This is a genomic window from Sciscionella sediminilitoris (assembly GCF_000737195.2).
Taxonomy (GTDB): Bacteria; Actinomycetota; Actinomycetes; order Mycobacteriales; family Pseudonocardiaceae; genus Sciscionella; species Sciscionella sediminilitoris.
Genome location: NZ_JALM01000070.1, coordinates 1 through 53080, shown reverse-complemented (window position 1 = coordinate 53080; position 53080 = coordinate 1). Strand labels below are relative to the sequence as shown.

Below are 53080 nucleotides of genomic sequence, written 5' to 3'. Positions count from 1 at the left end.
TTTCAGGGGAAGTCCACATCAGCCGACCGGAATCGGTCGCTTCTGCCGATATTCGGGTGGGGTGAATTCGGCTCTGCCGTTGGTGATGCGGACTTGCCATTCGGTGTGGTGGATCATGCGATGGTGGTGGGCGCAGAGCAGCACCATGTTGTCCTCTACCGTGAGTCCGCCGTTGGTGTGGTGCTGAATGTGATGGGCCTGGGTGAGTGCGGGTGGTTTGTCGCAGTCGGGGTGCGCACAACCCTTGTCGCGGGCGATGAGTCGTCGTCGGAGTTTCGGCGACGCGGTGCGGTCCCGGCAGCCCATATCCAGCACTTCGCCATCTGATCCGAGTACTGTTGGGATGATTCCGGCGTCGCAGGCGATGCGGCGTAGTTGGGTGGCGGGGATGGTGCTGCCGTCCATGGTTGTCGCGGTTCCGATGCCGTCGCGCAGGGCTTGCTCGCTCATGGTGACCATGATCGTGAACGGTTCGCCGCCTGATTCGGGAAGGTTTTCGGGGTTCGCGGCGAGTTGGATGACGTCGGTGAGGGCGTCGGCGTGGCGTTCTGCTGGAGTGCGGGTGTCGGGTGTGCCGCCGTTGGCTTCGCTGCTGCGGGGTTTGCCGAGCGCGTCGAGCACACTGCGGAGTTTCAATCCGGTTTCGTAGTCCAGGCGACCGTGGATTTCCCACTGGTTGGCATATTGCCGGAGCCAGATTTCCCGGTCCGGACGGACAGGATCACGATCGCTGGGTTCTTGTCCATCTGGGTCGAGCCGTGCTCGTAGTTCCCGGATCGGCCGGACGAGCCCACGCGGACCGACCTCACCGGCAATCTCGGCGAGCGCGTTTTCCGCGATCGGCCACGCGTCCCCGATCAACACCTCATCCGGAAGCTCGGCGGCAAACTGACGAATCCGATCCACGTGTTCGACACCGACCTCACCCCGTGAATACGCTTCCGCGGTGTTCGGCAAATCCGGGGACAGTGGTTCCCCGCTGATCCCCAGCGCACCAAACAACACTCGTGCTCGTTCGGCCATCCTGCGGGCTTCGGCACGACTGATCCGCAACACATCCTGGGCCAAAGTCGCCGCCGAACCACAGTACCCGAACTCGACCGGAGCACCCTCCTTGTCCAACTCGGCAAGCTGAAGCAACATTTCCGCTTCGGCACGCCGCATCACAGCAGCCTGCTCAATGAACCGGTCCAACCGCTCCCGGCTCGACAACAATGTTCCTATTTCCCCAGTGCTCATAATATCTATACTAGCAGAAATGGATACCCGATTTACGATGGGTCCACAAGAAATCGACTGAATGGGTCAGCTGCGTTTCGGGACGCTGTCGCTTCGAATCCAGGATTCTAGCAGGGGGCGGAGCCCGGCAGTTCCCGGACCGCCGCGTGGTATTCCTCCGCGAGGCCGCGCACGATCTCGGCGGCCGGGCGGATCTCGTCGATGAGGCCCGCGCTCTGCCCGGCCTCGATCTTGCCCTCGTGCACGTTCCCGTCGAAAGCGGCCATCTTCAGGGTGGCCTCGGCGAACCGGGCCTTGCGGAGTTCGAGGCTCGTTCCGTCCCGTTCGAGTTCGGTCATCGCGCGGGTGAAGGAGTTCGGCAGGGCCCGGATCACGCCGAGCTCGCGGCCGATCGGCTGGGCGTCCCCGATCGCGGCGGCCAGCACGGCTCGCTGGTAGTCGGGATGGACGTTCGCCTCCGCGCTGAGCAGGAAGCGGGTGCCGAACTGGGCCGCGCCCGCGCCGAGCGCCAGCGCGGCGGCGAGTCCGGATCCGTCGGCGAAGCCACCGGAGGCGATCAGCGGGATTCCGGGCACCGCCTTGGCGATGGCGCGCACGATCACCAGGGTGGAGACCATGTCCGGCGGCGGATGGCCCCCGGCCTCGGCGCCGACCACGACGAGTCCGTCCGCCCCGGCATCGGCGGCCTTGCGCGCGTGTTCCGGGCTGGCGACCACGTGCAGGCAGACCGTGCCCGCCGCGTGGAACCGCTCGAGGTAGCGGCGCGGCCCGCCCTGGGAGGCGATGAGCACCGGGATTCGTTCCCCGGCAAGCACATCCATCGCCTCCTCGGATCCCTTGCGGTAGAGCGGCAGGTTGACCGCGAACGGCCGTTCGGTTCCCGCGCGCAGTTCCCGCACGGCGGCACGCAGCTCCGGGATGCGCATCGGGCCCGCGGCGAGCACACCGAGGCCACCGGCCCGGGAAACCGCGAGCGGCAGCGGTGCGGCCGAGGAAGCCCAGGACATCCCCGCCTGCACGATCGGCAGTTCGATGCCGAGCAGCCGGGTGACACTGGTCGGGATACCGGTCATCACTGCGCCAGCATCCGGACGGCGTGCTCGGCGAGCTTGCTTTTCTGCACCTTCGCGCTGGCGGTCATGCCGATCCCTTCGAAGCCATCGACGATCCGCAGATGCCGGGGCACCTTGAACCCGGCCAGTTCGCCACGGCACCAGTCGAGCAGTTCCGCCTCGGCGGTCTCGTGATTGAGCACCACGAAGGCGAACGGGACCTCGACGAGCCGGTCATCGGGCACCCCGACCACCGCGGCCTGGCGGATCGCCGGATGCCGGTGCAGCACCGCCTCGATCTCGGCGGGGGCCACGTTCTCCCCGCCGACCCGGATGAGTTCCTTGGCCCGCCCGGTGAACACCAGCCGCCCGTCCGCGCGCAGCTCGCCCAGATCGCCGGTGGCCAGCCAGCCATCGGCGTCCACGGCTGCAGCGGTCTGCTCCGGCATCGCGTAGTAGCCGCGCATCACGTTCCACCCGCGCACCAGGATCTCGCCCGGCCGCCCCGCATCGTCGTCCCGCAACCGGACCGAGACCCCGGGCTCCGGTGCCATGGCGCCGGACACCCGCAGTTCCTCGTCCTCCCACCAGGCCGACTGGGCGACATTGGGCGAGGCCTCGGAAAGCCCGTAGCCGACCACCGCCTCGGTGGCACCCAGTTCCCCGATCACCCGGCGCACCACGGTCGGCGAGGCGGCCAGCCAGGCGCCGCGCAACCGCAACCGGTACCGCTCCCGGTCCGGATGGTTGAGCAGCATCAGCGCGATGGTGTCGTTGCCCGCGAAGTGTGTGCAGCGTTCCTCGGCGAGCAGCCGCAGCGCCGTCTCCGGTTCGAACCGTTCCGCGGTGACCAGGGTGGCGCACTGTTGCAGGCAGGCCAGGATCGACAGGGTGGTCCCGGCGACGTGGAAGAACGGCCGCCCGCTGTAGAACCGGTCGCCCGCACGCAGTCCCATCCGGGTTGCCGAGAAGAACGCGTCGGCGCACATGTTCCGGTGAGTGAGCAGCACGCCCTTGGGAAAGGAGGTGGTACCCGAGGTGTACTGGATCAGCGCGACATCCCCGGGTTCGGCGCACGGTGCGATGTCCTCGCGCCCGCCCGCCAGGAAATCCGTCCAGCCGCGCGCTCCCGCGGGAACATCGTCGCCGAGCACGACGACCTGGCGCAGTTCCGGCATCTTCGGGTCCGGCAGCGCGGTGTCCACCGCGGGGCAGATTTCCCGCAGCATCGCGGTGAATTCCGAGCTGAGCACCCGTTCGGCCACGATCAGCAATCGGATGTCCGACTGGCGAAGGGCGTACTCGAACTCGGCCGCCTTGAACCGGGTGTTCACCGGGACCGTCACCGCGCCGAGCGAGGTGATCGCGAGGAACAGGGCCACCCAGCGCGGGCCGTTGCCGAGGCAGAGCCCGACGTGATCACCGCGCCGGATTCCCGCGCCGTGCAAGGCCGAACGCAGCCGGTCGACCTCCGCGGCCAGTTCCGTGTAGCCGATCCGCTCGTGCGGCCCGACCACCGCCTCGAGTTCCCCGGCGACGAACGCGGCCCGCCGCAGCGCCGCGTCCGTCGTGAGTGGACAGATACCGCTCAGGTCCATGACTCACTTCCTTGTCCGGCCGCGAACTCCTCGACTCCGCGCCGCCAGCCACCGTCGGCGAGGTTCCGCTCGATCGCGGTCATCTCGATGCGGATTCCGGTGCTCAGCTCGGTTTCCGCGCCGAGGTCGACCGACTGCTTGGTCAGCCGCAGTGCCAGCGGTGGGGCTTCGCGGATCGTCCGCACCGTCTCGTCCACCAGTCCCTCGAACTCCGCCTCCGGGGCGAGCCGGGTCACCAGGCCGAGTTGTTCGGCCTCCGCGGCGCCGAGCACCCGGCCGGTGAACAACAGTTCCTTGGCCCGCCGTTTCCCGATGACCCGCGGCAATCGCTGGGTGGCGCCGACCGTTCCCCAGTGCGGTTCGGGGAACCGGAAACTCGCCGCCGTCGAGGCGAGTACGAAGTCGCAGCTCATCGCGATCTCCCCGCCGGAGCCGACGACCGGTCCGTCCACCGCGGCGAGCACGGGTTTGGCGCAGCGTTCGATCGCCTCGTAGGCGGCGAACGAGGCGATCCGGCGCCTGCGCACCCAGGACTCGTCCTTTCCCCTGCGCTCCTTGAGATCCGCCCCCGCGCAGAACACCGGTCCCTCGGCCCGGACGAGGACGAGGTGCACATCCTCGTCGGCGTCCAGCTCGGCGAAGGTGTCCCGCAGCGCGAGGCACATCGGCAGGTTCACCGCATTGCGCGCCCGAGGGCGGTTCAGCCGCACCTCGGCCACGCCCGCGTTCCTGTGCACCAGCACCGGTTCCACGCTCAGATCACCTCTTCCCGGCGCAGGGCCGCGATCTCGGTCTCGGCCAGTCCGAGGTATTCGGCGAGCACGGACTCGGTATCGGCGCCCAGTCCGGGTGGTGTCCCGGGCTCCGGATCCGTGAAACCGGTCAGCCGCAACGGGGTGCGCAGCGCGGGGAACCGGCCCTCCGCGGGGTGTTCGAAGTGCCCGACCATGCCGCGGGCCACCGTGTTCGGGTCTTCGAGGGCTTCTCGCACGGAGTTGACCTCGCCGACCGGGACCTCCCTTGCCCGCAGCGCGGCGGCGAGTTCCGGGCGCGGCCGCTGCGCGAACGCGGCCCGCAGCGCGCCGAGCACCCGTTCCCGCTCGGCGAGCCTGCCGCGGTTGTCCGCGAGCTCCGGATCGGCGCCGAGTTCGGTGAGCCCGAGCACCTCGCACAGCGGAACCCAGTGCTGATCGCTCGCGCTCAGGTGCAGCCAGTGGCCGTCGCGGCACTGGAACGCGGCCGAGGGCACCCGTCCGGGATGCTGGGTGCCCTGGCGGACGGGGTCCTCCTGATAGGCGAACAGCCGGGCGGCGGCCAGTGCGAGCAGGCTCACCTGGACGTCCATCATGGCCACATCCAGCTGTGTGCCCTTTCCGGAGTTCGCCCTGCCGAGCAGCCCGGTGAGCACCGCGATCGTGGTCCACAGCCCGGATGCCAGATCCGAGACCGGGACCCCGGCCTTGGCCGGTGGCGCGTCGGGATGCCCGGTCAGGTGCATGATCCCGGACAGTGCCTGGAAAATCGTGTCGTAGCCCTTGCGGTCACGGTAGGGGCCGTCCTGCCCGAATCCGGTGTTGGACACGTAGACGAGGCCGGGATTGACCGCGGATAGTGTTTCGTAGCCGAGGCCGAGCTTGTCCAGGGTGCCCGGCAGGAAGTTCTCCACCAGCACATCGGCCTTGGCGGCGAGACCGGCGGCCAGTTCCCGGCCGCGCGCGGTCTTGAGGTCCAGGGTGATCGAGCGCTTTCCCCGGTTGAACGCGAAGAAGTACGCGCTCTCTCCGGCGGGCAGCCTGGGTTCCCAGCCACGGGACTCGTCGCCGCGGCCCGGGCGCTCCACCTTGACCACGGTCGCGCCGAGCTCGGCGAGGGTCTGGGTGGCCAGCGGGGCGGCGAGTACCCGGGAGAAATCCAGGATCGTGATGCCGGACAAGGGTTTCATCGGCTCTCCCGGAAACCGCGCATGATCACGTTGACATCCTGTCCGGCCCGCATCGCCTCGGCATAGGGCAGATCGGCGACCCGGTGGAAGAGCCGTTTCGTGGTGGCCATCGCCAGCGGGCTCGCCTGCGCCCAGCCGCGCGCGATCGCGAGCCCCTCGGTGAGCAGCCCCTCCGCCTCGGTGACCCGGTTGGCCAGGCCGAACTCGAGCATTTCCGCGCCGTTGAGCACCCGGCCGAGGCTGATCAGTTCGAAGGCCAGCTTCGGCCCGAGCTGGCGCTGCAATCCGGTGAGCACGACCGCGGGAACGATGGAGTGCCGCAGTTCGGGGTAACCGAATTTCACATCCTCGGCCACCACGGTCATATCGGCGCCGATCGCCAGCCCGGCCCCGCCGCCCATCGCCGCGCCCTGCACGAGGGAGACCACCGGGGTGGACAGCTCGCGCAGCAGCGACTGGGTGCGGCTGGTCAGTTCCGCGCGTTCCAGCACGGCGGCCGGATTCTCCGGGGTGAGCTCCCCGAACTCGGAAAGGTCGGCCCCGGCGCAGAAACCGCGCCCGGACCCGGCGAGCACCACGGCGCGCACGTCCGCGCAGCGGTCGGCCTCGAGCAGCGCGTCGTGCAGTGCCCGGGTCAGTTCGGTGTTGAGCGCGTTCAGTTTCTCCGGCCGGTTCAGCCGGAGCACCCGCACTCCGTCCTCGTCCTCGGTCTGCAGTACCTCAGGCATGCATGCCTTCTTTCCTGGTCTTGGCGATCATGCTGTAGAGCTCGCGGCCGAGCGCCTGCTCGCAGCGCACCGAAGCGGCGGCGAGCAGGTCCGGATCAAGCCCGGTCTCGATCCCCATCGACTCGAACAGTGCGACCAGGTCCTCGGTGCAGGCGTTCCCGGTGAGGCCCTGCCCGTAGGCGATCTTCGCCGGGTGCCCGCCGACCCCGCCGATGGCCGAATCGAAGTGCCTGCAGCCCGCGTCCAGTGCGGCGACACAGTTGGCCAGCGCGGTGCCCCGGGTGTTGTGCAGATGTGCCACCACCGGGACGGTGATCCCGGCGCGCTCGATGCGCCGGTACAGCTCCGCGATACTGCGCGGGTTCGCGGCCCCGATGGTGTCCCCGAGGGTGATCAGTCCGGCGCCGAGTTCGGCGAACGCGCGGATGTCCTCGACAACCGCTCCGGGATCGACAGCGCCCTCGAACGGGCAGCCGAAAGCCACCGACACCACGCCGACCAGGGTGAACCTGCCCTCGGCCAGCCGGGTCATCTCGGCGACCCGCTGCCACTGCGTGGCCCGGTCGGTGCGCAGATTGCGTTCGGTGTGCCCTTCGGTCGCCGAGACGAGGAAACTCAGTTCCTCGGCGCCGCGGCCCGCGTCCAGATCGGCGAGCGCGCGCCGTACCGCGTGCGGATTGGGGCAGGTCGCCTTGTACGCGACGCCTTCGCGCTTCGGCAGCCCGGCGAGCACCTCCGCGGCGTCGGCGAAGGCGGGAACGTGGCCGGGATGGCTGTAGCTGGTCGCCTCGATCCGGCGGAACCCGGCCGCGGTGAACGCGTCGAGCAGTTCGAGTTTGGTCGCCGTCGGCACGGTGCGCGGCTCGTGCTGCAGCCCGTCGCGGGCGAAGCACTCGCAGATCGTCACGCGATCCGCCATCGGGGTACCTCCTGGGAACGGTTGCCCCAGAAGTATCCCGTATGTGTTGATAATGTCAACAGCTAGCCGGACTGCTGACTCTCCAGCGCCTTGGCGAGCTTGCCGAGTTTGTCCAGCGCCGAGTCCAGTGCCGCGCGTTCCTGTTCGGTCAGGCAGGCGAGGAAGGCGTCGTTGCGTTCGTTCGCCGCGTCGATCAGCCCCTGGTAGACGGTCTTTCCCTTGCGGCTCAGCGAGAGCCGTGTACTGCGGCCCGCCCCGGACTCGCGGTCCAGCAGACCCCGGTCGTCCAGCTTGGCCACCACCCTGCTCATCTGCGCCTTGTCCAGGCCCGCACGCCCGGCGAGCCGGTTCAGGGTCAGCGGCGAGTCCTCGCCGAGCAGGGCGAGGGTGCGCCACTCGCCGAGGCTGACGTCGAACTCCCTGCGGTACCTGGTGGCCGCGCTGCGCGAGATCGCGTTCGCCACCCGGTGCATCCGGTAGGAGAGCAGCTCGGAGATGGAGAGCGGGGTGTTCATCCGGTGATTCTAGGTCACCGGCCCAAGATCTCGCCGCAAGACCGGGTGTTGACATTAACAACAGTGCGGCAGAGACTCGGTGCCGCACCCGGGTGTGCCATCCCGCCGATTCTGGAGTGAGACAGTGACGTCGATTTCGCACGAGGGACAGGGTGACCGTGTCGCCGCGGGCGTGCCCCGCGCCGCGCTCTACCGGAAGGTCGCGTGGCGGGTCATGCCCCTGCTGCTCGCCTGCTACGTGGTGAGCTTCATCGACCGCACCAATGTGGGCATCGCCCAGGTCCGGTTGAAGGCCGACCTCGGGTTCAGCGAGGGGGTCTACGGGCTCGCCGTCGGACTGTTCTTCGTCGGCTTCATCATCTTCGAGGTGCCGAGCAATATGCTGCTCGCCCGGATCGGGGCGCGTAAGACCCTGGTGCGCATCATGATCTCCTGGGGCGTGGTGACCGCGCTGACCGCGCTCGCCACGACACCGGAACTGTTCTACGGCGCGCGGTTCCTGCTCGGGATCGCCGAGGCCGGGTTCTTCCCCGGCGCGCTCTACTACCTCGCGCAGTGGTTCCCCTCGGCCCGGCGCACCCGGATGACCGCGCTGTTCTTCCTCGGTGTCCCGCTGTCCGGCATTCTCGGCCCGCCGGTCTCCGGCTGGGTGATGCACACCTTCGGCGGTGCGCTCGGCCTGCACGACTGGCAGTGGCTGTTCGTCGTCGAGGCGATCCCTCCGGTGCTGCTCGGGGTGCTCGTCCTGGTGTTCTTCCGGGACAAACCGGCCGAGGCGCGCTGGCTGAACGAGGCGCAGCGGCGGGCCATCGCCCACGATCTCGCCGCGGATCAGGAACGCAAAGGCGCGGGCGGCAAGCATTCCGGGCTGCTGCGCGCGCTGCGCGATCCGCGGGTCTACGTGCTCGGGCTCGTCTCCTGTGGCTGCTACACCCTCGCCAACGCGGTCTCGTTCTGGACACCGCTGATCATCAACAGTTCCGGGGTCGGCAATGTGCTCGACATCGGGTTGCTCGCCGCGATCCCGCCGATCCTGGGCATGGTCGTGATGTTGTTGTTCGGCAGGCATTCCGACCGCACCCTGGAACGGCGCTGGCATGCGGCGGGCGCGGAGTTCTTCGCCGCCGCCTGCCTCGTCGGCCTCTCCTTCGCGGACGGCAACCCGTATCTGGTGATCGTGCTGCTGACGCTGATGACCGCGGCGCACTACTGCGGGCTCACCGTGTTCTACTCGATTCCCTCGATCTATCTGTCCGGCCCGGGCGCGGCCAGCGGGATCGCCATGGTCACCACCATGGGTTCGTTCGCCGCGGCGACCAGTCCCGCGCTGCTCGGCTGGATCCGCACCACGACCGGAACCCTCGATCTCGGCCTGCAGATCAGTGCGGTCGTGGTCGTGCTCGGCGGGGTGCTCCTGCTGCTCGGCATTCCCGCCCGCGCGCTGCGTGAGGCCGCCGATCGGTGAGGTCATCCGGGCACCACGCGCCCGCCGAGCACGGTCAGCACCGAGCGTAGTTCCAGCAGTTCCGCGCCCGTGGCGGTGAGCGGATCGCCGTCGAGTACGGCCAGGTCCGCGAGCCGTCCGGGGGCCAGGGTTCCCTTGTGCCGCTCGGTTTTCTCCATCCAGGCCGGTCCGCTCGTCCACAGCCCCAGGCCCTCCTCGCGGGTGAGCCGCTCGGTGGGCGCGGCGAACGGATTCGGCCCGGGCACCCCGGTGAACGTGGCCAGCCCGCGCCGCCAGTCCGGATCGGTGACCGGGGCATCCGAACTGTCCGCGGTGGGCACCCCGTTGTCCAGCAGGGTGCGCGCGGGGAAGGCGTCCGCCCACTGCTGTTCGCCGAGGGTGCGCACCATCGAAGGGCCGCTGTAGGTGCGCATCAGCGAGCTGGTGATCACCCCGATTCCGTTGCGCGCCAAGCGTTCGTACACCCGCGGGGACAGGAAGGTGCCGTGGATGAGCACATGCCGGGCATCCGGCCAGGGATCCGCGGCCGCGGCTTCGATGGCGTCCACCACCGCGTCCGCGGCACGGTCCCCGGTCACGTGCACCTGCGCCCGGATCCGCCTGCGGTGCGCGAGCCGGATCAGCGCGTGCAGTTCACGGACCCGCCGCGGGGTATCGGCGCCCGCGGTGACCAGATCCCCGTAGCCGCCACCGGAATAGGGCCGGTGCATCCATGCCGTGCCGTGGGTGGGCACCCCGTCGGCGAAGAGCTTGATCCCGCCGACGCGGAGCAGTTCCCCGTGTTCCCGTGGCAGCGGCCAGTCGAGCGCGCGCCGCAGTCCCTCCGCGCTGTCCGTGGCCGGTTCCGCCCAGTGCAGCAGCGCGCAGATCCGCAGGGTGAGCCGGCCGGACGCGTGCAGTTCCCGGTAGTCCTGCCACAGTTCCGGGGTGACCATCGGATCGGTGAGGCTGGTGACGCCGAGCCGGTTCAGCCGCGCCATCGTGGCGGCGATCGCGTCCAGCCGCTGCGCCCTTCCCGGTTGCGGGAGCAGGCGTTTCACCAAGTCCTGCGCGGATTCCAGTAGCAGCCCGGTGGGTTCCCCGTGCTCGTCGCGCACGATCTCACCCGCGGGCGGATCCGGGGTGGCCGCGGTGATCCCGGCCCGGCGCAGCGCGGCGCTGTTGCACCACACCGAATGGGCCGAGGCGTGGTGCAACAGCGTGGGCCGGTCCCCGGTGACCGTGTCCAGCCAGCGGCGCGATACCGGTGCGGTTCCCTCGGCGAACTCGGCGATGCTCGTCTCCCGCCAGCCGCGGCCGAGCACCCATTCGCCGGGCGGTGCGGTCGCCAGCGCCGCGGCAACCGCGTCCAGATCCCCGGCCGCGGCCAGGTTCACGCAGAACTCCGGACCGGAAAGGGCATGCCAGATCAGGTGCAGGTGCGCGTCGTTGATCCCGGGAACCACCGTGGCGCCGTCCAGCTCGAACACCCGGGCATCCGGCCCGGCCGCGGCGGTCACCTCCCGGTCCGTGCCGACGGCGTGCACCCGGTCCCCGCGGATCAGCAGCGCCTCGGCGGTTCCGGTCTCCGGGTCGAGGGTGCGCACCGATCCGCCGCGCAGCAACAGTTCTCCGGTCATGCCGGGCTCCTCTCGGTATCCGGGACGACGGCCTCGTGTTCGGGCCGCCAGGCCACCACCACCTCGCTGCCCGGCCGGTACTCGTGCGCGGTCCCGGCGCCGAGTACCGCGCAGCCGCGGGCGCCATCGGCATAGCGCAGCCAGATCCGGCTGTGATCGCCGACATAGACCACATCGGTCACCGTGGCGGTCCTGCGCTGCTGCCCGGCGGCCACGGATTCGTCACCGGTGTGCAGGGTGACCCGTTCCGGGCGCACGATCGTCACTTCGCCGGGACGCAACCGCAGGGCGTTGGACTCACCCAGGAACTGGGCCACGAACAGGGTTCGCGGGCGTTCGTAGAGTTCCGCGGGGGTGCCGAGCTGTTCGATGCGCCCCTCGTTGAACACCGCGATCCGGTCCGAGAGGGTCAGTGCCTCCTGCTGGTCGTGGGTGACGAACAGGAAGGTCATGCCCAGTTCCCGGTGCATGTGCGCGATCTCGCGCTGCAACTGGTCACGCAGCCGTTTGTCCAGTGCCGCGAGGGGTTCGTCGAGCAGTAGCGCACGCGGTTCGTAGGCGACCGCGCGGGCGAGCGCGACCCGCTGCTGCTGGCCACCGGAGAGCTGGCGGGGGAACCGCTCGCGCATCCCGGAAAGCCCCACCATCTCCAGCACCTCGCCGACCCGCCGGTCGATCTCGGCCTTCGGTCGCTTGCGCTGGGCCAGCCCGAAGGCCACATTGCGCTCGACGGAAAGATGCGGGAACAGCGCGTACTGCTGGAAAACCACGCCGAGCTCGCGCCGATGCGGTCTGAGCCGGGAGATCTCGCGCCCGTCCACGGTGATCGAGCCCGCGGAAAGCGGCGTGAAGCCCGCGATCATGGACAGCATCGTGGTCTTGCCCGATCCGGATGGACCGAGGAAGGTCATGAACTCCCCGTCCGCGATGTGCAGCGAGACATCGTGCACGGCGGGGCGTTCGCTTCCCGGATAGGACTTGGTCACCCGCGTGGTGGCGATTCCGGTCATCGGTTCAGTCATGGTGGCTCCGTCGGCGGAGGAACTGCGGCACGAGCAGCAGGACCGTGGTCAGTACGACGATGAGGCTGGATGCGGCCGCGATCGTGGGGTCGATCTCCAGCACGATGGACTCGTACATCTTCACCGGCAGCGTCTTGATGTCCGGTGTCTGCAGGAAAAGCGCGATCACCACCTCGTCGAAGGAGGTGGCGAAGGCGAACACGAAACCGGAGACGCAGCCGGGCGCGATGAGCGGGAGCACGATCCGGCGCAGCGTGCTGAACTGGCCCGCGCCGAGGCAGGCGGCGGCCTTCTCCATGGTCGGGTCGTAGTGCGCGAGGCTGGTCTGCACCGAGGTGATCACGAACGGCACCCCGAGCACCGTATGCGCCAGTACGAAACCGAGCATGGTGCCGCCCAGCTGCCAGCGCAGGAACACCCCGTAGATCGCGACCGCCACCACGATCCCCGGCAGGATCATCGGGGCCATCAGCAGCTGCCGCAGCACCCCGCGGGCACGGAACCGGGCGCGGTCGATACCGAACGCGGCCGTGGTGCCGAGCACCGTGGCCAGTGCCGCGGCGAGCAGCCCGACCTGGAGCGAGTTCGCGAGCGAGGCGAGCCACTGCTTGCTGGTGAAGAATTCCGCGTACCAGTGCAGTGACCAGTGCTCCGGCGGGAACCGGAAGGTGGATCCGGCGCCGAAACTCATCGGGATCACGATCAGGGTCGGTGCGACGAGCAGCAGCCCCACGAGGGTCACCCACAGCCGCAGTCCCCAGCCGAGCCTGCGCTCACCCACGGTCCCCACCTCCGGTCATGCTGGCCCCGACCGGACCGGCCACCCTGCCCAGCAGCGCGAGCACCACCAGGGTGATCACCAGCAGTACGGCACCGAGCGCACCCGCTCCGGGAAAGTCCAGCAGATCGTTGACCCGGGTGCCGATCACCTGGGCGACCAGTGCCTGCTGCGGGGTGCCGAGCAGTGCGGGGGTGATGTAGAAGCCGAGCGACATGATGAACACCACCGAGACCCCGGAGAGCACCCCGGGCATGGACAGCGGGAGATAGATCCGCAGGAACGCGGTCGGGCGCGGCGCGCCGAGACTGCCCGCGGCGTGCAACAGGCCCCGGTCGATGCCGAGCATCGTGTTCTGCAGCGGCAGCACCATGAACGGCAGCATCACCTGCACCATCGCCACGGTCACCCCGGTGACCGAGCCGAGCAGCGTGACCCCGTGGATACCGATGGCCGCGAAGGCCCGCTCGATCACCCCGCCGCGCTGTTCGAGGACATACCAGGCGAAGTTGCGGGCCATCAGGCTGGTCCAGAACGGCATCAGCACCAGCAGGGTGAGCAGTCCGCGAGCCCGCCGCCCGACGAGGGTCATGGCATAGGCGTAGGGATAGGCGATCAGCAACGTGACCGCGGTGATGATCAGCGCGGTCACCAGGGTGCGCAGCACCACGCGCAGCGCAACCGCATCACCGAGCACAGCGAGATAGTTGCCGGGGCCGAACTCCGGCTCGGCGATGCTCCGCCACAGGATCGTGGCCAGTGGGTAGAAGAAGACGACGAGCAGCACCGCGGCGGCGGGCAGCAGCAGCCAGTGGGCGCGGGGCTTCCCAGAAGGAGACGCGCCAGAAGGACGGATCGCGGTCATCCGGTCGTCCAATCCGACCAGGCCTTGGCCACCCAGGTGCGATTGGCCGCCCACCACCGCACATTGCTGAGCACCCGCCGGTCCGCCATGTCGGAGCCCCAGAAGTCGAGTTGCCGTGCCTTGGCGGGAAACCGTGGTTTCGCCGCCTTGTTCGCGGGACCGGCACCGGAGAGCTCGGCGAAGGCGGCCGAACGCGCGGGCGTGCAGACGTACCGGATCAGCTGCCTGGCCTGTTCGCCGCGCCGGGTTCCCTTCGGTACCACGAGCACATCCCAGGTGACCGGGATCGGCACTCCGGGAACCACCTTCCAGTCCGCCCCGTCCGCGAGCAGCGAGTAGGCGCGCGCACTCACGATCAGGGCCATATCGGCCTGTCCGCCTGCCATCCGCTGCTGCTGATCGCCGTAGGTGCTGCTGATGGTCAGCTCCGGCCGGATCCGGTCGTACATCCGCAGTGCGCGGGGCACATCGAGCGGATACAGCCGGTCGCGGGGCACCCCGTCCGCGAGCAGCGCGGTTTCCAGGGTGCCGACGCTGGGATCGCCCCCGTACACGATCCGCCGCCCGGGAAACCGGTCCGGATCGAAGAAATCGGCGAGGCTGCGCGGCGGATGGTCGCGGTAGACCTTGGCGTCGTACATCAGTGTCATACCGAAGAACGCGTCCGGGACACCGCATTCGGTCAGTGTTCCGGGCGGGAAATCCCGCGCCTGCGCGCCCATGTCGACGGGTTCGAGCAGGCTGCCGCAGGCCTGGGCGGCCGCCGAGGCATCGGTGTCCACGACATCCCAGCTGACCTTGCCCGCCTCGACCATGGCCTTGAGCTTCGCGTTGCTGGACGGCCCGTCGATGGTGACCGTCGTCCCGGTCTCGGCCTGGTACGGCTCGAGCCAGGCGGTGCGCTGCCCGGTCTGGTAGGCGCCGTGCCCGTAGGAGACGAACACCAGGGAGTTGGCCCCGCCCTCGGAAACGGCGCATCCGGTGAGGAGGGCGAGGATCGTGACCGCAGACAGCAGCGTCGATGTCCGGCGTGGCACGGTTTTCTCCCTTCAGCCTGCTGCCGCGGTGACGTGGCGGCAGAGCACATCGGCGAGGGTGTCGAGCTGTTCCCCGGTGATCACCAGCGGCGGGGACAGCACGATGCTGGTGCCCGAGGCCCGGACCACGACCCCGTCCGCGCGGCAGCCGGACTGCACGGGCGCCGCGGGGGTTCCGTCGAACTCGATACCCAGCATCAGCCCGACCCCGCGGACCTCGCGCACATGCGGCAGTTCGGCGAGCGGGTCCAGCCGGGTGCGCAGCCGGGCACCGAGCACCCGCGCCCGTTCGCACAGGTTCTCCCGCTCGATGATGCCGATATTGGCCAGTGCGACCGCCGCGCCGACCGGGTGCCCGTTGTAGGTGAAACCGTGCAGGAAGGTGGCGCCCCCGGCGAGTTCGAGCACCCGCCTGCCGATCAGCACCGCGCCCATCGGGATGTAGCCGCTCGTGATGCCCTTCGCGGTAACGATCATGTCCGGCTCGATGCCGAAGTACTCGCTGCCGAACCAGTGCCCGGTGCGGCCGAACGCGGTCACGATCTCGTCCGCGATGAACAGGATCCCGTTCCGGCGCAACACTTCCTGCACCCTCGGCCAGTACCCTTCCGGCGGTGGCACCATTCCGCCGACGCCGAGTACCGGTTCCCCGATGAACGCGGCGATCCGGTGGGCGCCGATCTCCGCGATGCGCCGCTCCAGTTCGGCCACGAGGTGCTCGGTCGCGTCCGGTCCGTGCTCGATGCCGTGCGGTTTGTCCAGCCACTCCACATCGGGAAGCAGCGGGCCGAATCCGGCGCGCAGCCCGTCGATCCCGGTCGCGGCAAGGGATCCGCCGCCCATGCCGTGGTATCCGCCGCTGCGCGCGAGAATGACCGTGCGTTCCGGGGAACCGGCGTGGTGGTGCGCGAGCCGGGCGAGCTTGATCGCGGTCTCATTGCCCTCGGATCCGCCGTTGGTGAGGAACACCCGCTCGATCCCGTTCGGTGCCAGGGAAAGCAGCCGTTCGGCCAGCCGGATGGCCGGGGCGTTGGAGTAGTCGCCGAAGGAGGAGAAGAACTCCAGCCGGGCGATCTGTTCGGCGGCGACCGAGGCGAGCTCCGCGCGTCCGTGCCCGACCGGGCACTGCCACAGCCCGCAGGTGCCGTCGATGTACTCCCGGCCCTCGGTGTCCCACAGCAGGGCGCCGCTGCCGCGATCGAGCACGAGTGGTTCGGCGGGCGCGCCGACCACGCTGTGCGGGTGGATCAGGGTTCGCTTGTCGAGTTCGGCGAGACTGGTCATCGGTGATTCCTTTCGCTCGGCCTGGCAGCGCGATCTGCTAGAAACGCAGTGCCACGGCCTTGGTCTCGGTGTATGCCTCGATTCCCTCGCTGCCGCCCTCGCGTTCCTGGCCGGAGTTCTTCTGGCCGCCGAAGGGCAGTTCCGGGCGGACCGGGGCCGGATCGTTCACCCCGAACACTCCGAACTCGAGCCGGCCCAGCACGCGCCAGATCCGGCGCAGCTCGGTGCCGAACACATAAGCGGCCAGCCCGTACTCGGTGGCGTTGGCCAGCTCGATCACCTCGTCCTCGGTGCTGAACGTGGACACCGCGAGCACCGGGCCGAAGGTCTCCTCCCGGGAGATCAGCATCTCCGGGGTGACGTCCGCGAGCACCGTGGGCGTGAAGAAATGCCCGCGCAGCCCCGTTTCCGCGGGTTCCCCTCCGGTCAGCACCGTCGCGCCCGAGGCGACGGCATCGGTGACCTGGCGGCGCACCTTCGCGAAACCCGCCTCGTCGATCAGCGGGCCGATGTCGGTGTTTCCGGTGTCCCCGCGCCCGACCCGCAGCGCAGCGGTCTTCTTCCCGATCAGCGCGAGCAGTTCGTCCCGGACGCTCTCGTGTACGTAGAGCCGGTTCACCGCGATACAGCTCTGTCCGGCGTTGAAGAACTTCGCGGCGACCACCCCCGCCGCGGCCGCCTCCAGGTCCGCGTCCGGGAACACGATCGCCGGGGAGTGCCCGCCGAGCTCCAGCGACATCCGGCGCAGCGTGTTCTCCGTACGGCGCAACAGGCCGAGGCCGACCTCGGTGGAACCGGTGAAGCTCAGCTTGCGCAGCCTGCGGTCGGCGAGCAGGGCATCGGTGAGTTCCGCGGGCCGTGCCGTGGTCAGCGATTGCAGCACCCCCGCGGGCAGCCCGGTTTCCTGCAGGATTCCGAGCAGCGCGGTGGCGATCAGCGGGGTCTGCTCGGCGGGTTTCGCGATCACCGGGCAGCCCGCGGCCAGGGCGAGCCCGACCTTGCGGATGAGCATGCTCGCCGGGAAATTCCACGGGGTGATGGCCAGTACCGGTCCGACCGGGCTGCGCAGCACGAGCCCCGGACCCGCCGCGGTGGACGGGGTGACCCGGCCATAGGCGCGGCGGCCTTCCTCGGCGGCCCAGTCCAGCATCCGCGCGGCACTGCCCAGTTCACCGGCGGCCTCGGCGAGCGGTTTGCCGTTCTCCGTGCTGAGCAGTGCGGCGAGTTCCGCGCGCCGGGCCCGGATCTCGGTGGCCGCCGCGCGCAGGTGATCGCCGCGGGTCTCCGGATCGGTGTCCGCCCAGCCACGGAACGCGGCGGCCGCGGCGTCGAGCGCGGCGCGGGCCTGCGCGGCATCGGCATCCGCCGCGGTACCGATCACCTCGAGGCTGGCCGGGTCGAGGACGTCGAAGCGGGCAGGCGCGGACTGCCAGTGGCCGTCGATCAGCAGGGTGGCGGAATCTGTCATCGGAAAGCCTTTCGCATCAAGGTATTCGGCTGCGGACACCGAATGGGCGAGCCGGAGATTCTGGGAAGAGTCTGCGGCTATCTGTTGATTTAGTCAACACTCAATTCGAACTCGATACTCGGAAAAGTGTTGGCGCACAAGGGAAATCGCGCACGCTGGCGCCCGCGCCCCGGGGAAAGGGGTGCGGGGATCGGAACCGGTCAGTTGTTCTTCTCGGTGTTTTCGGTGTGCAGCAGGGCGCGAAGCGCGTCCAGCGCCGCCGCCGGATCCGCGTGCGGATCGGCGACCTGATGCAGGAACATTCCGTCGAGCGCGTAATAGACCAGTGCGGGAAGGCCGTCGATCTCCGGGGTGCCCGCTGCGGCGAGATCCTTGGCCACGGCCCCGAAATAGCTGTCGTACAACCGCTGTACGGCCGGGCGCAGTTCCGGGCGGCGTGCGGATTCCACGACCAGCCGGTACTGGAAGATCTGGATGTCCGCGCTCTCGGCGAACCGGTTGCGCACATCGGCCCCGTGCGCGAACACCCCGGTGCGCGCGCCGAGCAGGCCGTTCTCCGAGCTCTCCTCGAGTACCCAGTCCAGCGAGGAGCGCAGCAGATCGTCGATGGAGGAGAAATGGTGCTGCACCGCGCCGGTGGTGAACCCGGCCGCGCGCGCGACCGCCCGATAGGTGAGTCCGCGAATCCCCTCGCGCGCGACCACCTCGACCGTGGCGCGCTGGAGCGCGCGCTTGGCATCGCCTGGTGGCCGAACGCGGTCGGCTTCGCGGTTCACCCGGGCGACATTACAAACGTAATGCCACGCCTGTCAACGAGGAATGCGCGATGTTGCGGTGGTTTCCACACAGCGCAGCGTGGCGAGCACCGAGGCGATGGTGAGCGCGACGGTCACCGCGGTGCCGAGGACGAGCGTGATCGTGCTGTACTCCGCGGGCAGTGCGGAGACCGCGAGCAGGATCAGCGGCGGGGTGGCGAGCACGAACATCCCGTGGCCCGCGGTGAGCGCGGTGTCCCGGCCGGTGCCCTTCCCGGCGCGGACCCCGAGCGCGGCGAGGCAGCACAGTGCCGCGGCGAGCAGACAGGCGCCGATGGTGTCGCTGATCCGGTGCCAGCCGGCCATCGTGGTGGCCGAGGCGATGAAGGTGACGGCGACCGTGGCGGGCACGGCGATCCAGATCCTGGCCCGGGGCGCGGCGGCGAGCAGCAGCCCGAGGGTGACACCGATCGCCGCGCTGGTGTGCCCGCCGGGAAAGCTGTTGTGCGTCGAGGAACCGCTGACGCCGATCTCCGGCCGGGTGAGCACCTCCTTGAGTCCCTCGGCGAGCAGCACGGTCCCCGCGGCGACACCGAGGCCGAGGAATCCGGCGCGCGGGCGCCGGGAGACCAGCCCGAGCAGGAGCACCGCGGCGAGTGCGAGGCCGATGACGAGGGGGTGGCTCATGGAGCCGAGTAACCGGTCGGCGATGCCGTCCCTGGTGCCCTGGGTTCCGTTCGCCGTTCCGGAGAGCAGCTGCCCGTCCAGCCGTTGCCCGGCCTCGGTGTACACGAAGGCCAGATAGGTGACGGCGAAGGCGAGCAGATAGGCGAGCGCCCCGATGAGCAGTTCGCGGCGGCCACCGGTGCTCGCCCGGTCGCCGTGCCACGGTATGGGTCTCCTCCGGTGCTCGATCACGTCCATACCGGCGAGATTAGGCACGGGATGTGTCGATCGAGTTCGTGGATTGTCATGGTTCTGTCGCAATCCGGCGCGCCAGGTCGCTATGCAGTGTGATACCGCACATCCGGAGGGCTGTCCGATCGCGCGTCCCGCGACGATCGGGGCTGTCCGGGAGGACCACGAACGGGCGCGTTCGGTGGTCGCGGCGGGCGGGACCGCCAACCGGGCACGCATCGTGATCAGTGTTCAGCGCGGCGTCGCGGACGGAGAATTCCCCGCGCACGCCGTTGTCGAGGACGCGGCCACCCTGACCCAGGGGTATCCGCCCGGGGGGTTCCACACAGATCCGCGACGGTGTTCCCATCGCTTCGCCGTACCGCGCTTTTGTCCACAATGGATTCTTGAAACAGATCAATATCTGCGCATAGTTTCCTTTGTCTATGTGAATCTTCTCGGGTATAAACCGGTCTCATTGGTATTCCCAGTCAGGCCGCCGACGCAGGATTGCGAGACAGCTCGATGACCCAGCCCGAATTCCATGTACTCAGCCGCAGCGATCTCGCCGAGGTCGAGATCAGCCCGGAAACGGTCATTTCGGCGGTGCGCAGGGGGTATCTCGCCTTCGCGGATGGGGATTCCCGGTGTCCGACGAAATTGATGATGCCGCTTCCCGATCAGCAGAGGGATTCGGTCTCGTATTCGATGCTCGGCTACGACGGCGGTATCGAAACGCTCGGATTCAAGACCTCGTACCGGCAGGGCACCGAAAGTCCGGACAAATACTATACGACGATCAGCCTTTATGACGATCGCACCGGAATGCCGTTCGCGCTGATGGACTGCGAACGGGTCGGCGCCTCGCGCACCCCGGCCACCACCGCGCTCATCGCCGAGGCCTGCGCGAAACCGGACGCGAGCTCGGTGCTGATGATCGGCACCGGAATTCAGGGCCGGAACACCCTGCCGTATCTGGTGGCCACGCTGCCGGGGCTGAGCCGCCTGATGCTCTACGGCACCCATCCGGACGGCATGCGGGAAAGCCACGCCCGGCTCGCGAAGTACTTCCCGGACCGGGAGATCGAGGTGGTCGAGGATGTGCCCGCAGCGGCGGCGGAAGCCGATATCGTGGTGGCCGCCTCGGGCCGGGCCGCGCATCCGAAGGTGCGCACCGGCTGGCTCAAACCGGGTGGCCTGCTGATCTCGGTGTCCAGCAAGGGCGTCGACTCCACCGCGCTCGCCGAGGCGGACTACGCGATCGCGACCAGTGAGGGACAGCTCGGGGTCACCGGTTCCCGGTTCGACGACGGACAGGGTTCGGCGCGGATCGACGCCGAGTTCCCCGCGGTGCTCGCCGGTCGGGCACCGGCGCGGAATTCCCCGCAGGACCGCGTTTTCGCCTTCTCCAGCGGAATGATCATCACCGACATCCCGGTCGCGCACGCCCTGGCGAGCCAGGCGATCGAGGCGGGCCGCGGTCAGCGGGTGCGCCTGTGGACCTGATCGACACGCAGCTGCGGCTGCCCGCCGTGGAACCGGAATGGGTCGAGCGGGTGCGCGGGCCCGGCGGCCCGCTCGCGGACATGGCGCACGCCGTCGGCGGGCCGTTCCACGTGCTGCATCCCGCGCGGTTCGCGGAGAACGCAGCCGGATTCCGCCGGGTGCTCGCCGAACACCAGGTGCCCGGGCGGGTGTATTTCGGCAAGAAGGCGAACAAATCCGGTTGCTGGCTCGAGGAATGCGCCCGCACCGATACCGGGGTGGATGTGGCCAGCGTCCCGGAGTTCGCCGAAGCCCTCGCGCACGGCATTCGCGGGCACGAGATCGTGGTGACCGGGGCGGCCAAGAGCGATCGGCTGATCTGGCTCGCGGCCAGGCACGGTGCCCTGCTCGCGGTGGATGCGCTCGACGAACTGGACCGGGTGTGCGCGCTCGCCGAAACCGCGGGCGCGCTGCGGATCCTGCTGCGGGTGCTGCCGGAAACCAATCCGCACAGCCGGTTCGGGTTCACCGGGGACGAGCTCGACGAGGCGATCCGGCGCTGTGCCGCGGCGGGTGATGCCCTCCGGATGGAGGGGTTTTCCTTTCACCTCAACGGTTACGAAGTGGCTCCGCGTGCCGCGCTCGCCGCCGAGCTGATCGAACGCTGCCGTACGGCGCGCGCCGCGGGACTGCCCGCGGACTCGATTTCGATCGGCGGCGGGTTCGCGGTCGATTACCTCGATGCGCGGGACTGGGAGCGATTCCACCGGGAATACGCGGACTCCTGGTTCCACGCGGAGAAGAAGTTCACCCATTTCTATCCGTACCATTCGGAGCCGACCGGTGCGCGGATGCTGGCCGCGATCCTGGACACCGACCGGCTCGCCGCGCAGCTGCGGGAGACCGGGACCCGGCTGCTGCTCGAACCGGGGCGCGCGCTGCTGGACGGTTGCGGGTTCACCGTGTTCCCGGTGCAGGGCTACAAACCGCGCCGGGACTACGGGATCGTCACCGTCGCCGGGCTGAGCATGAGCATCTCGGAACAGTGGAAGGGCAGCGAATACCTGCCGGATCCGGTGCTGTGGCCCGAATCCGGCACGGGGGAACCGGTCTCGGCCTGTGTCGGCGGTTCCAGTTGCCTTGACTACGACATGCTGAGCTGGCGCAAGATCGCGTTCCCCCGCGCGCCCCGCAATGGTGACCTGCTGGTGTACCCGAACACCGCCGGCTATCAGATGGACAAGAACGAAACCGAGTTCCACCAGCTTCCGCTGCCCGCCAGGATCGTGGTCTCGACCGAGAACGAGCAAACCCGGTGGCGGATCGAACGTCCCGTTTCCTGACCCGAAAGCCGTGCCCACCGCAGGTGCTGACAACCAACGGCCATGAACCCCGAAGAGAGGCTGGATCGCGTTATGAGCGTGCCGTACCGGCGAGGTGAACGCATCGTGTCCCGGGTGTCCGAACTGATCGGACACACCCCGCTTTTCCAGCTGTGTACCACCGAGACCGGGAGCAGGTTGCTGCTCAAACTCGAGCAGTTCAACCCGACCGGTTCGGCGAAGGTGCGGATGGCCGAGCAGATGCTCATCGAGGCCGAACGGGCGGGCGAACTGCGGCCCGGCGGGCACATCATCGAACCGACCTCGGGCAACACCGGGCTCGGTATCGCGGTGGCCGCCATCGAACGCGGTTACCGGTTCACCGCCGTGGTGGACGGGCACGCCTCGAAGGACAAACTGCGGGCCATGGCCGCACTCGGCGCGCGGCTGGTCTACGCCGAGGGCACCGGCGGCCCGCAAACCCTGGAGCGCAAACGGATCGCCAATGAACTCGCAGCCGCCGAGGAGGACGCCTACCGCCCGGATCAGCACAACAACCCGGGAAACCAGGACGGCTACCGCAATCTGGCGCACGAACTGCTCACCGATGTCTTCGGCGATGTGGACTACCTGATCAGTTCGGTCGGCACCGGCGGCTCGCTCTGCGGCACCGCGCGGGAACTGCGCAGGCTTGGTTCGCGGGTCAGCACGGTCGGGGTGGAACCGGCCGGTTCGGCCATCTTCGGCCCGGGCGGCGGGGAGTACTGGCAGACCGGGGGCGGGAATCCGGAAGGGTTCCCGCTCGGCAGCAATATCGACTACGCGCTCATCGACGAGGGTGTCCAGGTCCGCGATGCGGACGCGTTCGCCACGGTCCGGACGCTCGCCAGGCACACCGGGCTGCTGATCGGTGGAACCGCAGGCGGGGCGGTGCATGTGGCGCTGCGCAGGCTCGCGGCGCTTCCCCCGCGCAGCACGGTGGTCACGATCGTCTGTGACGCGGGGGAGAAGTATCTGGATACCATCTTCGACGACGACTGGATGCGGGCCCGTGGCCTGCTCGATCCGGAGGCGGAGCAGGAGGTGGAGCGGATGCTCGCCGGTTACGCGGGCCCGGTCCCGATACCGCGCGCCGACCCGGTGACCGTGCGGGACACCGCGGGAACGGGGGTACGGTGATCGATCCGCGTCAGGCGGTGCGCGGGTACCGGCCGCTGCTTGCGGTCGCCGTGCCCATCGCCGGAATCCAGCTCGCCCAGGTCGCGCTCACCACCACCGACCTGACCATGATGGGTTTCCTCAGCGTGCAGGCGGTCGCCGCGGGCGGGCTCGCCATCACGCTGTACAACCAGCTGCGGACGATGTGCGTGGGTGTGGTGACCGCGGTCGGGAACCTGGTCGCCTCCGCCGCCGGGCGCGGCACCGCGCGCGGGGCGGGGGAACTCGACGAGCAGGCGCGCCAGGAGGTGCGCGGGGTGGTGCGCGCCTCGTTCCTGGTCGCCACCTTCGTCGGGCTGCTCGGTGCGCTGGTGCTCATCGCGCTCAGCTACGCGCTCACCTGGTTCGGCCAGGACGCCGGGGTGCTCGCGCTGGCCCGGCCGACGATCATCGCACTGGCACCCGGGCTGATTCCCATGCTGTGGCTCAACGTGCTGCGCCAGTTCGCGGTCGGCATGCGGCGGCCGGGCTCGCTGCTGTGGGTCACCATCGCCTCGATCGCGGTAAACATCGTGCTGGACGGGGCATTCCTGTACGGCTGGTTCGGGTTCCCGGTGATCGGGCTCGCCGGGATCGGGCTGGCGACCACCCTGGTGCAGGTGCTGAACTTCTTCGCCTTCCTCGCGATCGTGCGCCGGGACACCCAGCTGACCGGGCTGCTCTCGGTGCGCGGCTGGCTGGCCGAGGCGCGGACGGTGCGCGAGGTGCTGCGGCTCGGCATCCCGATCTGCCTCACCTACGGATCCGAGGCCGGGATCACCTCGGTCGCCACCCTGCTGATGGGCGGCTTCGGCCCGGCCGCGCTGGCCGCGCACAACGTGGTCAACCAGCTTGCCTATATCGTCTATCAGCTCAACATCGGCCTGTCCCAGGGTTCCTCGATCCTGGTGAGCGCCGAGCTCGGCAAGGGCGAGCGGGCGAACGCGGGACTGGTCGCGGGCCGGGCGCTGCGCCTCTCCGCGGCGCTCATGTCCGTGATCGCCGTGGTGTACCTGGTGATTCCCGGTCCGGTGCTCGGGCTGTTCCTGAGCGCGGGGGACGGGGCCGAGGTGCGCGCGGTGGCGCACACCCTGCTGTTCTTCGCGATCGCGCACCAGTTCTTCAAGGGAGCACAGAACATCAACGTCGGCCTGCTGCGCGGGCTCGGCGACACCAAGAGCGGTTTCCGGATAACGCTCATCGGCTACTGGCTGCTCGGAGTTCCGCTGATGGTGTTGTGCGCCTACGGTTTCGGCATGGGCGGTCCCGGGGTGTGGCTCGGCCTGTGCGGTGGGTTCGGTGCCACCGCGGTCCTGCTGATCCGCCGGTTCCGCAGGGAACTGCCCGCGGTGGCCGGGGAACCGGTGCCCAGCCGGGTGTGACGGTTCAGAACGGCGCGGGCTCGGTCGCCTGCGCGCGGCGCCCGGTCCGCACCGCACCGAGCGCGGCCACGATCCCGTCCACGCCCGCGCGCATGGCGGCGGGATCGAGCGTGTAGGGCAGCCGGAGGTGGCGTTCGAACGCGCCGCCGACACCGAACCGGGGACCCGCGGCGAGGTGCACGCCGAATTCCGGCGCCACGGCGGCCAGTGCGGAGCTGACCGGTTCCGGGAGCCTTGCCCACACGGAGAGCCCGCCGCTCGGTTCGCCGACCTGCCACTCGGGCAACCGTTCGGCCAGCAGGGCGAGCAGCTGATCGCGGCGGGCACGCAGATCGGTGATCCGGCCCGGCAGGATCGCCTGGATGTCCTCGAGCAGTTCGGCGCAGGCAAGCTGCTCGACGAGCGGGGTGCCGAGATCGGTTGCGGTGCGCGCCTGACCGAGCCGGGCGATCAGTCCCGGATCGGCGCGCACCCAGCCGATGCGCATCCCGCCCCAGAAGGTCTTGTCCGCGGAACCGAGGCTGATCACCTCGCGGTGGTAGGCGGCGAGCGGGGGCGGTGCCTCGGTGTCGATGGCGAGCTCGGCCATCGTCTCGTCCACGATCACCGGGCAGCCGGGACGCAGCCGGGCGCGCTCCGGCGCGGGCAGGCACAACCCGGTCGGGTTGTGGAAATCCGGGATCAGATAGGCCATGGCCGCGGAGCGGGTCGCCGCGCCGAGCTGTTCGAGATCCCAGCCGTGTTCGGAAAGCGGAACCGGAAGAATGCGGCATTTGGTGCTGCGGAAGGCATGCAGCGCGTGCGGATAGCTGGGATGGTCGAGCACCACGGTGTCCCGGGGGCGCAGCAGGGTGCGGGCGATGAGCGCGAGCCCGTGCTGCGCGCCGTTGGTGACCAGGATCTGTTCCGCACTGCTCGGCAGCCCGCGCTCGGTATAGCGGCGGGCGATCGCGGCGCGCAGTTCGGGTAACCCGGTCAGCGTGTACCCATGCCGTGGCAGGTGCCGGGGGAGCTGATCCAGTGCCCTGGTGTAGGCCCGGTGCAACGCCTCACCGGGTGCGGGCGGGGCGGCGTGCGCGAAATCGATCAGCTCGCTCCCGGCCTCCGCGGTCTCCGGGGTGACCCTGGACGCGCCTGGTGCCGGAACCCGGGTGCGGCTGCGCGCGCGGTCCTCGGTGCTCAGATAGCCCTGCTCGCGCAGCGCGGCATAGGCGGTGGCCACCGTGGTCCGGCTGATCCCGAGCGCGCCGGCCAGATCCCGTTCCCCCGGCACGGCCGTGTCCAGCGGCAACCGCCCGTCCAGGATGAGCAGCCGGATCAGCTCGGTGAGCCGCCGGTGTGCCGCGCCGGGCCCGGAGGACCAGTCCCCGAGCAGGCGAGCGAGGCTGTGGCTGCTGGTTCGCACCGGGCCAGGATCTCCTATCTGGACCTTTGAATCAACTCCAGATGCGGCCAGGCTGGGGCCATGACCAGTACCGTGGCGCGCCGGATGACGGCCGTCGAGCAGCTGCGCGCCGAGAAGAAGTGGCTGCGTGTCCCGCAACTGCTGCTCGGCCTGTTCGGCTATGGGACCTCGCTCACCTTCCTGGTGCACTCCGGGCTCGGCGCCGCGAGCTGGACCGTGCTCTCCGAAGGGGTCAGCCAGCGGACCGGGCTGAGCTTCGGCCTGGTGACGAACCTGATCGCGGTCGTGGTGCTGGTGTTCTGGATCCCGCTGCGCGAACTTCCCGGTCTGGGCACCTTCCTGAACGTGCTGCTCGTCGGGACGGCCGCGGATGTGTCGGCGCTGGTCATTCCCGCCGTGCACACGTTCACGATGCAGCTCGGTTACTACGTCATCGGGCTGCTGATGCTGACCTTCGCCGACGCGGTCTATCTCGGCGCGCGGTTCGGTTCCGGTCCGCGGGACGGGCTGATGACCGGTGCCGTGCGGGTCACCGGGAGACCGGTCTGGATGGTGCGCACCGCGATCGAGGCGATCGTGCTCACCGCGGGCTGGCTGCTCGGTGGCACGGTCGGTCTCGGGACGCTGGTGATCGCGCTGGTGATGGGCCCGATGGTGCAGTACTTCCTGCGGTTCACCACGGTCCGGCTCGCCGGTGATCAGCCGGGTGATTAGAAGCTCACCCTGGTGCCCGGGCTCCGGATCGGCGAGGATCGCGGCATGATCGAGACCGCGGACCACGACGGCATCGCCGTACTCACCCTGAACCACGGACCGGTGAACGCGCTGGACCTGGAACTGCTCACGGCCATCCCGGAGGCGCTCGACGCGGTCGCCGGGGCCCGCGCGGTCGTGCTGACCGGGAACGGGCGGTCCTTCTCGGCTGGGGTGGACCTGAAGCGGATCGTCGAGGGCGGCCCCGGCTACGTGCGGGAGTTCCTTCCCGCGCTCAGCCACGCGGCCCAGCGGCTGTTCGAACATCCGAACCCCGTGGTGGCCGCGCTGAACGGGCACGCGCTCGCCGGTGGCTGCGTGCTCGCGGCCGCCTGCGATGTGCGGCTGATGTCCGGCGGCACCATCGGACTCACCGAACTCGCCGCGGGGGTGCCGTTTCCCACGGTGCCCCTGGAGATCATGCGGCACGCGGTCGGCCCGGCGGTGCACGCGATGGTGCTCGGGGCCGCCCGGCTCAGCGCGGAGCAGGCCGTGTCGATCGGGCTGGTGCACGAGATCGTGGCACCGGAACGGTTGCCGGACGAGGCGCTGCGCCGTGCCGGGGCGCTCGCCGGTACCCGGCCCGAGGTGTTCGCCTTCGCCAAGCGGCAGCTGCAGCGGCCCGCGCGGGAACGCATCGAAGCCGACCGGCCCGGCGACGATCCCGCGGTGCTGGAGTTCTGGGAGTCCGGGGAAACCGCGCGGATTCTGCGCGAGTACCTGGACTCGCTGCGCCGTTAGCCGCGAATGGTGATCCCCGGCCGCCGGGTTCAGGCCGTTGATCCCGCGATGGCCCAGTCGTGGATCGCCTTGCGCACCGGATCGAGCAGCGGGCACAGTTCTTCTTCCGCACGGCCCCATTCCGCAGCGGAGACGGTGAACCCTTCGGCCAGCGCCACCTCGCACAGTGGCGCGATGCGCGCGGCCGCGCTGGGGATTCCCTTGTCCCGCAACACGATCGAGTCCCGGTCCGCGTGGGAGAGCCCGGCGAGCCACTCGGGCAGCGAGCCGAGCGGATCGGGCGTCCCGCGCAGCACGCCGTTGCGGATGTGTGTCATGGCCGGTTCGCCGAGGGTTTCCTTCTCCAGCAGGGAAACCACCGCCCGGGCGCCGGTGAGCTGTGCGCAGCGGCGGTCGGCGTGTCGTGCGGCGCGTTCGCTGTCCGGGGCCAGCAGTGATTCCTCGCCGCGCAGCAGCCACAGCGCGGGATAGCCGAACAGCCACAGGATGGTTTTCCCGCCCCTGTTCGCGGAGCTGATCCACATCTGATCGTCGAACTGCGGCAGCGTGCCGAACTGCGCGGTGAACGCGAGAACGTGTTCGCTTCCCGTGCCGCGCACCGGTCCGCGCAACGCGTCGAGGAATCGGCGCATGGACTCCAGGGCGGAGGCGATGAACACCCGGCTGCGCAGTTCGCCGCGCGCGTTGTAGGCGGCACCGCGGGCCAGCACGGCGATCTTCTCCTGCTCCCCGAGCATGGACCACAGCGGTAGCCCGATCACCAGGGTGCGGTGGCCGCGCCAGCCCACCCGCGCGAATTCCGCCCGGTTACCGGGATCGAAGGCGATCCGGGACACCGGCGGGGTACCCAGTTCCTCGGCGACCCGTGCGGCGACCGCGTGCAGTGTCGGGCTGACGGCAGGATCGAGCAGCACGGCCGCCGCCCGCAGCCGGGCCGGGCGCGGCCGCAGCAGCACCGCGATCGCCACGCAGACGACGCCACCGGCGATGGAGATCGGATTGTGCAGCGCGGCGATCAGCCAGATTCCGCCGAGGAAAACCGCGAGCACAACGAGATGGACCACGGTCACGATGCACACGGCGAGCAGGTTGCGCATGGTCCACGTATGCCGGACCCCAGCGTCCATAGCATACCCCCAAACTCAGTTGAGTGAGGATATGCCCGGATTCGTTCGTGTGCAAGCGAATCGCTCACCCGGTACCACTGCGGCACCGGTCGGCTACGGCAAGCGATCCGCGTTCAGAAGTAACCGTTGCCGGGCAGCGGGGCCCCGTTCAGCACCGAATCCCCGATCGCGGCGGCCTTGTACGCGGTCGGATTGTGCGTGGTGAGAGTGCGGATATTGCGCCAGTGCCGGTCCAGTGCGCGGCTACGGGTGGCCGCGGAGGCGCCGCCGACGTCGAACAGCGCGCTCGCGGCGTGCAGCGCGGCCCGGTCGATGTGCACCTTGACCTTGCTGGCGGCAAGCGATGCGGCGGCGAAGGCGGCCGGGTCGGGATCGCCGCGCTGCTCACCCCGATACGCGGTGTCGATTTCCCCGGCGGCGGCGAGCACCGCGGCCTCGGCTATATAGGCCGTGCTGGCGAGTTCCCCGATGGTCTCGTGCAGGATCGGATCCCGCGCGGGCAGTTCCGCGGGCGCGTGCTCGAACGACCGGGTGCGGCCGAGTACCAGGTTTTTCGCGTCGGTGACCACAGTGCGCAGAATTCCGGTCATCACCGCCTGCAGATACAGTTGCAGCAGCGCGGCATCGGTGTTCGCGGGCTGGTCCCGGTTTTCCCGGACGCTGACGATTTCTTCGGGATACACGGCCACATTGTCGAAAACGGTGGTTCCGGTCCCGGTGCGGTTCTGCCCGATCCCGTCCCAGTCGTCGAGCAGGCTCACCCCTTCCCGGCCGGTGGGCACGAAAACCGTTGCGCTGCCTTCGGTTCCGTACTGCGCGGTGACCGCGATCAGGTCGGCGAACAGGGTTCCGGTGCTGTAGAACTTCTTTCCCTCGAGCACCGTGCCGTTCGCGGTCTCGGTCAGCCGGGTGGCGAACCGGTAGGAACCGGCCTGGGTACCGCCCTGTTCACTGGTCGCGTTGCCGAACAGTTTCCCGGACCGGATCTCCTCGATCCACCGCTGCCGCGCCGGGCCCGCGGGCAGCCGCAGTACCTGGTGCACATGGGCGAAGTGCGCGCGCAGGATGTGCGCGACGTTCGGATCGGCCTCGGCGAGCCGGATCGCGAGCGCGAGCAGTTCCCTGGTGGAGGCGCCCGGCCCGCCGTCGGCCACCGGCAGGATGAGCGCGCCGATCCGCGCGGCCCGCACCCGGTCGATCTGTTCGTGCGGGTTCTTGTCCTCGCTCGCGTTCTCGGCGAGCCAGCCGAGCAGGTTCTCGAGTTCGGGTGTGTCGATGGCGGTCATGCTGCTCCTGTCGGGACGGTGGCGAAGGCACCCCGGTATGCGGCGGCCGGATGGCGTTCGTCGAGCAGATCGGCACCGGTGAGTTTGCGCCGTGTGGTCCCCGGTTCGTACTCGGCGCGGGCGAGCCCGCGCTCGAGCAGCACCGGCCGGAGGTGTTCGATGAATTCCCGGTATGAGCCGGGAATCGTGGCGTTGACGACGTTGATCCCGTCCACCCCGGCCGCGCGCCAGCGTTCGAGTTCGCCCGCGATCTGTTCCGGGGTGCCGACGAGCCGGTTGTCCCTGCTGCGCAACCGGGCCAGATCGCGCACCGTCGGTTCCCGCTCGCCGACCGCCTCGCGCACCCAGCGCAGATGGCTGCGCGAGCCCTCGGTTTCGACCTCGCCGAGCGGGGTGTCCAGATCGTAGTGCCCGAGGTCGATGCCGATCCCGCCCGCGGCGTGCGCGAGCATCGCGTCCGGGTCCAGGTACTCCTCCAGTTCGGCCGCCTTACGCCGCGCCTCGTGCTCGGTGTCCCCGATGACGAAGGACAGTCCTTGGTAGAACCGCAGATCGCCGGGGCGCCGCCCGTATCCGGTCACCAGTTCCCTGGTCTCGGCGATCAGCTCCCGGGCCGCTTCCGGGCTCGGTGCGCTGATGAACTGGGCCTCGGCGTTGCGTGCGGCGAACCGGCGCCCCGCGGGCGAGGAACCCGCCTGGAACAGCACCGGGGTGCGTTGCGGGGACGGGGCGACCAGATGCGGTCCCTCCACCCGGTAGTGCGGGCCCTCGTGGTCGATCTTGTGCACGCGGCCGAAATCGGCGTGGATCCCGGATTCCTTGTCCTGCACCAGCGCGCCCTCGTCCCAAGAACCCTCCCAGAGCTTGTAGGTCACCTCCACGTATTCCTGGGCCCAGGCATAGCGTTCGTCGTGCGCGGTGATGTCCGCATAACCGAAATTGCGCCAGGCATTGGGGGAAAGACTGGTCACGATGTTCCACGCGATCCGCCCACCGCTCGCGTGGTCCAAAGTGGACATCTTGCGGGCGAAGTTGAACGGATGCTCCTGCAGGATCGAACTGGTGAGCGCGATCCCGATATCGGTGGTGGCGTGCGCGATCGCGGAGGCGATGACCGTAGGATCGTTGCTCGGGATCTGCAGCCCGGACTCCACGAATTTCCGCCAGGAGGACCGGTAATCGTGGTAGAGACCGACCACATCCGCGAAGAAGATGTGGTCGAACCGCGCGGCCTCGAGTTCGCGGGCGAGCCCGATCCAGTGATCGAGTTCGGTGAACCGATGCTGGCGGGCCTCGGGAAGCCGCCAGGCCCCGTGCAGGATGTGCGAGGTGGTGTTCATGACGAATGCGGCGAAGCGCAATGGTTCCGGCACGGATTCAGCGTGCGCCGGGGAAAATCGGCCCGGCAATGTGTTCCCTTATCGTGGAATTCGTTTTGTTCCCGACATAATTGTCGCCGCGCCCCAGACGATCAGGGCGAACACCGCGAAGGCGCCGCCAAGCGCGCAGACCCCGGTCCAGCCGAACCGCGGGTACACCAGCACCGAGGACAGCCCGCTGCCGAGCGCGCCCGCGATGAAGTAGACGGTCATGTAGGCGGTGGTGATCCTGCTGTGTGCGCCGGGCCGCAGCCGGTAGATGACGCCCTGGTTGCTGATGTGCGCGCCCTGGCAGCCCAGATCCAGCAGCACCACGCCGAGCACGAGCGCGAGCACGTTGTGCCCGCCGGAACCCATCAGCAGAAAGGACACGGCGATGATCAGGAAGGCGGCACCGGTCGTGCGCCAGGCATGCCCGCGGTCCGCGAGCGAACCCGCGACCCTGGCCATGACCGCGCCCGCGATCCCGACAAGGGCGAAGGCCCCGATCGCGGCCTCGCTCCAGGAGTACGGCGGGCGAGCGAGCAGGAACCCCATGCTCGCCCAGAAAGTACTGAATGCGGCGAAGGCCAGCGCGCCGAACAGCATACGCAGCCGCAGCACGGGTTCGGTGCGCACCAGTTCGAGCACGGAGGCCAGCAGCCGGGGATAGCTCAGCGTGGTGCTCGGCTCGATCCTGGGCAGCCGTCGGCAGGCCAGGAAGCCGACCAGCGCGGTGGCCGCGGCGCCGAGCGCGAACACCGCGCGCCAGCCGGCCAGTTCGGCGAGCAGCCCGGCGACGGTGCGCGAGGCGAGGATACCCAGCAGCAGGCCGCTCATCACGGTGCTCACCACCCGGCCCTGCTCGTGCGGTGCGGCGAGGTGCGCGGCGAACGGCACGATGATCTGGGCGACGACCGAGGTTGCCCCGACGAGCACGGCCGCTGCTTCGAGTACGGCGAGCCCGGGAGCCAGCGCCATTCCCGCGAGCCCGAGTACGCAGATCGTGAGCAGGATGGCCAGCAGCCTGCGGCGTTCCACGAGGTCACCGAGCGGGACCAGGGTGGCGAGCCCGACCGCGTAGCCGAGCTGGATCAGGGTGAGCACCACCCCGACCGAACCCGTCGGCACCCGCATGGCCTGCGCGAGCGCGTCCGCAAGCGGCTGGGCGTAATAGACGTTGGCGATGACCACGCCGGTGGTGATCGCCAACAGGGTGATCACGCGGCGGTCGGTTGCCGTGGTGGACACCGGTACTCCAGAACTCTCGGCCGCAGAACTCTCAGCCGCGGCGCGCTTCGGTGAACCAGGCGGCCGAGCCGTAGTGGACGCCGTCCGCGCTCAGGTGCGCGGCCAGGTCGGCGCGCAACCGGTCGAGCGCGGTCGTCCTGGCCCGTTCGTCCAGCCCCTCGAGCAGCCCGGCGCGCTGCTCCACGACGAAGGAGAACGCGTCCTCCACATCCTTGCCGTAGTACATGGGCTCGCTGACCGGCGTGATCCGCACCTCGGTGAACCCGGCGGGCTCGAGCACCGCGCGGATCCGGTCCGGCTCGCTCAGCCCGAAGGGACCGGGCGCGTTCGCCGGTGGCGGGGCGAGGTCACGGCCCATGTCGAGCGCGGACCACAGCGCGTGCAGCCACTCGTTGCGCTCGAAGGGCTGCCAGCTCAGCAGCGTGAGCGTGCCGCCGGGGCGCAGGGACCCGGCGATGTTGCCGAACGCGGTGCGCGGCTCGCCGAAGAACATCGCCCCGTTGCGGCTCAGTGCCCGGTCGAAGCGCTGCTCGCCGAGCTCGTGCACCTGGGCGTCGCGCTGTTCGAAGGTGACGTTTGTCAGGCCCTCCTGCTCGGCGAGGGTGCGGGCCCGGTCGAGCATGCGGGCCGAGAGGTCGACCCCGAGCACGGTGCCCCCTGGTGCGCGCCGGGCGGCGTCCCTGCTGGTCTGCCCGCTGCCGCAGCCGATGTCCAGCACCGCGGAGTCCGGCCCGATGTCCGCGCGATCCAGCAGCTGACCGTGGTATCCGGCGACTCCGGCGTCGAGCCGGTCCGCGTTCGCGACCCAGTAATCACCGCCCTCGCCGTCCCAGGAGCGCAGCTGTTCGGTGTTCGTGGCATCGACCTTCATGGACACATCCGGCACTCTACGGCAGCGACTGATTGCTCTGTCTAGCCCAATTTTCCCGTGGGCGGCCACCGGCCGATCGTGACTGTCCTATGGTGTGCCCGATACTGCGCGTCAATCACCCGAAGGAGCAGGTGTGGGCCAACAGGGGCGAGGGGAGAGCTACCTCGGGGTACTCGCCGTGCGCGACTTCCGGTATCTGTGGATCGCCGAGGTCCTCTCGGTCGGTGGAGACCAGCTGACCAGAGTCGCACTCTCCGTACTGGTCTTCGCCCGGACGGACTCGGCCGCGATCACCGGACTCACCTACGGGCTGACCTTCCTGCCCACCCTGCTCGGCAGCCTGTTCCTGGCCGGGTTCGCCGATCACTACCCGCGGCGCACCGTCATGTTCGTGTGCAATCTGGCGCGCGCGATACTGGTCGGCCTGGTGGTCGTGCCCGGGATGCCGCTGTGGCTGCTGTGCGTGCTGGTGGCGGGTTCCTCGATGTTCCTGGGCCCGTTCAAAGCCGCCGAGCAGGCGCTCATCCCGGATCTGCTCGCCGGGCGGCAGTACATCCTCGGCATGTCGCTGCGCACGGTGTCCAGCCAGATCGCCCAGCTCGCCGGGTTCGCGGTCGGCGGCACCATGGTTTTCTTCCTGACCCCGGTCGGCGGGCTGCTGTTCGACGCGGGCACCTTCGTGGTCGCCGCGTTCCTGGTGCTGGCGACCACCCCGCGCCCGGCCCGGCCGCGCGAGGGCGAGCGCGCCCTCAGTGGCCGCGGCCTGACCAGGGGATTCACCGCGATGGCCCGGGACAAACGGCTGCTCGTGCTCGCTGCGGTGCTCGCGCTGAACCTGTTCCACATCGTCCCGGAGGGGATGGCCGCGCCCTTCGTGGAACAGCTGCGCGAAGGCACCTGGGCGGTGGCGCTGATCCAGGCGGCCGCGCCGCTCGGGGCCGCGCTCGGCGCGTTCGTGTTCGGCAGGCTGGTGCCCGAGTCGAAACATCCGCAGCTGCTCGGTCCCGCCGCGGTCGGGGCCTCGGTCGCGCTGATCCCGGTGTTCCTCCCGCTCGGCCTGTGGGTCTCGGTGGTGCTGTTCGCGATCGCGGGTGCGCTGTCCTCCATCTACACCATGTACGCGGTCGCGCTGATCGCCCAGCTGTCCCCGGAGCAGGACCGCGCGCGGGTCATCGGGGTGAATACGGCGATCCTGCAGACCGCGAACGGCCTCGGCCCCATGCTCGCCGGACTGGTGGCCGGGGTGGTCGTGACGGGGACCTCGATCGCGATCGCCGGAGTGGTCAGCGCCGCGATCGCGCTGGTGATCACGGTCGCCTGGGCGCGCGCCTACCGGTCCAGCCCGCTTCCCGAACCGGCGGCCAGCGACCACAACTGACCGTAGCGCTTCTACTTATATCGCACCACTCTCAGTGCTCGCCACCTGATTTCGTGGTCGAGAAACATGTTGGCAACGAAAATAGTGGCCCGAACTATTGACGTGAGCTTTCCCCTTCGGCTTTATTGGTTCCCGTTATCGGGAAGCCTGCCAAGGAGGGATAGGCGGACGCATGGCGCAGCGGAGCACCCTGAAACGCTCACTGGGACTGTGGGCGATCGTCGCACTCGGGCTCGGATACATGACCCCGACGACGGTGTTCGACACCTTCGGCATCGTCTCCGGGGACACCTTCGGGGTGGTGCCGACCGCCTACCTGGTCGCCCTGGTCGTCATGCTGTTCACCGCGCTGAGCTACGGCAAGATGGTCCGGGTCTTCTCCAGCGCCGGATCGGCGTACACCTACACGCGCCAGACCATGCATCCGGCGCTCGGCTTCCTCGTCGGCTGGTCGGCGCTGCTGGACTATCTGCTGCTGCCGCTGGTCAACGCGGTACTGATCCGGATCTACCTGGTCTCCCTGTTCCCCTCGGTGCCCTCCTGGATCTGGGTGCTCGCCTACGTCGGCTGCGTCACCGGGGTGAACGTGTGGAGCATGCGGTCCACCTCGCGGCTGAACACCGTGCTCGTGGTCTTCGCCTCGGTGCTGATCGTGGTCTTCCTGGTGCTCACCGCGAAGGAGCTGCTCGCCGGGATGGGCGAGGGCACCCTGGTGTCCGCCCAGCCGCTGTGGCATCAGGGGGTGACCACGCCCGCGGTGCTCGCCGGGACCACCGTGGTCGCGTTCTCCTTCATCGGCTTCGACGCGGTGACCATGTACAGCGAGGAGGCCAAGGACCAGCGGGTCATGCCGCGGGCGATCCTGCTGACCGTGCTGATCGGGGGCGTGATCTTCTTCCTCGGCGCCTGGTTCACCCAGTTGGCCTTCCCGAACGGCACACACTTCGCGAACTCCGATGACACGCTGCCCGAGATCGGCCTGCTGGTCGGCGGCAAGGTGTTCCAGATCCTGTTCATCGCCTGCGCCTTCGCCGCGACCGCCGCCTCCGGGCTCGCCTCGCACGCCAGCGTGTCCCGGCTGCTGCACGTGATGGGGCGCAACGGGGTGCTCGCCCCGAAGCGGCTGTTCGGCTACATCCATCCGAAGTTCCGCACCCCGCTGTTCCCCGTGCTGCTCACCGGGGCGGTCTCGCTGCTCGCGATCGGGCCGAGCCTGGAGCTGGTCTCCTCGATGATCAACTTCGGCGCGCTGATCGCGTTCACCTTCGTCAACCTGTCGGTGATCGCGCACTACGTGGTGCGCCAGCGCCGGTACAAGACGGCCCCGGATCTGCTCCGCTATCTGGTGCTGCCGCTGATCGGGGCCGCGCTCACCGGGATCCTCTGGTACTTCCTGCACGCCGACGCGCTCATCGCCGGGCTCGTCTGGTGCGGCATCGGCGTGGTCTACCTTGCCGTGCTCACCAGGGGATTCCGCAGGCCGGTCGGCTCGCTCGGGATCGAGGAGGCCGAGGGCGAGGAGGATCAGCCGCCCAGGAACGCCAGTTCCTCGGCGAGCTGGGCGGGCACGAAATGACCGACGCTGGGCAGTAACCGCACCCGCGCGTGCGGCACCAAGGCCTCGAGCCGTCGCTTGGTCGCCGCGGAGTCCACCATGGCGTCCTCGGTCCCGGCGATGACCCCGACCGGCATGCGCAGCCCGCGCAGGGTGTCGTCCCCGAACACTGGCGGCGGGACGCGGTACCGGTAGTTCTCGGTGACCAGCCGCACCCGCTCGAACAGCGCCTCGCGTTCTGCCGGGTCCAGCTCGTCCAGCGCCGGGCCGAGCAGTCCGCGCATCGAGGCGCGTTTGCCCCGCTCGCCGAACAGGTTCAGCAGCAGAGCCTTGGCCAGGTGTGCCGTGCGCTGGCCCCCGATCCCGATCGGGCAGCACAGGGCGAGCCGGGTGACCCGGTCCGGTCGGCGGGTGGCGTAGTCGAGCGCCATCCAGCCGCCGAGCGAGATACCCATGAACCGGGCGTCGCGCACCCCGAGCTCGTCGAGGACCGCGTCCAGCCAGACCGCATACCGGTCCGAGTCCGATGGTGGCCGGTTCGGCGCGCTGCCGCCCGGTTCACCGAGGATGTCGACGGCGTAGCTGCGGAACCGCGCGGCGAACTCCGGGATCCGGTCCGACCACTGCGTCGAGTCGCTCCCGGAACCGTGCAGCAGGACCAGCGGCGGCGCCTCGGCGGGCCCGGAGGCGATCACGAAGGTCTCGCCCTCGGGGGTGGGCAGGCGCAGCTGTTCGTGTTCGACCGGCCAGCGCGCCAGCGTGCGGCGGTACTGCTCCTGGATCAGCCGTTCCCCGGCTGCGCTACGGTAAATCATGAAACTACCGTAACAATCCCTATCAAGGGAATTATAGGGAAGTTTACGGTAGTCCGCGCTGCAGAAGCGCGATCGCTTCCTCGAACAGGGCGGTCGGGGCCGTGACCTCGCCATCGGGGTGCCAACTGCCGACCGCGGCCCGGTAGGCGCTGAGCACGGCGCCGCCGACGGTGCGCGTGTACAGGTCCCGTTGTCCGTGTCCGATCCGCTCGGCGATCGCGTTGATCACGGCGAACTCCATGGCCTGGCTCGCGCTGGCGAACTTGGCGATCAGCTCGGGGTGTTCGCGCAGCAGCAGCGCCCGCTCGCGCCAGGTGGGACTCTCGGCGAAGGCGGCGAGCTGTTCGGTGAACACCGCGTGCAGTGCGGTGACCGGGTCCTCGTCCGCCGGGCGGGCCACGATCCTGGCGCGCAGGGTCTCCGGGGGGATGTCGAGCGCGGCGACCGTCTGCTCCTTGGTGGTGAAGTAGTTGAAGAAGGTGCGCGGGGAGACGCCCGCCTCGGCGCAGATGTCCTCGATGGTGACGTGCTCCGGTCCGCGCTCGCGGAACAGGCGGATCGCGGTGCGGCGCAGCGTTTCCCGGGTGGCCTCCTTCTTGCGCTCCCGGAGCCCGGCCTGCTTCGGCGCCGCCTCGTTCGTCATCGCCTCGTTTGCCACGGGAATAATTTTACACCCCTGCAAAGTTGCATGAATGCAAAAAGAGTTAGGGTGGTGGACATGGCGGACCAAACAGACGAGCAGACCGAGACCGAGACACCGAAGACATCCCTGGTGCGCACGCTCGCCGAGCATCTGTGGTTCCCGCTGTTCTTCATGACCGGGTTCCTGGTGTGCTACCTGCTGCCGTTCCACTCGCCGAGCCCGCACCAGGTGCCCGTCGCGGTCGCCGGACCGGCCGCGGTCCAGGTCAGTCAGGCCCTCGAACACGCCATGCCGGGAGCCTTCGACATCGAGCAGGTCGCCGATGGCAACGCGGCGCGTGAACAGGTGCTGGACCGGGACGTGATCGCCGCCTTCGTGCCCGACTCCGCGCATCCGATGCTGTACCTGACCAAGGCCAACGGGTACATGCTCGAATCGGTGCTGACCAAGGCGTTCACCCCGTTCGCCGCCGGGCACCCGCTGGCCACCACCGACCTCGCGCCCACCGCGCCGGGGGACACCATGGGAACCGGGCTGTTCTACCTGATCCTGGTGTGGAACATCCCCGGCTACATCGTGGTGATGATGCTGCAGCGGGCGGTGAGCCTGAGCAGGCGGGCGAAGGTGCTCGTGCTGCTCGGCTGGGGTGTGTTCGCCAGCATCGTCGCCTTCTACGTCGGGCTCGCCATGGATGTGGTGCCGAACGATCCCGCCGCGATCGGCATCGCCTTCCTGCTCGTCGAGGGGATCGCGCTCACCGCCTTCGGACTGGTCCCGTTCGCGAAACAGTTCTTCCCCGGGGTCGCCATGGGGCTGTTCATCCTGTTGAGCATGCCCTCCAGCGGCGGGGCCATCCCGATCCAGATGGTGCCCGGTTTCTTCCGCGCGCTGCATCCCTTCATGCCGATGGGGAACGCGATCGAGGCGATGCGCGGGCTGTTCTACTTCGACGGGGTCGGCATGACGCGGCCGATGCTGGTGCTCGGCGCCTGGGTGCTGCTCGGCGCCGCGCTGATCGGCGGGCACGCGCTGTGGCAGCGGCACAAGGCCAAGGCGGTGGAGCCGGACGGTGCGGCCGAACCACCGATCGAGGACCCGATCATCGAGATGCCCGAGCCGACCGCGATCCCCGCGGGTGCGCGTGGTTTCTCCGGGCCCGAGCCGATGATGGTGGGCACGGTGCAGGCACACGACGGGAATCCGGTTCCCGGGGCGGCGGTCACCGTGCTCAACCACCGCGGCCGCCAGCTGGTGCGCACCACGACCGACCACGACGGGCGCTATGCGGTCACCGGGCTGCCCGAGGACTTCGTGGACCTGGTCGCCTCCGCCCCGGGCAAGGCGCCCATGGTCCGGCGCACCGTGGTCAGCGAGGGTTCGCCGCGCCGTCAGGATTTCGTCCTCGGTTAGCGGTGGTAATCCGCGGGCGAGCGTGGTCGGATACTCGGTATGGCTCGGCGCGCGCTCACCCTCGGTCTGCTCGGTGGTCTCCTCGGCACCCTCCTGGTCGCACCGGCCGCGAGCGCCGCGCCAGGGGTGCGCCTGCTCGGGGAGCGGATCGTGCCGAACGGACTGACATTCCGGGGGACCACGGTCGGCGGGCTCTCCAGCATCGACTACGACCCGCGCACCGGCGGGTACGCGATGATCTGCGATGACCGTTCGGAGAAACAACCCGCCCGGTTCTACACCGCGCGGTTCCCGGTGACCGAGCGCGGGATCGGCCCGGTCGAGTTCACCGGAACCGCGCCGCTGCGCCGCCCGGACGGCAAGACCTATCCCGCACTCGAGGACAACGATCCGAACCTGCCGCAGAACGAGCAGACCATCGACCCCGAGGAACTGCGCGTCGATCCGTGGACCGGGAACTACGTGTGGTCTCAGGAGGGGGAGCGCACCGCGGACACCCGCATCGATCCCTCGCTGCGGCTGGCCGACCGGTCCGGGAACTATCTGCGCGACCTGCCCATCCCGGACAACGAGCGGATGCGCCCGGATCGCGGGCCACGGCAGAACCTCGGCATCGAGGGGATCAGTTACGCCGGATCCGGCTCGCTCGTGCTCACCTCGGTCGAGGCACCCGAACTGCAGGACGGCCCGGAGGCGAACACCGAGCACGGCGCGCTGACCAGGCTGACCCTGCAGTCGCGCTCCGGGCCGGTGCTCGCGCAGTTCGCCTATCCGGAGGAGAAGGTGTTCGCCGCGCCGAAACCCTCCTCCGGGTTCGCCACCACCGGGATCTCCTCGGTGCTCGCGGTGGATCCGGCCGACCCGAGCCGGTTCCTGGTGATGGAGCGTTCCTTCGTCACCGGGGTGGGCAACAAGATCCGGATCTTCGCGATCGACACGGCCGGGGCCACGAACGTGCTGCACGAGCCCTCGCTCGGCGCGGCCCGGCACCTCGTCCCGGTGCGCAAGCACCTGCTCGCCGACCTCTCCGAGTTCCCGTTGTCCACGGTGGACAACGTGGAGGGGATGACCTGGGGCCCGAAGCTGCCCAGCGGGGAGCGCAGCCTGATCCTGGTCAGCGACGACAACTTCGCCGACACTCAGGTCACCCAGCTCATCGCGCTCGCGGTGCGCTGACTGTCGGAGGTGGGTGGCAGGATCCCGGACATGACCACGGATACGCGGACGATGCCACCACCGGTCGGGGACGAACGGGCCACCCTCACGGGCTGGCTGAACTTCTACCGGGCGACCCTCGCCGAGAAATGCGCCGGCCTGAGCGAGGCGCAGCTGCGCACCGCCGCCGTCGAGCCCTCCGCGCTGAGCCTGCTCGGTCTGGTGCGCCATCTCGCCGAGGTGGAGCGCAACTGGTTCCGCCGGGTGCTCACCGGTGAGGACGCCCCGCCGATCTACGACGAGCGAGCCGATCCGGAGGGACGCGACGGCGGTTTCGAATTCACCGAGGACAGCACCTTCGAGCAGGCGCGGCGGATCTGGACCGAGGAGATCGCCGTGGCCGAACGCAACTGCGCTGGCGTGGAGCTGGACGCCCGGATCCCGTGCGCGGCCCTCGGCGGGGAGGTCACGTTGCGCTGGATCTACACGCACATGATCGCGGAGTACGCGCGCCACGACGGGCACGCCGACCTGATCCGCGAACGCATCGACGGCCATACGGGGTTCTGAGGTGAGTTAGGTGCTGCTCGAGACGATATTCCGCAACGGGCGGTTCCACACCCTCGATCCGGCCCGCCCGCGGGCGAACCGGATCGGCGTGCTGCACGGGCGGATCGCCGGGCTGGACGAGGAACTGGACGGGGTTCGCGCCGAACGGGTGATCGATCTGGCGGGAGCGCCGGTGGTGCCCGGGTTCAACGACGCGCACCAGCACCTGAGCATGCGCGGGCAGCGGCTGCGCCAGCTCGACCTGCGCCCCGCCGTGGTGTCCACAGTGGACGACATCTACGCGGCGGTGGCCGCCCGCGCCGCGGAAACCCCTGCGGGGCAATGGATTCTCGGGTCGGGCTACGACCAGAACAAGACCGGGGCGCATCCGGAGCGGTCCCGGCTCGACGCGGCCGCCGGTGACCACCCGGTATGGCTCGGGCACTGTTCGGGGCACATGGGGGTGGCGAACTCCGCGGCCTTCGCGCGCATGGGTTTCCCCGATCCCGCCGCAGTGCCCGATGTGGACGGTGGCTCGGTTTCCCGTGACGCGCAAGGGATTCCGGACGGGTTGCTCGCCGAACGGGCCCAGGAGCTCGTGCACGCGCTGCTGCGTCCGCAAGCCTTCGCGGACTTCGTCGAGGCGATCCGGCTCGGTAGCGAGGTCGCCGCGGCCGAGGGGATCACCAGCTTCGCCGAACCGGGTATCGGCGGCGGCGGGCTCGCCGGGAACGGGGCGGCCGATCTCGCCGCGTTCGCCGAGGCGAGCAGAACCGGGAAACTGCGCCAGCGCGCCACCCTGATGCCGATCGCCGCGGCACTGCACGAGGCGGGCGCCTTCGAACCGGGCGGCGCCGGTACCGAGCCGTGGTTCGGCCTGGATCTGGGGCTGCGCAGCGGATTCGGCGACGAGTGGGTGCGGATGGGGCCGGTGAAGGTGTTCTCCGACGGTTCGCTGATCGGGCGCACCGCGGCGATGTGCGAGCACTATCAAGGAGAACCCGGCAACAGCGGATTCCTGCAACAGCCCGCGATCGAGCTGCGTGAGCTGATCCTGCGCGCGCACCGCTTCGGCTGGCAGATCGCCACCCACGCGATCGGGGACGCCGCCGTGCAGGAGGTGCTCGATGCCTATGCCGAGGCGCAGCGCACCGTGGCCCGGCCGGACGCGCGCCATCGCATCGAGCACTGCGGGCTGACCTCACCGGAGCAGGTGGCCCGGATCGCCGAACTCGGTGTGATCCCGGTTCCGCAGGGCCGGTTCATCGGGGAACTGGGGGACGGGATGCTCGAGGCACTCGGTGCGCGGCGGGCCGGGAGCGCCTACCGGCTGCGGTCTTTCCTCGAGGCGGGCAGTGTGCTCCCGGGTAGTTCGGACAGTCCCGTGGTCGCCGCGGCACCGCTGCTCGGCATCCACGACATGGTCAACCGGCGCACCGACAGTGGGGTTGCCTTCGGCACGGACGAGGCGATCGAGGTGGCACAGGCGCTGCGGGCCTACACCCTCGGTTCCGCCTATGCCGAGCACACCGAACGGGACAAGGGCAGCCTGGAACGGGGAAAGCTCGCCGATTTCGTGGTGCTGGACGCGGATCCGTGCACCGTGGCGCCCGATCGGCTCGCCGGGATCGGCGTCGGGGCGACCGTGATCGGCGGCGAACCGGTCTACGAGGACGGCGCGCTGCGGCACTGAATCGGCGGCACTGAATCGGCCGCCGTATTCGATTGCCCGGCTCGCCGCGCGGTCCCTAGGATCGCCGCCATGTCCCTACGTGACCGAATGCGGAAGGCCCTTCCCGAGGCGATGCGTGCCCGCGACCGGGTCGCGGTCAGCGTGCTGCGCGCCACGCTCGGCGCGCTGGACAACGCCGAAGCGGTCCCGGTCGCCGAGACCCGGGGAATGGCCCTGGAACAGGCACCGGTCGGGGTCGGCGCGACCGAGGTGGCCCGGCGGGAACTCGACGAGGACCGGATCGCCGAGATCGTGCGCGCCGAGGCCGAGGAACGGCTCGCCACCGCGGCCGGCCTGACCGAGGCCGCGCAGCAGGAACACGCCGAACGGCTGCGCGCCGAGGCTGCGGTGCTGCAGCGGCTCCTGGACGAGCCCGCAGGCGGGCGGACGGGGTAGGATCGGGACCGGTCGAACAGAAAGGTGCTCGGAGTGGAGGGCGGAACCGTGCGCGCGGGTCCACTGCGGCGCAGCCCCGTCCAGCAGCGCAGCACCGAACGCGTCGGCCGGATGCTCGACGCCTGCGCCGATCTGCTCGGCGAGGTCGGCTACGAGCAGCTGAGCACCACCGCCATCGCCAAACGGGCCGGGGTCGCGGTCGGATCGCTGTACCAGTTCTTCCCGGACAAGCGCGCCGTGGTGCAGGCGCTGACCAAGCGCAACCTGGACTGGTTCGTGGCCCGGGCCGCCGAGGCACTGGACGCGGTCGATCACACCCACTGGTGGGATGTCGTCGGCTCGGTGCTCGACGTGTACCTGCACATGCACCGGGAGGTCCCCGGCTTCGCGCGGGTGCACTTCGGGGATGTGGTCGACCCGCAACTGCTCGACGAGAACCGGGACAACAACGCCGTGCTCGTGGACGCGCTCACCGAGCGCATCGCCGAACACGTGGATGTCCCGGTCGAGGAACTGCGGCTGACCCTCACCGTGGCCAACGAGGCCGCCGATGCGCTGCTGAAGCTGGCGTTCCGCAGGGATCCCGCCGGCGAGGAGAGCCTCGTCGCGGAGACCAAGACGCTCGTGAAGGGTTATCTCGCAGGCAAGTTCGGCAGTTAGCAGACGAGCGCCGGGTGGTGCGAGCGGCTTCGCCGCTGAAAGAACCCGTGTACCTAACCGAAAGCCTTGCCCTCGCCGCGATAGGTCGGCACCACTTCCTCCACCCGGTCCCCGCGGATCAGCTGGTATTCGGTGAACCGTTCGGCGAGCTCGCCCGCCTTGGCGTGCCGCAGCCAGACCCGGTCGCCGAGCCGCAACCCGCGCGCGGCCGCCCCGGTCACCGGGGTCTGCACTTCGCCCGCTCCCTCGACCGAGCTCAGCGAAAGGCCCCCGGGCAGCGCGGGAACCGGGAGCCGGGACGCGCCCGCCGCTCCGGAAGCGTGGTAGCCGCCCGCGAACAGGGTGGCGATCCGCCGGTTCGGGCGGCGCACCACGGGCAGTGCGAACAGGGCGGCCTGCCGTGGCCGGAACCGGGAGTATCCGTCGAAGAGCGCGGGTCCGAGCAGCGCGGATCCGGCGGCGATCTCGGTGACCGCGGGTTCGGCCGCGGTGCTCTCCACGCTGCCGCTGCCGCCGCCATTGACGAATTCGAGCTCGGTGAGCGCGCGCACCGCGCGCACCGCCTCGGCGCGGCGCTCGGCGAGTTCGGCGGCCGAACGGCGTTGCATCCAGGTGACCAGCCCATCGCGGAACCGGGTGCCGATCCGGTCCTGCAGCCCGGCGATCTGTCCCTCGTAGGCCATCAACCCGACGAGGCTGAACCCTTTGCGGGACAACACGTTCTCGGCCAGCTCGGCGGCCTGGCGCGGGCGGAACACCGGGGAGCGGCGGGTGCCGACGTGCAGCCCGGACAGTGCGGGCAGCGGGCGCCAGGAAGCGTCCAGTTCCAGGCAGACCCGGATGCGCGGATGATCCCGGCCGAGGGCGGCGTCGATCAGGTCGAGGTGCGCGGGCGAATCGATCATGATGGTGATCGATTCTCGGGCGGGTTCGCGCGCGGCGAGTTCGCGCAGCGCCCCGCGGTCCACACTCGGATAGGCGACCACGATGTCCTGGCTCGTGCCGAGTTCGGCGTGCCAGAGGGCCTCACGCAGCGAGTAGCACATCAGCCCGTGGAAACCGGTCCCGGCGAGCACCCGCTCGAGCAGGGCGCGGCACCGCACGGACTTGCTGACCAGGCGCAACGGCTTCCCGTTCGCGCGGCGGACCAGGTCGGCGGCATTGGCTTCGAAGGCCGCGAGGTCCACGGCGGCGAACGGCGGGTCGAGCTGCGCGGTCGCCAGGTCCAGGTCGTGAGGGGTCATAGGGTCACCGTACGCAAATGGGGCTAGAAATGTGAAATTGTTTCATATACTGTGCGGTAGATGACCCGATGGACCAATTGGGCGGGCACCGTTGCCGTCAGCCCGAAACGGGTGCACACACCGCGCGACGTCGAGGAGGTCGCCGCCGCGGTGGGCTCCGCCGCGTCCGATGGTGCCCGGGTACGTGCCCGCGGCAGCGGACATTCCTTCACCGCGATCGCCGCCACCGAGGAACACGCGCTCGAGCTGAGCGCGCTGAGCGGGATCAGCTCCGCGGACCCGGAAACCGGAATCGTCACCGTCCGCGCGGGAACCACCCTGCGTACGCTGAACCGGGAACTCGACGCGCTCGGGCTGGCGATGACCAATCTCGGCGATATCGACGCCCAGACCATCGCCGGGGCGATCTCCACCGGAACCCACGGAACCGGGGCTCGGCTCGGCGGGCTGGCGACCCAGGTTGCCGGGCTCGAACTGGTGCTCGCGGACGGAACTCCGGTGCGCTGCTCCGCCGAGGAGAACCCGGAACTGTTCGCCGCGGCGCGGGTCGGGCTCGGCGCGCTCGGGGTACTCACCGCCGTGACCCTGCGCTGTGAACCGGCTTTCGTGCTGCACGCGCGGGAACGGCCGGAACCACTCGAGGAGGTGCTGGCCGGGTTCGCCGAGTCCGCGCTCGCCGAGGATCACTTCGAGTTCTACTGGTTCCCGTATGGGCGCAATGCCCTTGTCAAGCGCAACAACCGATTGCCGCGGGGTAGCAGTCCCGAACCGCTCGGCCGGATCAAGAGCTTCGTGGACTACGAGGTCACGGAGAACTTCGCGTTCGGCGCGCTGTGCCGGGCGGGCCGCGCGATACCGCGGCTGGTCACCCCGTTCGGGCGGTTGTCCTCGGCGCTGCTTTCCCCGCGCGAATACAGCGATTACTCACACAAGGTCTTCGTGACGAAGCGATCGGTGCGGTTCGTGGAATCGGAGTTCGCGGTGCCGCGCGAATCGGTGGGCGAGGTGCTGACCGAACTGCGCGAGCTGGTGCCGAAACTCGAGTCCCCGGTGGCGTTCCCGGTCGAGGTGCGGGTCGCCGCGGCCGACGACATCTGGCTTTCCACCGCCTACGGCCGGGACTCGGCGTACATCGCGGTGCACCAGTTCCTCGGCATGCCTTATCGGGAGTACTTCGCCGCGTTCGCCGCGATCGCCGGTGCGGTCGGCGGGCGGCCGCACTGGGGGAAGATGCACGAGCTGGACGCCGAACAACTGCGGGCACGCTATCCGCGATTCGACGATTTCCTCCGGGTACGCAAGGAGGTCGATCCGGAAAAGCGGTTCGGCAATCCGTATCTGGACCGGGTTCTCGGCTGAAAAGGGCAGGCACGCATGCATCGATGCACTCGGGTATTCGTGACGTTGACGGCGGTCACCGCGCTCGCGTTCGGTTCCGGTTCCGCGGTCGCCGCGCCGAAGGAGTCCGGTGACTACTGTGGCGGGCAGTGCTCGGACATTCTGCCGCCGGGAGAGAACGGGAACGCCACGCTCGCCGACATCCTCGGCAACAAGCTGTTCGGTACCCGGCCCGCGCACACCGATGATCAGCTCGCCGCATACGGCAATCTGGCCGGCGACTATCAGGGGCTGACGAACTCCACCATCGAGAACTACTTCAACGACGCTTCCTTCGGGGTGCCCCAGGACAAGGTGGCGAGCGTGCAGCGGCCGCGCGCGGATGTCACGATCACCAGGGACAAGGCGCGTGGCATCCCGCACATCAAGGGGACCACGCGGGAGGGAACCGAATACGGCGCCGGGTACGCCGCGGGGCAGGACCGGTTGTGGCTGATGGACCTGTTCCGCCACGTCGGGCGCGGTGAACTGAGCAGCTTCGCCGGAGGGGCGGCCGCGAACCGCCAGCTCGAGCAGACGTTCTGGGCCGCGGCCCCGTACACCGAGAAGGACCTGCAACGCCAGGTCGACACGATCGCGAACAGCGGGCCGGACGGCAAGCGGGCGCTCGGGGACATCAACGCCTACCTGGACGGGATCAACGCCTACGCGGCGAAGGCGCACAAGCAGCGGAACTTCCCCGGGGAATACGACCTGACCGGGCACATCGACCCGATCACCAACGCCGGGACCATCAAACCGTTCAAGGCGACCGATCTGGTCGCCATCGCGAGCGTGGTCGGCGCGCTGTTCGGCAGTGGTGGCGGCGGGGAAGTGACCTCCGCGCTGGTGAAGCAGGCCGCCGAGCAGCGCTACGGGCGCGAGCGCGGTGACGCGGTGTGGCGCTCCTTCCGGGAGGAGAACGATCCGGAGGCGAACCTGACGGTCCACGATGGACAGAAGTTCCCGTACAGTGCGAGCCCGGCGAACCCCGAAGGTGTGGCGATGCCCGATCCGGGATCGGTGCAACCGCAGCAGGAGATCTACGATCCGACCGGTTCGGCGGTGGAGAAACCGGAAGCCGCGGCACAGCGGGCGAGCACGGACGCGAAGACCCGGGCGGAGACCCGGGGCAGCGGAGACCGCAACGCCGCCAAGGGCATCTTCGATCGGGGGGTGCTGCCGGGGAACCTGCTTTCCGCCAAACACGGGATGTCCAATGCGCTCGTGGTGAACGGCAAGCACACCGATGACGGCCATCCGATCGCCGTGTTCGGGCCGCAGACCGGATATTTCGCTCCGCAACTGCTGATGCTGGAGGAACTCGACGGCCCGGGCATTCATTCCCGGGGCGCCGCCTTCGCCGGAGTGAGTTTCTACGTCGAGCTCGGCAGGGGCGAGAACTACTCCTGGAGTGCCACTTCCGCGTCCCAGGATGTCACCGACACCTTCGCGATGCGGTTGTGCGAACCCGACGGTTCCCCGGTGACCAAGGAATCCGATCACTACCTCGACGGTGATCGCTGTGTGCCGATGGAACGCCTGGAGCGCGCGGATTCCTGGAAACCCACGATCGCCGATTCCACCCCGGAGGGCTCCTACAAGCTCGTCATGTACCGGACGAAGTACGGCCTGGTCACCCACCGGGCCACGATCGGCGGTAAACCGGTGGCCTATGCCAGCCAGCGGTCGAGCTATCTGCACGAGGCGGACTCGATCATCGGTTTCGGGAAGTTCAACGATCCGGCACAGATGCGCACGCCACAGGATTTCCAGCGCGCGGCCGCGAAGGTGAACTACACCTTCAACTGGTTCTATGCGAACGATCAGCACACCGCCTACTACAACTCCGGGGACAACCCGGACCGTCCGTCCACCGTGGATCCGAACCTGCCGATCACGGCGGAGAAGCGCTATGAGTGGCGCGGCTGGAATCCGGAGGCCAACACCTCGCAGACCACCGGGTTCGCCTCGCATCCCCAATCGATCGACCAGGACTACTACATCTCCTGGAACAACAAGCCCGCCGCCGAGTACACCTCGCCGGGCTTCGGGGACGGCAGCGTGTACCGCTCGAACCTGCTCGAGGACCGGGTGCGGGCGCTGGTGCACGGCGGACGCCCGATCAGCCGCGCGGATCTGGTCAAGGCCATGGCGGATGCCTCGGTGACCGATCTGCGGGGCGAGGATGTGCTGCCGAAGCTGCTGAAGGTGATCGATTCCGCCCCGGTGACCGATCCCGCGCTGCGCGAGACCGTGGAGAAGCTGCGGCGGTGGCAGCGTGACGGTGCGAAACGAGTGGAGACGAAGAAGAGCAGCCAGGTTTACGCGAACGCGGACGCGATCCGGATCATGGACGCGTGGTGGCCGCTGCTGACCACAGCGGAGTTCAAGGACGGCATGGGCGCACCACTGTTCAGCGCGATGACCAGTGCCTTACAGCTCAACGAGTCCCCATCGGGCGGCCAGGCCGGGGAGAAACACGGTTCGGCGGGTGCCAATGAGGACCAGCCGCACAAGGGTTCCGCCTTCCAGTTCGGCTGGTGGTCCTATGTGGACAAGGATCTGCGCGCGGTGCTCGGCGAACCGGTCTCCGGTCCACTCGCCCAGAAGTACTGCGGTTCCGGGGATCTCGCCGGTTGCCGGAAGACGCTGCTCGACACGCTCGCCAAGGCGGCGGCCCAGTCACCGGAGGAGGTCTATCCCGGCGACGAGGACTGCAAGGCCGGGCAGCAGTGGTGCGCCGACTCGATCATCCACCGCCCGATGGGCGGGGTGACCGACGGCAAGATCACCTGGCAGAACCGCCCGACCTATCAGCAGGTCGTCCAGTTCACGGGGCACCCGTGAGGCGCGCGGATTTCCCGCAGGACTTCCTGTGGGGCGTGTCGACCTCGGCCTTCCAGATCGAGGGCGCGGTGCGCGAGGACGGGCGCGGGCCCTCGGTGTGGGACACCTTCTGCGCCACGCCGGGCAAGATCGCAGACGGGGCGAACGCGGATATCGCCTGCGATCACTATCACCGCTGGGAGAGCGATCTGGAGCTGCTCTCCGGGCTCGGGGCAGGGGCCTACCGGTTCTCGGTGGCCTGGCCGCGGGTGTGCCCGCAGGGGGCCGCGCCGGTCAACGCGGCGGGTCTGGATTTCTACGACCGCCTGGTCGACCGGTTGTGCGCGGCCGGGATCGAACCGGTGTGCACGCTCTACCACTGGGACACACCCCAACCGCTGGAGGACGCGGGCGGTTGGCTGAACCGGGAGACGGCGTACCGGTTCGCGGAGTACGCGGCGGTCGTGGGGGCACGGCTCGCCGATCGGGTCGGCAAGTGGATCCCGCTCAACGAACCCATGGTGGAGACGCTGTACGGGTATGCGACGGGGGAGTACGCGCCGGGGAGGACCTTGCTCTTCGGTGCCCTTCCGGCCGCATGCCACCAGCATCTGGCGCACGGGCTCGCGGTCGGGGCGCTGCGTGCTGCCGGGGCGCGCGCGGTCGGTACGGCGAACAACCATTCGCCGATCTGGGCACTCGGGGACAGCCCAGCCGATCATGCCGCGGCCGGGGTGCTGGACGCGCTGATCAACCGGTTGTTCTCGGATCCGGTGCTGCTCGGCAGCTATCCGGAGGAGCTGTTGCCCTATCTGCCCGAGGGGTACGCCGAGGATCTGCCGGTGATCGCGGCGCCGCTGGATTTCTACGGGGTCAACTACTACGAACCGCAGGGAGCAGCGGCGCCTTCGCCAGGTAGCCCGCTGCCGTTCGACCTGCCGCCGATCGAGGGCTATCCGCGCACCAACAACGATTCCCCGATCGTCCCGGACGGCCTGCGGGAGTTCCTCGTCGCGCTGCGCGAACGGGTCGGGCCAACGCTTCCGCCGGTGTATCTCACCGAGAACGGGTGCAGCGGGGTGGATGAGCCCGATGCGGACGGACGGATCGCGGATGAGCACCGGATCGCCTTCCTCGACGCGCATCTGCGCGCGCTGCGCGAGGCGATGGACGCCGGTGTGGATGTGCGCGGCTACCTCGTCTGGTCGTTGCTGGACAATTTCGAGTGGTCCAAGGGATACGCGCCACGGTTCGGTCTCGTGCACGTGGACTATGCGAGCCAGCGGCGCACCCCGAAGGATTCCTACCATTGGCTGCGGGGTTTTCTCGGCGGCCGGGAATGAACGCGGCGGCGAACGGCACCGGGACCGAACAACTGCCCGCCGCGCTGGCCGAACCGGTCCGCGAGGTACGCGCGGGCTGGATCGGGTTGCTTTTCCTGGCGAATCTCGGTCTGTGGCTGGCCTTTTACGCGCCGATCCAGGTGCTGCTGCCCGAACAGTCGGCGGCACTCGATCCGAGCGGCAAGGCGCTCACCCTTTCCCTGGTGATGGGGATCGGCGCGGCCGTGGCGCTGGTGGCGAACCCGCTGATCGGCACTCTTTCCGATCGGACCACGACGCGCTGGGGGCGGCGGCACCCGTGGACGCTTGCCGGTGCGCTGTTGGGCGCCGCCGGGCTCGGGGTGCTGGCGATCGCGCCGAACACCGTGGTGATGATCGTTGGCTGGTGCCTGGTCCAGGCCGGGTTGAACGGCATGCTCGCCACGCTCACCGCGGCGCTCGCCGACCGGGTTCCCCGGGAACAGCGGGGCAGGCTCGGCGGGCTCACCGGGATCAGCCAGATGCTCGGCACGGTGCTGGGCGCGCTCGTGGTCACCGTGCTCGTCACCGGATTGGCGCCCGGTTACGGAGCCTGCGCGCTGCTCGTGATCGTGGGGGCGTGCGCATTCACCCTGTGCACACCGGACGACCAGCTGCCGAAACGCTTCCGGCCCAGCCAGTCGCTGTTCGCCACGCTGCGCGGGATGTGGATTTCCCCGCGTGCGCACCCGGATTTCGGCTGGGGCTGGGTGATGCATTTCCTGATCAACCTCGGCAACGCGATCGGCACCCTGTATCTGCTGTACTTCCTCTCCGATGCCGTGCACTACCGGGATCCGCAGACCGGGCTGCTGATCCTGATGGCGCTCTACGGTGCCGCACTGGTGATCGGTGCCGTGGTGTGCGGAATGGCTTCGGATCGCAGTGGCAGGCGCAAACCCTTCGTGCTCGGTTCCGCCGTGGTCATGGCGGTCGCCGCGATCCTGCTCGTGTGTTCGCCGAGCTGGACGGCTTCGCTTGCCGCCGCACCGCTGCTCGGGGTCGGTTTCGGCACCTACTGGGCGGCGGCTCCGGCCGTGCTCACCCAGATCCTGCCCGCAGCCTCGGACCGCGCCAAGGATCTCGGCCTGATCAACATCGCCAACTCCCTTCCTCAGGTGGTCGCCCCGGTCATCGCCGCGGCCGTGCTCGGCACCGTGCACAGCTATCCGGTGCTGTTCGCGCTGTCCGCGCTGGTCACCCTCGCGGGCGGAGCCGTGGTTCTCGCCGTTCGCGCGGTGCGCTGAGCCCGGGTACGCTGTTGCTCAGGCGTGCGGAGGAGCGCGATGAGCGAGGACGAGCGGCAGATCCGCGAACTGATCCGGCATTGGGTCATCGCGGTGCACGGCGGTGATCTGGCGACCGTGCTCGCCGGGCACACCGAGGACCTCGTCGTGTTCGATGTGCCACCGCCCTACGACGGGGTGCGCGGAATCGAGAAATATCAACGGATCTGGCCACCGTTCTTCGATTGGCAGGCGAGTGGCGCGAAGTTCGAGCTTGTCGCGCTGGAGGTCACCGCGGGCATCGAGGTGGCCTTCGCGCACGCCCTATTGCGCTGCGGCACCCCGGATGAGCTCGCCGCGAACCCGGACAACCGCTTGCGACTCACTTTCGGTCTGCGTAAGGAAAGCGGGCGCTGGTTCATCGCGCACGAGCACCACTCCTTCCCGCACGAATGAGCGGCCGGTATTCGGGTGGGGTGGATTCAGGTTTTCCGTGTTGTATCTGGACTTTCCAGTTGGTGTGGTGGATGAGGGTGTGGTGGTAGGTGCAGAGGAGCACCATGTTGTTTCGGTGGTGGGCCCGCCGTTGGTGTGGTGGTGGGTGTGGTGGGCTTGGGTGAGTGCGGGCTGGTGATCGCAGTCGGGGTGGGCGCATCCGTTGTCTCTGGCGGTGAGTCGGCGGCGGAGTTTGGGTGGTGCGGTGCGGTCTCGGCATCCCATGTCGAGTACTTCACCCGCGCTACCGAGCACGGTGGGGATGATTCCGGCGTCGCAGGCGATGCGTCTGAGTTGCTGGGCGGGGATGGTGGTGCCGTCCATGGTGGTGGCGGTCCCGATGCCTTCCCGCAGGTTCTGTTCGGTCATGGTGACCATGGTGGTGAACGGTTCGCCCCCATTTTCGGGAAGGTTTTCCGGGTTCGCGGCCAACTGAACGATGTCGGCGAGGGCGTCGGCGTCGCGTTCTGTTGGGGTGCGGATATCGGGTGTTCCGCCGTTGGTTTCGCTGCTGCGGGGTTTGCCGAGCGTGTCGAGGACGCTGCGGAGTTTGAGTCCGGTTTCGTAGTCCAGGCGACCGTGGATTTCCCACTGGTTGTTGTGGTGCCGGAGCCAGATTTCCCGATCCGGACGCAGAGCTTCATGGTCAGTCGGTGCCTGTCCGTCCGGATCGAGGCGGGCTCGTAGTTCCCGGATCGGCCGGACAAGCCCACGCGGGCCGACTTCACCAGCGATCTCAGCGAGTGCCTGCTCTGCGATCGGCCAGGCGTCCCCGATCGACACCTCAGCCGGAAGCTCGGCGGCGAACTGACGGATCCGGTCCACGTGTTCGACACCGACCTCGCCACGGGAATAGGCTTGCGCGGTGTTCGGGAGATCCGGCGAGAGTGGTTC

At 69.2% G+C, this 53080-nt stretch carries 46 protein-coding genes and 1 pseudogene; 20 read left to right on the top strand and 27 right to left on the bottom strand.

All coding sequences use genetic code 11. From position 1 onward, the window contains the following. Positions 1-18: 18 nt before the first annotated feature. The 8 genes from AD72_RS24825 to AD72_RS24790 all read right to left on the bottom strand — a co-directional run bounded on the left by AD72_RS24825 (position 19) and on the right by AD72_RS24790 (position 7993). Positions 19-1239, bottom strand: a complete 1221-nt coding sequence (locus AD72_RS24825) for an HNH endonuclease signature motif containing protein (protein WP_082469142.1) — start codon at positions 1237-1239, stop codon at positions 19-21. Positions 1240-1346: 107 nt separating this feature from the next. Next, positions 1347-2312 (bottom strand): NAD(P)H-dependent flavin oxidoreductase, encoded by a 966-nt coding sequence (locus AD72_RS24820; RefSeq protein WP_031468984.1) that lies wholly within the window; start codon positions 2310-2312, stop codon positions 1347-1349. Continuing rightward, the gene (locus tag AD72_RS24815; RefSeq protein WP_031468983.1) at positions 2312-3889 is read right to left on the bottom strand and encodes an AMP-binding protein; all 1578 of its coding nucleotides are present in this window, start codon (positions 3887-3889) and stop codon (positions 2312-2314) included. Before AD72_RS24815 ends, AD72_RS24820 begins: the two co-directional genes overlap by 1 nt. Continuing rightward, entirely contained in the window at positions 3880-4641 is a 762-nt protein-coding gene (locus AD72_RS24810) for an enoyl-CoA hydratase/isomerase family protein (protein WP_031468982.1), read from the bottom strand. The genes AD72_RS24815 and AD72_RS24810 overlap by 10 nt, the downstream gene beginning before the upstream one ends. Positions 4642-4643: 2 nt before the next feature. After that, positions 4644-5831 carry a CaiB/BaiF CoA transferase family protein gene (locus AD72_RS24805; RefSeq protein WP_031468981.1) on the bottom strand — a complete coding sequence of 396 codons (1188 nt, stop codon included), beginning with the start codon at positions 5829-5831 and terminating at the stop codon, positions 4644-4646. Continuing rightward, the gene (locus AD72_RS24800; RefSeq protein ID WP_031468980.1) at positions 5828-6559 is read right to left on the bottom strand and encodes an enoyl-CoA hydratase/isomerase family protein; all 732 of its coding nucleotides are present in this window, start codon (positions 6557-6559) and stop codon (positions 5828-5830) included. The genes AD72_RS24805 and AD72_RS24800 overlap by 4 nt, the downstream gene beginning before the upstream one ends. Continuing rightward, complete coding sequence (locus AD72_RS24795) at positions 6552-7478, bottom strand: hydroxymethylglutaryl-CoA lyase (protein WP_031468979.1); 927 nt, start codon at positions 7476-7478, stop codon at positions 6552-6554. The genes AD72_RS24800 and AD72_RS24795 overlap by 8 nt, the downstream gene beginning before the upstream one ends. Before the next feature lie 62 nt (positions 7479-7540). Beyond that, complete coding sequence (locus AD72_RS24790; RefSeq protein WP_031468978.1) at positions 7541-7993, bottom strand: MarR family winged helix-turn-helix transcriptional regulator; 453 nt, start codon at positions 7991-7993, stop codon at positions 7541-7543. A gap of 124 nt (positions 7994-8117) precedes the next feature. On the opposite strand from AD72_RS24790, the gene AD72_RS24785 reads away from it, so the two are divergent. Next, positions 8118-9458 carry an MFS transporter gene (locus tag AD72_RS24785; RefSeq protein WP_082469141.1) on the top strand — a complete coding sequence of 447 codons (1341 nt, stop codon included), beginning with the start codon at positions 8118-8120 and terminating at the stop codon, positions 9456-9458. A 2-nt stretch (positions 9459-9460) separates the two neighbouring features. On the opposite strand, the gene AD72_RS24780 is transcribed toward AD72_RS24785, so the two are convergent. The 9 genes from AD72_RS24780 to AD72_RS24740 all read right to left on the bottom strand — a co-directional run bounded on the left by AD72_RS24780 (position 9461) and on the right by AD72_RS24740 (position 19210). Continuing rightward, positions 9461-11077, bottom strand: a complete 1617-nt coding sequence (locus AD72_RS24780) for an amidohydrolase (RefSeq protein WP_031468976.1) — start codon at positions 11075-11077, stop codon at positions 9461-9463. After that, complete coding sequence (locus tag AD72_RS24775) at positions 11074-12099, bottom strand: ABC transporter ATP-binding protein (RefSeq protein WP_031468975.1); 1026 nt, start codon at positions 12097-12099, stop codon at positions 11074-11076. The genes AD72_RS24780 and AD72_RS24775 overlap by 4 nt, the downstream gene beginning before the upstream one ends. Next, on the bottom strand, positions 12092-12880 hold the full coding sequence (locus AD72_RS24770) for an ABC transporter permease (protein ID WP_031468974.1): 789 nt from the start codon (positions 12878-12880) through the stop codon (positions 12092-12094). The genes AD72_RS24775 and AD72_RS24770 overlap by 8 nt, the downstream gene beginning before the upstream one ends. After that, the gene (locus tag AD72_RS24765) at positions 12873-13742 is read right to left on the bottom strand and encodes an ABC transporter permease (protein WP_031468973.1); all 870 of its coding nucleotides are present in this window, start codon (positions 13740-13742) and stop codon (positions 12873-12875) included. The genes AD72_RS24770 and AD72_RS24765 overlap by 8 nt, the downstream gene beginning before the upstream one ends. Next, the gene (locus AD72_RS24760; protein ID WP_031468972.1) at positions 13739-14779 is read right to left on the bottom strand and encodes an extracellular solute-binding protein; all 1041 of its coding nucleotides are present in this window, start codon (positions 14777-14779) and stop codon (positions 13739-13741) included. The genes AD72_RS24765 and AD72_RS24760 overlap by 4 nt, the downstream gene beginning before the upstream one ends. A 12-nt stretch (positions 14780-14791) precedes the next feature. Further along, complete coding sequence (locus AD72_RS24755; RefSeq protein WP_031468971.1) at positions 14792-16063, bottom strand: aminotransferase family protein; 1272 nt, start codon at positions 16061-16063, stop codon at positions 14792-14794. A gap of 37 nt (positions 16064-16100) precedes the next feature. Beyond that, on the bottom strand, positions 16101-17531 hold the full coding sequence (locus AD72_RS24750) for an NAD-dependent succinate-semialdehyde dehydrogenase (RefSeq protein ID WP_031468970.1): 1431 nt from the start codon (positions 17529-17531) through the stop codon (positions 16101-16103). 200 nt (positions 17532-17731) lie between these two features. Further along, positions 17732-18307: a TetR/AcrR family transcriptional regulator gene (locus AD72_RS24745; RefSeq protein ID WP_031468969.1), complete on the bottom strand. Its 576-nt coding sequence runs from the start codon at positions 18305-18307 to the stop codon at positions 17732-17734. A gap of 33 nt (positions 18308-18340) precedes the next feature. Continuing rightward, positions 18341-19210, bottom strand: a complete 870-nt coding sequence (locus tag AD72_RS24740; RefSeq protein WP_051898974.1) for a phosphatase PAP2 family protein — start codon at positions 19208-19210, stop codon at positions 18341-18343. Positions 19211-19708: 498 nt separating this feature from the next. Here AD72_RS24740 and AD72_RS24735 point away from each other — a divergent pair, with 498 nt between their 5' ends. The 4 genes from AD72_RS24735 to AD72_RS24720 all read left to right on the top strand — a co-directional run bounded on the left by AD72_RS24735 (position 19709) and on the right by AD72_RS24720 (position 24569). After that, positions 19709-20689: an ornithine cyclodeaminase gene (locus AD72_RS24735; RefSeq protein ID WP_031468967.1), complete on the top strand. Its 981-nt coding sequence runs from the start codon at positions 19709-19711 to the stop codon at positions 20687-20689. Beyond that, on the top strand, positions 20680-22011 hold the full coding sequence (locus AD72_RS24730; RefSeq protein ID WP_031468966.1) for an alanine racemase: 1332 nt from the start codon (positions 20680-20682) through the stop codon (positions 22009-22011). Before AD72_RS24735 ends, AD72_RS24730 begins: the two co-directional genes overlap by 10 nt. Positions 22012-22125: 114 nt before the next feature. Further along, positions 22126-23169: a PLP-dependent cysteine synthase family protein gene (locus tag AD72_RS24725; protein WP_231644956.1), complete on the top strand. Its 1044-nt coding sequence runs from the start codon at positions 22126-22128 to the stop codon at positions 23167-23169. Continuing rightward, positions 23166-24569 carry an MATE family efflux transporter gene (locus AD72_RS24720; protein ID WP_031468964.1) on the top strand — a complete coding sequence of 468 codons (1404 nt, stop codon included), beginning with the start codon at positions 23166-23168 and terminating at the stop codon, positions 24567-24569. Before AD72_RS24725 ends, AD72_RS24720 begins: the two co-directional genes overlap by 4 nt. A gap of 4 nt (positions 24570-24573) precedes the next feature. Here the strand turns inward: AD72_RS24720 and yczR are convergent, their stop codons facing one another. Beyond that, a complete protein-coding gene (yczR, locus tag AD72_RS24715) occupies positions 24574-25974 on the bottom strand; it encodes a MocR-like transcription factor YczR (RefSeq protein WP_031468986.1) in 1401 nt (466 codons plus the stop codon). A gap of 60 nt (positions 25975-26034) precedes the next feature. Between yczR and yczE the strand changes: the two genes are divergently transcribed. Both yczE and AD72_RS24705 read left to right on the top strand, forming a co-directional pair. Further along, positions 26035-26688, top strand: a complete 654-nt coding sequence (yczE, locus tag AD72_RS24710; RefSeq protein WP_031468963.1) for a membrane protein YczE — start codon at positions 26035-26037, stop codon at positions 26686-26688. 45 nt (positions 26689-26733) lie between these two features. Then, positions 26734-27468 carry an enoyl-CoA hydratase/isomerase family protein gene (locus tag AD72_RS24705; RefSeq protein WP_031468962.1) on the top strand — a complete coding sequence of 245 codons (735 nt, stop codon included), beginning with the start codon at positions 26734-26736 and terminating at the stop codon, positions 27466-27468. A 29-nt stretch (positions 27469-27497) separates the two neighbouring features. Here AD72_RS24705 and AD72_RS24700 read toward each other — a convergent pair whose 3' ends face one another. From AD72_RS24700 to AD72_RS24680, 5 genes are all read right to left on the bottom strand, one after another. Then, the gene (locus AD72_RS24700; protein ID WP_156365361.1) at positions 27498-28595 is read right to left on the bottom strand and encodes a M48 family metallopeptidase; all 1098 of its coding nucleotides are present in this window, start codon (positions 28593-28595) and stop codon (positions 27498-27500) included. 113 nt (positions 28596-28708) lie between these two features. After that, the gene (locus tag AD72_RS24695) at positions 28709-29881 is read right to left on the bottom strand and encodes an acyl-CoA dehydrogenase family protein (RefSeq protein ID WP_031468961.1); all 1173 of its coding nucleotides are present in this window, start codon (positions 29879-29881) and stop codon (positions 28709-28711) included. After that, positions 29878-31254 carry an LLM class flavin-dependent oxidoreductase gene (locus AD72_RS24690; protein ID WP_031468960.1) on the bottom strand — a complete coding sequence of 459 codons (1377 nt, stop codon included), beginning with the start codon at positions 31252-31254 and terminating at the stop codon, positions 29878-29880. Before AD72_RS24690 ends, AD72_RS24695 begins: the two co-directional genes overlap by 4 nt. 45 nt (positions 31255-31299) lie before the next feature. Then, positions 31300-32490, bottom strand: coding sequence for an MFS transporter (locus tag AD72_RS24685; RefSeq protein ID WP_051898972.1), 1191 nt, complete (start codon positions 32488-32490; stop codon positions 31300-31302). Positions 32491-32521: 31 nt separating this feature from the next. Continuing rightward, positions 32522-33361 (bottom strand): methyltransferase domain-containing protein, encoded by an 840-nt coding sequence (locus AD72_RS24680; protein WP_031468958.1) that lies wholly within the window; start codon positions 33359-33361, stop codon positions 32522-32524. 133 nt (positions 33362-33494) lie between these two features. Between AD72_RS24680 and AD72_RS24675 the strand changes: the two genes are divergently transcribed. Beyond that, positions 33495-34739: an MFS transporter gene (locus tag AD72_RS24675; protein ID WP_031468957.1), complete on the top strand. Its 1245-nt coding sequence runs from the start codon at positions 33495-33497 to the stop codon at positions 34737-34739. Between the two features lie 172 nt (positions 34740-34911). Continuing rightward, positions 34912-36315, top strand: coding sequence for an APC family permease (locus tag AD72_RS24670; protein WP_051898971.1), 1404 nt, complete (start codon positions 34912-34914; stop codon positions 36313-36315). Here AD72_RS24670 and AD72_RS24665 read toward each other — a convergent pair. Beyond that, positions 36264-37109 (bottom strand): alpha/beta fold hydrolase, encoded by an 846-nt coding sequence (locus tag AD72_RS24665; protein ID WP_031468955.1) that lies wholly within the window; start codon positions 37107-37109, stop codon positions 36264-36266. The genes AD72_RS24670 and AD72_RS24665 overlap by 52 nt on opposite strands. Before the next feature lie 43 nt (positions 37110-37152). Next, on the bottom strand, positions 37153-37767 hold the full coding sequence (locus tag AD72_RS24660; RefSeq protein WP_231644955.1) for a TetR/AcrR family transcriptional regulator: 615 nt from the start codon (positions 37765-37767) through the stop codon (positions 37153-37155). Positions 37768-37827: 60 nt separating this feature from the next. On the opposite strand from AD72_RS24660, the gene AD72_RS24655 reads away from it, so the two are divergent. The 6 genes from AD72_RS24655 (at position 37828) to AD72_RS24630 (ending at position 43654) form a co-directional block, all read left to right on the top strand. Further along, positions 37828-39162 (top strand): carboxypeptidase regulatory-like domain-containing protein, encoded by a 1335-nt coding sequence (locus tag AD72_RS24655; protein WP_031468953.1) that lies wholly within the window; start codon positions 37828-37830, stop codon positions 39160-39162. 39 nt (positions 39163-39201) lie between these two features. Then, entirely contained in the window at positions 39202-40338 is a 1137-nt protein-coding gene (locus tag AD72_RS24650) for an esterase-like activity of phytase family protein (RefSeq protein WP_031468952.1), read from the top strand. Positions 40339-40368: 30 nt separating this feature from the next. Beyond that, on the top strand, positions 40369-40887 hold the full coding sequence (locus AD72_RS24645) for a DinB family protein (protein ID WP_031468951.1): 519 nt from the start codon (positions 40369-40371) through the stop codon (positions 40885-40887). Positions 40888-40897: 10 nt separating this feature from the next. Then, positions 40898-42559, top strand: coding sequence for an amidohydrolase (locus tag AD72_RS24640; protein WP_031468950.1), 1662 nt, complete (start codon positions 40898-40900; stop codon positions 42557-42559). Between the two features lie 69 nt (positions 42560-42628). Then, complete coding sequence (locus AD72_RS24635; protein WP_231644954.1) at positions 42629-42994, top strand: GatB/YqeY domain-containing protein; 366 nt, start codon at positions 42629-42631, stop codon at positions 42992-42994. A 33-nt stretch (positions 42995-43027) separates the two neighbouring features. Beyond that, positions 43028-43654 carry a TetR/AcrR family transcriptional regulator gene (locus AD72_RS24630; RefSeq protein WP_031468948.1) on the top strand — a complete coding sequence of 209 codons (627 nt, stop codon included), beginning with the start codon at positions 43028-43030 and terminating at the stop codon, positions 43652-43654. A 53-nt stretch (positions 43655-43707) separates the two neighbouring features. On the opposite strand, the gene AD72_RS24625 is transcribed toward AD72_RS24630, so the two are convergent. Continuing rightward, positions 43708-44898 carry an amino acid deaminase/aldolase gene (locus AD72_RS24625; protein ID WP_031468947.1) on the bottom strand — a complete coding sequence of 397 codons (1191 nt, stop codon included), beginning with the start codon at positions 44896-44898 and terminating at the stop codon, positions 43708-43710. A gap of 60 nt (positions 44899-44958) precedes the next feature. Between AD72_RS24625 and AD72_RS24620 the strand changes: the two genes are divergently transcribed. The 5 genes from AD72_RS24620 to AD72_RS24600 are packed head-to-tail and all read left to right on the top strand — an operon-like array spanning position 44959 to position 52147. Continuing rightward, a complete protein-coding gene (locus AD72_RS24620; RefSeq protein ID WP_031468946.1) occupies positions 44959-46257 on the top strand; it encodes a D-arabinono-1,4-lactone oxidase in 1299 nt (432 codons plus the stop codon). Between the two features lie 15 nt (positions 46258-46272). Further along, the gene (locus tag AD72_RS24615) at positions 46273-49125 is read left to right on the top strand and encodes a penicillin acylase family protein (protein WP_031468945.1); all 2853 of its coding nucleotides are present in this window, start codon (positions 46273-46275) and stop codon (positions 49123-49125) included. Further along, positions 49122-50447, top strand: a complete 1326-nt coding sequence (locus tag AD72_RS24610) for a GH1 family beta-glucosidase (protein ID WP_031468944.1) — start codon at positions 49122-49124, stop codon at positions 50445-50447. Before AD72_RS24615 ends, AD72_RS24610 begins: the two co-directional genes overlap by 4 nt. Continuing rightward, on the top strand, positions 50444-51712 hold the full coding sequence (locus tag AD72_RS24605) for an MFS transporter (RefSeq protein ID WP_031468943.1): 1269 nt from the start codon (positions 50444-50446) through the stop codon (positions 51710-51712). The genes AD72_RS24610 and AD72_RS24605 overlap by 4 nt, the downstream gene beginning before the upstream one ends. 39 nt (positions 51713-51751) lie before the next feature. After that, positions 51752-52147, top strand: coding sequence for a YybH family protein (locus tag AD72_RS24600; protein ID WP_031468942.1), 396 nt, complete (start codon positions 51752-51754; stop codon positions 52145-52147). A gap of 264 nt (positions 52148-52411) precedes the next feature. On the opposite strand, the pseudogene AD72_RS35935 reads toward AD72_RS24600, so the two are convergent. Further along, positions 52412-53080 (bottom strand): annotated as a pseudogene (locus AD72_RS35935) (DUF222 domain-containing protein); the annotation flags it as partial.

Excerpts from the sequence above, each read along its gene's own strand:
- AD72_RS24825 (WP_082469142.1), bottom strand. The coding sequence starts at position 1,239 with ATGAGCACTGGGGAAATAGGAACATTGTTGTCGAGCCGGGAGCGGTTG.
- AD72_RS24820 (WP_031468984.1), bottom strand. The coding sequence starts at position 2,312 with ATGACCGGTATCCCGACCAGTGTCACCCGGCTGCTCGGCATCGAACTG.
- AD72_RS24815 (WP_031468983.1), bottom strand. The coding sequence starts at position 3,889 with ATGGACCTGAGCGGTATCTGTCCACTCACGACGGACGCGGCGCTGCGG.
- AD72_RS24805 (WP_031468981.1), bottom strand. The coding sequence starts at position 5,831 with ATGAAACCCTTGTCCGGCATCACGATCCTGGATTTCTCCCGGGTACTC.
- AD72_RS24800 (WP_031468980.1), bottom strand. The coding sequence starts at position 6,559 with ATGCCTGAGGTACTGCAGACCGAGGACGAGGACGGAGTGCGGGTGCTC.
- AD72_RS24795 (WP_031468979.1), bottom strand. The coding sequence starts at position 7,478 with ATGGCGGATCGCGTGACGATCTGCGAGTGCTTCGCCCGCGACGGGCTG.
- AD72_RS24790 (WP_031468978.1), bottom strand. The coding sequence starts at position 7,993 with ATGAACACCCCGCTCTCCATCTCCGAGCTGCTCTCCTACCGGATGCAC.
- AD72_RS24780 (WP_031468976.1), bottom strand. The coding sequence starts at position 11,077 with ATGACCGGAGAACTGTTGCTGCGCGGCGGATCGGTGCGCACCCTCGAC.
- AD72_RS24775 (WP_031468975.1), bottom strand. The coding sequence starts at position 12,099 with ATGACTGAACCGATGACCGGAATCGCCACCACGCGGGTGACCAAGTCC.
- AD72_RS24765 (WP_031468973.1), bottom strand. The coding sequence starts at position 13,742 with ATGACCGCGATCCGTCCTTCTGGCGCGTCTCCTTCTGGGAAGCCCCGC.
- AD72_RS24755 (WP_031468971.1), bottom strand. The coding sequence starts at position 16,063 with ATGACCAGTCTCGCCGAACTCGACAAGCGAACCCTGATCCACCCGCAC.
- AD72_RS24750 (WP_031468970.1), bottom strand. The coding sequence starts at position 17,531 with ATGACAGATTCCGCCACCCTGCTGATCGACGGCCACTGGCAGTCCGCG.
- AD72_RS24740 (WP_051898974.1), bottom strand. The coding sequence starts at position 19,210 with ATGGACGTGATCGAGCACCGGAGGAGACCCATACCGTGGCACGGCGAC.
- AD72_RS24735 (WP_031468967.1), top strand. The coding sequence starts at position 19,709 with ATGACCCAGCCCGAATTCCATGTACTCAGCCGCAGCGATCTCGCCGAG.
- yczE (WP_031468963.1), top strand. The coding sequence starts at position 26,035 with ATGACCAGTACCGTGGCGCGCCGGATGACGGCCGTCGAGCAGCTGCGC.
- AD72_RS24705 (WP_031468962.1), top strand. The coding sequence starts at position 26,734 with ATGATCGAGACCGCGGACCACGACGGCATCGCCGTACTCACCCTGAAC.
- AD72_RS24700 (WP_156365361.1), bottom strand. The coding sequence starts at position 28,595 with ATGGACGCTGGGGTCCGGCATACGTGGACCATGCGCAACCTGCTCGCC.
- AD72_RS24695 (WP_031468961.1), bottom strand. The coding sequence starts at position 29,881 with ATGACCGCCATCGACACACCCGAACTCGAGAACCTGCTCGGCTGGCTC.
- AD72_RS24680 (WP_031468958.1), bottom strand. The coding sequence starts at position 33,361 with ATGAAGGTCGATGCCACGAACACCGAACAGCTGCGCTCCTGGGACGGC.
- AD72_RS24670 (WP_051898971.1), top strand. The coding sequence starts at position 34,912 with ATGGCGCAGCGGAGCACCCTGAAACGCTCACTGGGACTGTGGGCGATC.
- AD72_RS24665 (WP_031468955.1), bottom strand. The coding sequence starts at position 37,109 with ATGATTTACCGTAGCGCAGCCGGGGAACGGCTGATCCAGGAGCAGTAC.
- AD72_RS24655 (WP_031468953.1), top strand. The coding sequence starts at position 37,828 with ATGGCGGACCAAACAGACGAGCAGACCGAGACCGAGACACCGAAGACA.
- AD72_RS24650 (WP_031468952.1), top strand. The coding sequence starts at position 39,202 with ATGGCTCGGCGCGCGCTCACCCTCGGTCTGCTCGGTGGTCTCCTCGGC.
- AD72_RS24645 (WP_031468951.1), top strand. The coding sequence starts at position 40,369 with ATGACCACGGATACGCGGACGATGCCACCACCGGTCGGGGACGAACGG.
- AD72_RS24635 (WP_231644954.1), top strand. The coding sequence starts at position 42,629 with ATGTCCCTACGTGACCGAATGCGGAAGGCCCTTCCCGAGGCGATGCGT.
- AD72_RS24625 (WP_031468947.1), bottom strand. The coding sequence starts at position 44,898 with ATGACCCCTCACGACCTGGACCTGGCGACCGCGCAGCTCGACCCGCCG.
- AD72_RS24620 (WP_031468946.1), top strand. The coding sequence starts at position 44,959 with ATGACCCGATGGACCAATTGGGCGGGCACCGTTGCCGTCAGCCCGAAA.
- AD72_RS24615 (WP_031468945.1), top strand. The coding sequence starts at position 46,273 with ATGCATCGATGCACTCGGGTATTCGTGACGTTGACGGCGGTCACCGCG.
- AD72_RS24605 (WP_031468943.1), top strand. The coding sequence starts at position 50,444 with ATGAACGCGGCGGCGAACGGCACCGGGACCGAACAACTGCCCGCCGCG.
- AD72_RS24600 (WP_031468942.1), top strand. The coding sequence starts at position 51,752 with ATGAGCGAGGACGAGCGGCAGATCCGCGAACTGATCCGGCATTGGGTC.